The organism is Prochlorococcus marinus XMU1412 (genome assembly GCF_017696315.1).
Lineage (GTDB): Bacteria > Cyanobacteriota > Cyanobacteriia > PCC-6307 > Cyanobiaceae > Prochlorococcus_A > Prochlorococcus_A marinus_AF.
In genome coordinates, this window is record NZ_JAAORJ010000001.1 from 435,326 (window position 1) to 476,144 (window position 40,819).

A 40,819-nucleotide genomic window follows, 5' to 3' on the forward strand; every position below is an offset into this window, starting at 1 on the left:
TTGCTTTTTCTCAGGAAATACTTTTAGTATATCTCTCTGCATTAAGATTGACGTTGTAAGCCAAATTGGCCAAAAAATAAAATCCATTTGATTAATAAATCCGCATAATGCGAGAAAACTAGAAGTTAAAAAATAACAAATTTGAATAGTTACTCTAGTATTGCTGCGGAGGTTAACAGCGGAGCTATTTATTCCAATTTTGATATCATATTTTTTATCTGCTAGAGCATAAATCGTGTCAAAGCCAAAAGTCCAAAAAATGGTAGCTAGCCAGCAAAACAACAAAACAATACTATTTAAATTGCCTTCATTTGCGGCCCAGGGAATTAAGACAGCAAAACCCCAGCATATGGATAAGATTAATTGGGGATATTTAAACCATCTTTTGGCAGAAGGATAAATTAAAATGATAGGTAAAGCTAAAAAAGCAAGTGAAATGGAAAGTATTCTTCCAGGTTGAGGTAGTGACAAAGTTAAAAAGAAGCTACATAAAATTAAAAAGATAAGAATTGAATAAGCCGTTTTAAGACCGATTTTATTTGCAGCTAGAGGTCTATCTTTTGTTCTAAAAACTCTTTGATCAATTTTTTTGTCCCAAATATCATTAACCACGCAGCCTAATCCACTTACTAGTAGTCCTCCCAGAATTATTCTTAGCAACATTAAAAATGTTGGATTAGCATCTGGGGTTAAATATAAACTCCATCCAGCAGGAATAAGTAAGATAATTCGTCCAGTCGGTTTATTCCACCTTAATAATTCAAAAAAAGTACTTAATTTAATTTGTCGGTTTTTATTTGGCATATGACCTATTGTATATTTCATAACTTTAAATAATTTTACTAGGATTAAATGATTTCTATTATTTAATAATCAATCTTGGGTATATTTATAAATGGATTAAAGATATTTGCATCTTATAAAAAGAAATGATAGATAAACAAGAATTAAGATATTTTCAAGAAAAGCAAATTTTCGTAGCTTCTATAGATATTGGAACTAACTCTACACATCTCTTGGTAGCAGAAATTAATCTAGAATTAAAATCATTTTCAATAAAATTCACTGATAAATCAACCACTCGTCTTGGAGAAAGAGATGAGGAGGGTAATCTTACTGAAGAATCAATCCAAAGAGCATTAGTTACTCTTAAGCGATTTAAGGAATATTGCAAAAGTAATGGAGTAAAACAAATAGTAACAGCAGCAACAAGTGCAGTTAGGGAAGCTCCAAACGGTCAAGATTTTATTAGAAGAGTTCTTGATGAAACTGGTATTCAAATAGAAATGATAAGTGGTTCTGAGGAAGCCAGATTAATTTACCTTGGCGTTCTTTCTGGTATGTCTTTTGAAGATCAGTCTTTTGTAATCATAGATATTGGAGGAGGATCTACAGAATTAATACTTGCAGATAAAAAAGATTCTATAGCTCTTACCAGTTCGAGAATTGGTGCTGTAAGACTTAAAAACGATTTTTTAAATAAAGAGTCTATAACTTCAGAAAGATCGAGTTTTTTAACAACTTTTATTAAAGGATCTTTAGAACCATCTGTTCGAAAAATAAAGAGTAGATCTAAGGGAGATAAGCCTTTATCTATGATTGCAACCAGTGGCACTGCAACCTCATTAGGAAATTTGATCGCAGATGATTTAGGAGAATCTAAACAAAAGTTGCATGGTTATAAATTTAAAAGGGAAAATTTACAAAATGTATTGGAAAAACTAATTAAATTGCCAGTTTCGGAAATCAAGAAAATACCTTCATTAAGTGAGAGAAGAGCAGAAATAATTATTCCAGGAGCATTGATATTAAACACCGCAATGGAGATGTTGAACTTTAATGAATTAATAGTAAGTGAGAGGGCGCTAAGAGAGGGTTTGGTTGTAGATTGGATGCTTCGTAAAGGGATAATTAAAAATGAGTTAAATATTCAAAGCAATATTAGAAAAACAACCATAGTCCATCAGGCCAGAAAGTTTGGAGTAGATAATACGAGAGCTGAGAAAGTTAATGATATTGCCTTTCAAATCTATAATCAGACTAAAAATATCTTTCATAGCGATAATGACCCTAAAGCAAAAGAGCTTCTTTGGGCAGCTTCTAATCTTTATAATTGTGGGAAATACGTGAATGTTGGTTCATATCATAAACACTCTTGGTACTTAATAAAAAATTGTGAGTTGTTGGGATATTCTGAAGCAGAAACAAATATTATTGCTTCAATTGCTAGGTACCATAGAAAGACTTTACCCAAGAAAAGACATGAGTCTTGGCAAAATTTAGTATCCAAAGAAGATAAAAAATTAGTTCTTGAAATGTCATTAATCCTGAGACTAGCAGCATCTCTTGATCAAAGACCTGACAAGGTGATCTCCTCAGTTCAAATAAAATTGCAGGAAAATATTCTTACATTTGAACTTTTACCTTTAAATAAAAACCATGATCTTCTTCTTGAAAAATGGAACTTAGGATTATGCCGAAATGTAATTAAAGAACTAAAGAATTTGGATTTAAAAGTTATTTAGTTTTTTTAAAAAGTTCTTGTTTTGGAGTTTGATTCTGAGAAGAGTCTGAAAATAAATTGAAAATCAAGGACGAGGCGATTAGTCCGAGAAAACCTGAAATTAAAATGAATATTAGGAATCCTAGTGGATTAAAATTCTTAGATTGCCTATATTTGTAATTTTTTTTGGAAACTTCTTCAACTATTTCTTCAATTTTCACTTCTTTCCTCTCTGTCTTGAACTCATCCATTAAAAATTCTGTATCAAGTTTGAGCTTCTGTGAAATGCGTCTAATCATTGCTTTGACAAATACTTTTTCAGGTAGTTTTTCTTCATTACCTTCTTCTATGGCTTCAAGTTGATGAGCTCCTATTTTTAAATCAGAAGCCAAATCTTCAATGGATTGATTTTTACTTAACCTAGCCTCTTTAATGAAATTTCCGATTCTCTTTAAAGAGGAATCTCCTCCTTTATTGTTGATTCCCGAAACAGATTTTATTTCTTTCAAAACAAGTAAATTTTTACTAATTATAGTAATTAATATTTTTCTAACAACTTAAAGATTATTTATTCCTAAAGAGATGTCTATAAGATGGATTATAAAGATTAGATCTTTTTTGAGAATTACTAATTGCTGGGCTAATTATGTAAATGGTTGTTCTAATTAGTCTTTTCTCAATAGAAAATTTTTCCATATCTTTTAATTCTATTATTGATGTCCAACCATCATCCCAAGACACTCTGAATCCAACAATCACTTTAGTCTCTGGAGGGTAGAACTCTAGTAGAGTTTCTTGAGATCTTTTCACATGCCTAGCACTAAGATAAAGACATATAGAGGAATTGTGTTTCGCAAGATCTTTCAGAGATTCTTTTTCGGGCATCCCTGTTCGTCCTCCTGCTCTAGTTAAAATTATTGTTTGCGTTACGTCAGGGATGGTTAACTCGGCTTCATGATATGCTGCAGCAACTTGAAAAGCACTTACTCCAGGAACAACCTCAGTTTCAATTTTTTCGTTTTTTAAAATTTCGATTTGCTCTCTAATTGCTCCAAAAAGGCAAGGGTCTCCATCATGCAACCTGATAACAGTTTTCCCTGCCTGAAATTTTTCTATCATAATTGAGGTGATTTGCTCTAAGTTGAGCGAACTCGTTTTTATTTTTTCAGAACCTTCTTTAGCTAAATCTAAAATCTTTTCAGGAATTAGAGAATCAGTCCAAATAATGACATCTGCAATTTTTATCTTCTTTAATGCTTTTAAAGTTAATAATTCTGGATCGCCTGGACCAACACCAATAAAAGTTATTTTTTTATCCATTCTTTCTATTTTTCCCACTATATGTTCTCAATCTTAAAAAAAATATTCCAATTAATCCAGAAGAAAATAGAAAAATACTTATAAATTGAGCCATTCTTATACCGCCATCACAGAAAGGTGGAAGTCCACCAATGCATAGTGGGTCAGTTCTTAAACCTTCAATCCAGAATCTTCCAAAGCTATAACTTATTAAATAAAGACAGCTGATAAAGCCAGGCCTGAAAAAATCTGTTTTATTTTGTTTATTAAAGGTAATAATAAGGACGATGAAAATTAAAAGATTCCATAATGACTCGTAGAGAAATGTAGGATGAAAAAATTCATAATTAAGAAATTCTAAAGGCCTATTTTGGATAGGTATAAATAATTTCCAAGGCAAATTTGTGGGAACTCCAAAGGCTTCATTATTGAAAAAATTTCCCCACCTTCCTATTGATTGTCCCAGAATAATCGAGGGTATTAATATATCTATAAAAGTTTTTAAATTAATTTTTTTCGACTTACAGAAATAGATAATAGATATTAATCCTCCAATTAGACCACCATGGATTGCGATGCCTCCTTGCCAAACTGCAAGAAAAGAAGGTATTTGAATGATGTTATTGAATAGTTCAACAGAAGTAAAAAAGTTCTCTCCGCTATATTGCCTCCATTCAAAAATTACGTAATAAGCCCTAGCTCCAATTATTGAAGATATTATTAATGATGGAAGTATTTCACTAATGTAATCTGGGTTGATATTTCTTGCCTTTGCTAGTTTTTTAGAGACAAATAGGCCTATCAAAACTGAAACCGAAATAAGTAGTCCATACCATCTAATATTTATAAATCCTAAATTGAAAAAAGTTTCTCCTGGAGATTGTATAAAAGCTTGAGGTATAAGCATTTAAAGAAAGTTAGATACCCTCTGCTGCCTGCACTTTTTCTACTTGTTTTTTCTTTAATACTAAAAGTATTTGTGTTAAGCCTACACCAATGAAAAATGCAATCAATCCAATTACTCTATAAGGGCTTTGAAGTACAACCTCGGCATCTAATTGCCCAAAGCCACCAACGTTGGGATCATTAGTAAGAGGGTCACCTGCATTAATTTTGTCTTGTGCTTTTACGATAAGTTGAGGACCAACAGGTACTGCTTCAGAAGTTATCTCACCATTATCATTTTCTATATTGACCTTATAGCTACCATCTTCAATTGTTTCTATTGAATTTATTGTTCCTGAGGTGGAAGAAGTGAAAACTACATTATTGCTTTTGTCTCCAGTTGGGTATACCTGACCTCTACCTCTATTGCCTCCAATATGTAACGAGTATTTCCCATAGTGATATTCTTTATTAGTGGATGGATTAGGGGAAAGTACAGGGAAAACGATTTCTTTATTCGTATCGCCAGGTAGAGGTCCAACAATGATGATATTATCTTTCTCTTCACTGTAATTAGTGAAATAGACCCCCTCGGTCTCCTCTTTGATTTCTTCCGTCCATCTTTCTTGTGGAGCAAGTTTAAAGCCATCAGGCAGCATTACAACAGCACCAACTTGTAATGGGACTTCAGAACCATCAGCCCCGATCTCTTTTAAGTCATTTTTGTAGGGTATTTTGACTACTGCTTTGAAAACACTGTCTGCTCCAACAGATTGTGGAACCTCTGCAATTGTAGGCATCTGAGCTAGATGACAATTTGCGCAGACTATCTTACCTGTGGCTTCTCTTGGGGATTCGTAGTTTTGCTGAGCCCAAAATGGATAAGCAAAAGTGATCGATGGATGAAATACAATGCTCGAAATGAAAAGCAGAGTACAGATAAATAAAGTTGTTTTTTTCATGATTTGATTTTTAAGACTTTTCATTTTTTTATGCCCACCATGGATTTTCATTAGTTCTAAAGTCAGTTTCTGACCATTGTTTGACGAGTACAGCATCATCTTCAATATCGACATGAGCTAGAGCTAAAGATAAAGGAGCAGGCCCTCTAACTACCTTCCCATTAGTATCGTACTGACTGCCATGACAAGGACATATGAATTTATTAGCACCACTATCCCATGGGACAACGCAACCTAAATGAGTACAAATTGCATTTAAACCAAAATCTCCTATTTCCCCACCCTCATTAACTATTAAATAAGTTGGATCTCCCTTTAGACCTTGTACTAGACTTCTGTCTCCTGCTTGATGGGCAGCTAACCAACCTGTCTGAGTTATTGGATTTCCTAATTCATCTTTAGCAGAAGTTCCACCTCCCCCACCGCCTGCTCTTAAAGGCATGAAATAATTCGCTACAGGGTAAAGGGCTCCTAAAGCTACACCAGTTGCAGTACCAAATGTAAGAAGATTCATAAATTGCCTGCGACCCATTGAAGGGACATCATTGGAACTTAATTGAGTCATTCGCTACTTGGTTCTGTTATTTATTAGTTATTATGGATCAGATTGTTCAATTTCTGTTGCAAATAGATAGGACTTTTAATAATTTAAAGTAAAAGTTTAGGAAGTCTTAATTAATTGATTTAAATGAACCCATTACTAGTAGATGAAGTTATACATTATTTGATTCATCGCTGGGGGAAAAAATATGATTTTAGACTCTTTAGAAGAGGAAAATTTGTATATTTTCAGATGATGTGGGGATTCCTTGGACAGGAATCATTCCCTTTAAGTGAAGATGAATATAAAAAATCGATAGCTGATAAAATCGAGATTTTAAATAGATGTGGATATTCAGAAGAAGTAAGGGAATGGCTAAAGAAAGTCAATGCTAAGCCAAGATTAGGTAGAGCTGTTAGCTTGCAATTGAATCTTAATGAGAAGATGAAAGAGTTTTTGATTTAAGATTTTCTGATAAGTAAGTTAATCCAGTACCCACAAAAAATAAAAAAACCATCGATATAGATAGCAATGACATAGTCAATGGGTCTGTTGAAGGGGTAATCACTGCAGATAATATTGCTGAGGAAATTACAACTATCTTCCAATTCGAAATCATTTTTTCTGTCGTGATTATTCCAAGAGAACCAAGAATAAATTGTAATACTGGCAATTGAAAAGCTATTGCAGTGCTCGACATTAATAAGAGAACAAAATCAAAATATCTTTCTATGGACCAAGTTGGTTCAACAATATCAGCACCAAAACTAATGAAGAAATTTATTGCTGCAGGGACTAATATCCACCATGAAAAAATTAATCCTAAAAAAAACAGAAGACCTGAACCAAAAACTGCGGGCAAGATAAGGCTTTTTTCTTGTTTTGTTAAACCAGGAGAAATGAATAATATTATTTGATAAAAAATATAAGGCATAGAAACTATCAATCCGCTGTAACCTGCAACTTTAATAGCGACAAATAAAAACTCTCCTGGAGCAAGTTGTAGTAAATGAATATCACCAGCTGGGATTTCTAAAAAAGATATTAATGGCTTTATGATGAGAAAACTAAAGAATATTGAAATAAGTATTGAGTAAATTGAGTTTAGTATCCTTTGACGAAGCTCCTCCAAATGATCACTAAAAGTCATCGAATCTGATAATTTATTTTCACTTTGACCTGTACCTCTCATTATTATTTGATAAAGATTTTGTAAGAAAAAGGTTTAAAATTACTATTGTCAAAGTCCAATTTATTTTTGATAAACTTAATTATTTGCTTAATTTAGGATTAGTGGGATCAGGTAATAAGAAAGGAGGGGCATCATTCAAAGATGATTCACCATAAGTTTCATATTCTCTATATCCACCCATTTTCCCATTTGTTTTCATTAGAGCGCTAACGAAGGCAAGTAGCAAGAAAACAGTAGGAGCTCCAATTATTAATGCAGCACCAAATAGATATCCAACAATAAATTCTGGAAAACTATGATTTCCTAAAAATTCATGAGTGCCCAAAAGAAAATCAAACATTTAGATTTAAAAATTTTTTTTATTATAAACTAAATTACTGTTTTAAGATTTTTTTTAATGTAATCTTCTCCTCTTGTAGGATTTCCCCAAATAATTTCTCCATTTTTAAAGGAAACGCAACCAGGTCCTCCTTTTTTGATTTTTTGTAAATCTTTAATTTTTACTAAATTAATTGGTACTTTAATGTTTCTTTTTGCCTTACTAAATAAAGCAGCTAAATCTGCAGCTATTTGAAGATCCTGTTCAGATGCTGCTTGAGATGAAGACTTCAAAACTACATGGCTGCCTGGTGATTCCTGTGCGTGAAACCATAAATCGCCTTTTTTTGAAAACTTAAAGCTTATTAGCTCATTTTGCCTCATATTTCTCCCTACCTGAAGCTTCAATCCTGTGGGAGTGTCAACTTGAATTGGTGAAGATTGTATCTCATATGTACTTTTCTGATCTTCTCTTTGCTTCTTGATATTGATATTAAACTCGTTACAAATTTCTTCCATAATTTCTTCTAGTAGTTTGATTCTCATAAAAAGTTTTTCATGATTTAAAGAAATTAAATTTTCTAGGAGAGTAGTGAATTCTTCTAATCTTTCAATATTTGTTTTGTAAATAATTAATCTTTCTTTTATCAATTCTCTAGATCTCTTAAGTTTTTTTGACTTTTTATATAATTTTTGACCTTTAATAATATCTCGTTTTGTAATTTCACTTGAAGTGAATATATTGTCAGCTTTTTCTTTAAATACCTCGTAGTTCTCTGATTTTGTAAGAAGATCATATTGAATATTTAAATTCTTTTTCTCAGTATTGGTCTGTTTAAAAATTATCCCTTCAATTTTCTTTTCCAATAATTCAAGTTTTTTTTGTTTCAGATAATAATCATAATAATTCTCTAAACTGGTGCATAAATCTATTTTATTCTCGCAATTAATTTCTTTATCAAAAAACCAAACACAATAAAAATCATTGTTAAATGGAGTAAACTTAAATTTATTGTTTTTAAACCTATTTATCCAAATCTTCCAATTTTTAAATATCTCCTTTAAGTCCGAATCGCTAATGAAATCGATATTTTTTTGCATTATTTGCGGATTGCCAGTTTTGCTAATAACCTCTAATTGTTTTGTGAGGATAGGGCTTACTCCTTGATAGGTATTTATTAAACAGTATTTCAAAGACTCAGGTACTATTGAAATTGAGTTTTTCCATGATTGAAAAGACTCATCTTCTCTAGGTTGTTTTTTGAGATTAACTGGAGGGCCAGAATAAGTTGATCCTGTTGAAATTGTTCTAAAGCTAGATTGACTTGATTTAATTTGTTTACCAACAGCAATTATTTTTTGTTTATTATCCAAATAAAAAATATTGCTATGTTTTCCCATTAATTCAAAAATTAAATACTTATTAATTTTATCTCCAGGTTTTTTCGCAAAACTAAATTTTATAACTCTCTCGAAATCATCTTGATCAATCGAAATTAAAGCCATATACTTTAATCCATATCTTATTTGTTTAGAAAGTGTGCTTTCTCTCCCAATCTTTTCTGGCTTATTTATCTTTAGTATTCTAGGAGAGTCCCCATTCCATGAAACTTCTAACCATGTTTGAGAATCAACTCCTCTGAAACATAATTGAATTGTATTAGGCTCTGGCTGTTGGGCAGTTTCAAACTTTGTAGGTAAGATATTCTTTGTCAAATAATGCAAGACAGATCTAATAGATGTAATGTCCATTATCTGTGGAACACCTTTTTGCATTATTCCTTCTTAATTCACAAGATGTTTATTTTACTGTAAAAAATTTAATATGAAAAATCAAAAAAAACTTATTATCCTTACTGGACCCAGCGGGGTAGGTAAAGGAACAGTTGTGAAAGAAATATTAGGTAAAGAAAAAAATTTTTGGCTTTCAATTTCTGCAACTACTAGAGAACCTAGAGAGGGAGAGAAGGACGGAGAAAATTACTACTTTTTAAATCAAGAAAAGTTTAAAGAAATGATTGAACAAAACTTGTTTCTTGAATGGGCTCAATTCGCTGGAAACTACTATGGAACTCCTTTGTCTTCTGTTAATGAGAAAATAAAAAAGGGATTTACTGTACTACTTGAAATTGAAGTAGAGGGTGCAAGGCAAATAAAAGATAAGTTTCCTAATTCACTGTCAATATTTTTACTTCCTCCGGATAAAAAAGAGTTAGAGAGAAGAATAAGAAACAGAGGTACAGAAAAAGAAGAGGCAATTAAAAAAAGACTCTCAAGGGCTAATTATGAGATTTCTGTAGCAAATCAATTTGATTTTGCATTAACTAATCACAATGTTGATGAAACAGCAAAAAAAATAATCAAGTTAATAAAAACTTGATTATTTTTTTCTTTATCAGCTCATTGGATGGAATAATAAATCTGGGAAAAATCTATTAAATTCAATAATTATTCCGGCTGTAAGGCTTAGCCAAATTGCTGCTACTACTGGGGCAGATCTGACAAATTTTGTGTTTAGAATTTTGAACATTTGTTTTATGAAAGTTTTTTAAAGATTTTTAGCGAGGACCATTAAGTGTAATATTTTTGTCTTTCTCTCTTAGATCTCCATTTCTACCTTGCTTATTAGCAAGCAGAGGCCATTGTGCCCCTTTCACAAGACATTTTCTGGCTAAGTCTAGGTCAATAATGATCTCAAGATCTGCTGGGTTCTTAGTCTTTTTTGATTCAATAAGATACTCTCTCCCTGACCAGCCTATAATTCCAGCAATATAAATGAACAGCACTCCCGGAATAAGTAGATCTCCTTCATGACCTCTATTTAAAAGGGCTCCCCATGGCTCAAGAGGAGGTCCAATTATTAAATGTGGGAGGCCATCATCTCCGCATGATGCTTTTCCGTATCTTTCAAATCTTGCAATGTCTTTTTGAGTAGTTGCAGAATTTGCTCTCTCAATGAATTTAGAATTTTCAGAGCATTTTGTGAGAGCTGAAGCAGTATATTCAGTGCTGGCTCTATCTGCGTTTAAGGCAGGCCCATTGGCAGCTAGAGCAACTGGAGTAATTCCGAGGAACAGAAAAACTGAGGTTATTATTGAAAAAAAGAATTTCATAAGTTGCAATCTTTAATTCCTTATAGGGTGTTATGTAAGAAATTAATATTAAAATAGAACAAGTTGAATCAAAAATGCATAAAGTTTTAGCTATTGAAACAAGTTGTGATGAGACATCTGTCTCAGTAGTTTCTAATATTGGCGATACTTTTAGAATACATTCAAATATAATTGCCTCTCAAATTCAAGATCATTCAAAATGGGGAGGAGTTGTTCCTGAACTGGCAGCTAGAAAGCATTTAGAGTCATTACCTTTTGTTTTAGATAAGGCTTTAGAAGAATCAAATATCAAAATTGAGGAAGTTGATTATATTGCATCAACTGTAGCTCCTGGATTAGTTGGTTGTTTAAGAGTTGGCTCCATAACTGCAAGATCACTTTGCATGTTACATTCAAAACCATTTTTGGGAATTCATCATTTGGAGGGGCATTTATCTTCAATTCTCTTTTCAGAAAACTATCCAAAGAAATCCTTTCTTACATTACTTGTTAGCGGTGGGCATACTGAATTGATAAAGGTTGATGAAAGAAGGAGAATGCAAAGACTTGGGAAAAGTTTTGATGATGCTGCTGGAGAGGCATTTGATAAAGTTGGCAGATTATTAGGTCTTAGTTATCCAGGAGGACCAGCAATTGAAAAGATTGCTAAAAATGGGGACCCAATGAAATTTAATTTACCAAAATGCAGGATTTCTGATAAAAAAGGTGGATTCCTTAAATATGATTTCTCTTTTAGTGGTCTAAAAACTGCCGTATTAAGATTAGTTGAGAGAATAAATTTGGATGGGAAGACCGTTCCAATTCCTGATATTGCTGCAAGTTTTGAGAGAGTAGTGGCAGAGGTCTTGGTAGAGAGAACAATAAAATGTGCAGATGATCATAGTTTGGATAATGTTGTTGTGGTTGGGGGAGTGGCTGCTAACAATACATTAAGAAAAATGATGATTAGTGAAGCTCGTAAAAAATCCATTAAAGTTCATTTAGCTCCCCTTAATCTTTGTACAGATAATGCTGCAATGATTGGAGCGGCGGCGTTGTTCAGGATCAAATTTAAGGATCATTTAAGTTCCCTTAAATTAGGTGTCGCAGGAAGACTATCAATTGAACAAGCAAATACCCTGTATGAAGAAAATCCTCCTTTCTAACTTCAATGAACAAACAACCTAAAATCGAGATTAAAGAAACAAAAAACTTCGTTGATAAAAAGGAACTAAATTTGTGGAAAAGAGGTTTCACCCCTCAAGCTGAAATATGGAATGGAAGGATGGCAACTGTTGGTATAGGAATTATTTTTATAATTATTGCTTTAATAAGCCAGTTATCTTAATAGAAATAAAAGTCATTTTCTTGAAAGTAGTTTTGAAAGATTTAATAAAAATTTCTCTTATTCAGCCGATGAATTAAATTAAAAAGTATTGTATTTATTGGACTTGAGATAAGATTATTGATTTAATCAAAATAATAAATTTTTTTATTATTTATATTTTTATATGACGCCTGAAAGGCTTGGATTACTTTGGGGGATAACTGTATTTGCAGGTGCTTGCGCTCGATTATTTTCTTCTTTTACAGGATTCCCAAGTGTTGTTATTTTATTGCTTTCTGGATTATTCATCGGAAGATCAGGATTAGGCCTTGTTGAGCCTTTAGATCTTGGGCAAGGGCTTGAAACTATCGTAGGGCTTTTAGTTTGTTTGGTTCTTTTTGAAGGGGGATTAAATTTAAAACTACCTGAGGGGAATATAAGAAATACTGTTTTGAAAATTTCATTAGTAAGACTTTTTATTTCATTATCTGTTGGAATTTTTATTGCTCATTGGCTGGCTGGCCTCTCATGGCAAGTCGCAGGAATATACAGTGCCATAGTTCTAGCTACTGGACCAACAGTTGTCTCTCCATTAGTGGAACAAATAAAATTAGCTTCTCCACTCTCGGAAGTTTTAAAGGCTGAGGGGTTGTTGCTTGAACCAATTGGTGCGGTACTAGCATTACTGCTTTTAGAACTGACCTTAGGTGACCTCCGTGGGATTAACGATGTATTTATAGCATTAATGCAAAGATTAGGGGGAGGAGTCTTTATCGGATTAAGCGCAGGATGGTTACTATCAGAAATTTTAAAAAAAATAAAAACTGAAGCCTCATTTGGTATAGAGCTTCAAGTTACCCTTGGATTTATTTTCCTTGTGTATGGTATTTGCGAATATTTTTTACCAGAATCAGGCTTACCGGCTTCTGTCGCTGCAGGTTTTGTTGTAGGCAAAAGAGAAGTTGTAGACAAGGAGAGATTAGATAATTTAATAGGTGAATTAGCTCAATTAGCAATAACAGTTCTTTTCCCTCTTTTGGCCGCTGACGTTTCTTGGGGTGAATTAAGTCCGCTTGGCTGGGGAGGAGTTGTTTGCGTTTTAATGTTGATGGTAATTGTTCGCCCAATCTCTATCTGGATAGCAACAACGGGGAGAGAATTGAACTTTAAAGAAAAAATATTTTTAGCCTGGTTAGCCCCAAGAGGTATTGTTACTGCAGCTGTAGCTTCTCTTTTTTCTATCAGATTAGAGCAGGCTGGTATCCTTGGGGCTGGCCGTCTCCAAGGTTTAGTTTTTCTTACTATATTGATGACAGTAGGAATACAAGGACTTTCAGCAAAACCTTTGGCAAATAGACTTGAATTAGGCCAAAAAAATAATTCAGATTGATTAAAGACATCTTGCAATTCGAGTTCTATCAGTTTTACTCTCTGCGAAAAGCTCCCAACTTTGAATTAAATCTGGCCCACTGAGAGATCCAAAAAAAGCTACTCTTAATGATTTCATTAATATCCCTTTTTTAATATTATGATTTTTTGAGATTTCGTTTATTATTTCTTTGGCTTTCTCTTTATTTAGTTTTATAGTATTTTGTTCAATTAAATAATTTAATATTAGTTTTAGAGATAATTTGCTATCTTTGTTTTTCAGAAAATCTTGACCTTCTTTTTGAATTGTAGGTATTAAGAAAAATGGTTTTGATTGATCAATTGAATCTTTTATAAGAGTCATAGAGTCTCTAATCAAAATTGCTAGTTTATAAGCCCATTCTTGAGATGGCGGCTCCCAACCATTATCATCCCAGTATTTCTTCATGATCTCACTTAACTTTATTGATTCCATATTTTTTATATATTGAGCATTAATCCAGTTGAGTTTTTCCCAACTGAATTTGGCTCCAGCTTTATTTATTTCTGATAAGTCAAAAATTTCAGATATCTCATCAAGTGAAAGTATTTCTCTGTCAGTAGATTTTGGAGACCAACCTAAAAAGGCCATATAGTTCGATAAGGCCTCAGGTAAATATCCCATTTCTCTGAATTCGTCGATTGACGTAACGCAATCTCTCTTAGATAATTTTTTCCCTTCGCTACTTAGTATTAAGGGTGTATGCGAAAAAGTTGGCAAATTAAAATTTAATGCTTTATAGATCAATATTTGTTTTGCAGTGTTCGAGATATGGTCTTCACCCCTTACAACATGAGTGATATTCATGAAATTATCATCAACTACAACTGCAAGATTATATAAAGGATCTCCAATCTCATATCCTTTGGCCCTTCTTGACAAAACTAAATCACCGCCCAAATCCTTCCCTTGCCATTTGATTTCACCTCTTATCTGATCTGCCCATTTAATTTCAATTTTTTCATCAATCTTAAACCTTATTACTGAAGTCCTTCCTCGGGATATGAATGTTTCTATTTCTTCTTTTGAAAGACTTCTGTGTCTATTATCATGCTTTGGAGGTAATCCTTTCTTTTTTTGTTCTTGTCTTAATTCAGATATTTCATCTTCTGTTGTAAAGCACCTATATGCAGCTCCACATTCCAATAGCTTTTTTATATAACTTTTATGAATCGAAATTCGGTCACTTTGCTTTATAGGTTCTTCATCCCATTTAAGTCCAAGCCATTTCAAGCCCTCTAATATATTTTTTGTATATTCAGATTTAGATCGAAGAATATCTGTATCTTCTATTCTGATGAGAAATTTTCCACCTATTTTTTGTGCATACAACCAGTTGAATAGTGCTGTTCGCGCTGTCCCAATATGAAATAAACCCGTTGGACTCGGTGCTAGTCTTAAACGTTTTTCCAAATTTTTTTTAGAAAAAACGGGACCGACGGGATTCGAACCCGCAACTTCCGCCGTGACAGGGCGGTGCTCTAACCAGTTGAACTACGGTCCCAGAGTTTTGTTCTAATTTTATTTAGAACTTCATTCTTAAAATTATCAGATCATAATACTTAATTTATGTGGTTGTAATAAAAAAAATTTATTAATTTGAGGATTTACAGAAATAATTAGTTTTTCCAACTGCATTAGTGTGAACAACTATTTATTTTTGAGGTCTAAAACCAGCAGGCTCTATCAACCTGACTTGATTGCCTCTAGCAGTAAATTCTCTGCCTTGGTCACTTTGTACTACAACTCTCCCACCAGACTTAACTCTGATAACTCTTGCACGAACCCATCCTAAAGCTGCTGATTCGAGGACTTTGACTACGTCCCCAGGTTGAAGATCTAACTCCATCTTATGAAAAATGATTTACATAATGTTGATCAAACGCGTCGTGGAGGACTTGAACCCCCGACATCAGGTTTTGGAGACCTGCGTTCTACCAACTGAACTAACGACGCATTTAAATGATTATAAGCGTCTTTGTGACCAATAAGTTGATTAATTTACAACTTTATCGATCAAAGCGTTGTTTTACGCGAGTAGCTTTTCCTACTCTATCTCTCAGATAGAATAACTTAGCTCTTCTTACTTTACCTCTACGTTCAACTTTTAGAGAGGCAACCTGTGGACTATGTAGCATAAATACTCTTTCAACACCTATACCCTGAAAAATTCTTCTAACTGTAATAGTCTGGTTGATACCTCCATGCCTTTTTGCTATGACCACACCTTCATAAGGTTGGACTCTTTCTTTATTACCTTCTGTAATTTTTACTCCAACTTTAACAGTGTCCCCAACATATATTTCAGGTAATTCTTTTTTTAATTGTTCATTCTCAAATTCCTTAATAAGATTTGATGCACTTAAGGTTTGCGTATTCTCAGAAACCGTATTTTTTTCTTTTTGTTCAACTGCTACATCTACTGATGCGTCAGCTTTAATACCGGTTTCTAATTCCTTCTCTTGTTTCTCTTTGGCCATTTTGGTCTTTATTGTCCTACAAGTTCTATATCTTAACCTTTTGACTCGCCTTTAGTAACCTTTTTGGTAAATGAAATTGTTTTTGAAAACATTTGGAATCCTGTTAAGAGCATCCATAGAACTCCAAGGGAATTCAATATTACGTATATAAGTTCTCCATTATCTCCAAGCCATTCGCCCTCGTGGAGAGACATTAACCAATGAACTTGTTCTCTAGAGTAACCTAGTAAATCTTTTGAAACCCTATAAAGAAGACCAGTAATTGAAGATATAAATAATGGAAGAAAAACCCAGGGCGCCAAAGCCTTATGAAATTGCCTAGAATTAAATAAAGTTTTCATTTTTGTTTCTTTCCCATTGTTATTGATAGATTTAAGGTAGCCAAGACCATAAAGGCTATCTTGAAGATATTTACCTATTACTATTATTTATTCCAATGAGACATTTTGCAGATCTTTTGTTAAATAAAAATAATTCCAAAGCTAATGATCAAGTTCCTTTTATTCAGAGGAGAAGAGGAATTGAAATAAAGTCTTCACGGGAAATAAATTTGATGAAAAGATCTAGCAGGATTGTAGCAACTGTTTTGAGGGAAATTAATGACTTAATTAAACCTGGAATGAGTACAAAAGATTTAGATGATTTCGCAGAAAAGAGGATAAAAAGTTTTGGAGCTGTGCCAAGTTTCAAGGGTTACCATGGATTCCCTTGTAGTATTTGTTCTAGTATTAATAATGAGGTTGTCCACGGGATTCCAAATAAAAATAAAATAATTAAAAATGGTGACTTGGTTAAAATTGATACAGGGGCATATATAGATGGTTTCCATGGAGACAGTTGTATATCAATTTGTGTAGGAGAAGTTAGTCCAAAGGCTCAAAAACTTAGTGATATAGCTTATAGAGCATTGTATGCGGGGCTTTCGAAAATCAAGGCAGGCAATACACTTCTAGATGTGGCTGGTGAAATCGAAGACATTGTTGTAAATAATGGCTTTAGTGTTGTAGAAGACTATACAGGTCATGGAGTTGGAAGAAATCTTCATGAAGAACCATCGGTATTTAATTTTCGGACCAAAGAATTGCCCAACGTCGTCCTTCGTGAAGGAATGACATTAGCAGTGGAACCTATTGTTAATGAAGGGACTAAATTTTGCAAAACACTAAATGATAGATGGACCGTAATAACAAAAGATGGAAAACTATCGGCCCAATGGGAGCATACAATAGTTGTTTTAAAAGATGGTATTGAAATATTGACAGATCGAGATTTCTAGACACTAAGATTTGTACTTATAAATAATTTGGCAATACAAAAAATTAAAAAATTCTTTCAACGGAAAGAGTATATATGTTAAAGGGTTTGGACTAATTATTACTAGATAATTTTTTGAATTGGCTAAATCATAAATTTTTTTTGAAACAAATTTAGGACTCATTATTCCGAGAGGATTTAGTTCTGATTTAAATGGCCCTAAGATGATTTTTTTTATTATTAATTTTTTCTTTGTATTTTTGTTCAGAAGATTTTTTTTGAATGAAACTAATTGACCAATAAGGGATTTACTAATTTCATATGATGGATTTAGGGCGGGTAATATTTCTGCTTCTGATGTATTTATCCAAATCTCTTTTTTTATTAGAGAATCATTGCTTATAGCAATATCTTCAAATAAATTTAAAAATTTGAATTTGCTTAATGCATTTATCTCGATTGAGTTTTCATAATTTGAATTTTTTCTACTCAAATCATAGATACCATGGTTCAAAATTAAAATGTCTATATTTTCTAATTGTTTTTTTAATGACGACTCCTTCCCACATTCCCATTTAATCCATTCATTTGGAGATTCAAGATTTATTTCATAATTAGTTTTACTATGAGTAAATCCAATCACTTTATATCCTTTTTGACGAAACAGCTTTGTTAATTCTTTCCCTAGCGCACCTGAGGCTCCAGTTATCCCTATAGTTTTTTCGTTTTTGGTAGGATTTATCATTTTGCTTTATTTTTATGAGATACCAAAGAATTAAAATAAATTTAACAAAAAAATATTATTTAATTTTTTAATTTGATTAAAACTCATAAATAAATGTTTGTTTAGTTCTGAAAAAAATATTATCTTAAACCTAATAATAAATAATTTACTAAGTTATGAGCGATATATTATTAATTGGCTCATGTGAGCCATTTAGTGGTAAGTCTGCAATGGTTCTTGGGATAGCAAAAAAACTTTTACAGAAGAAAAAAAAAGTACGCATAGGAAAACCTCTGGCAACATGTATTGAACTTACCAATCTCCCCTCAATGTCTTATGAAGGATTAATAGATGATGATGTTAAGTTTATTGGATCAACATTAAATATCGAAGAAGAGAATTTAATTTCTTCAGTAGGATTATTGGATAATATCTCAGCTGAAAAAAGAATCTTCAATAAAGACTTACTTCCAGGAAAAGGTTTTGATCAGATTGAAGGATTGGTTAATGATGATTTTGAAGGTCTGAATATTTTAGAGGCAGCCGGAAGTCTTCATGAGGGTATGATTTATGGCTTAAGTCTCCCACAACTAGCTAAGGATTTAGATGCAAAAGTTTTAATTGTGAATTTATGGGAAGATTGTAAAAGTGTGGATGCATTACTTGATGCGAAAAAACAATTAGGTGAGAAATTGGCTGGAGTTGTATTAAACGGAGTTTTGCCGCAAGAAGTCGAAAAAGTTAAAAATGAAATAATACCCTCTCTTCAAGATCTGGATATTGAAGTATTTGGAGTGATGCCTAAATCACCACTTCTTAGAAGTGTTACCGTAGGTGAGCTTGTAAGAAGACTAGATGCCCAAGTAATTTGTTGCCCTGAAAAAGATCAATTGCTTGTTGAAACATTAAGTATTGGTGCAATGGGGGTGAATTCTGCAATGGAATTTTTCAGGAGAAGAAGAAATATGGCTGTAGTTACTGGAGCTGATAGAACTGATATCCAACTTGCTGCTTTGGAGGCTTCGACTCAATGCCTTATTTTAACTGGTTTAGGAGATCCTTTGTCACAATTGATTCATAGAGCGGAGGAATTGGAGGTGCCAATTTTAAAGGTGGAATTAGATACTCTTTCCTCCGTGGAAATTATTGAACAAGCTTTTGGTCATGTCAGAATACATGAATCAATTAAAGCTTCTTATGCTATTCAATTAGTTCAAGAGCATGTAAATCTAAAAAGAATTCTCGAAAAGATAGATTTTCCCTGCAATTTTTCAGATAAATGCTAATTTCAAATATAGGAACTTTATTATTTTGAGTCGCTCTTTAGATCTACCAGCAACTGAAGGTGTTGATGCCTTAGCTCAAGAACTTGCAAAACTCCAAGATAATGGGAAAAGGAGAATTGCTTTTTTAGGTAGTAGACACGTACCGGTTGTAGATATCCACTTGATTGAGTTGATTGCAAGGTCGTTAGCAGAGGAAGGACATAATATCCTTACTTCAGGATCTCAAGGAGTTAATGCAGCTGTTATTCGAGCTGTCTTAGATATTAATCCATCATTATTAACGGTTTTATTACCACAGAGTCTTGATAGACAAATACCCGAAATAAAGGATCAACTTGAGATGGTTATGCATTTGGTTGAAAAAAGTGAAAATGATGAATTACCTTTGCCACTTGCAAGTAGTCTTTGTAATCAAGAAATTATTACTAGATGCGATCAATTAATATGCTTTGCCTTTCACGATAGTGAAACTTTACTAAATAGTTGTAGATGTGCCGAAGAAATGGGCAAAGTGGTTAGTTTGTTATTTTTTGATTAAATCAACCCATTCCCCCTTATTAAAAGATGATTTATGCTAATAATATTTAGCGTTTAATAATTTATTATGGCAGAAAGTTTTTCATTTGATGTAGTTTCTGATTTTGATAGACAAGAATTAGTAAATACTTTGGATCAAGTTAAAAGGGAAATTTCTCAACGTTATGATTTGAAGGGCACGAATACTTCAGTTGATTTAGAAAAAGAAAATATTTTTATAATCACCAATAGCGAACTTACTTTGAATGCTGTTAATGACATAATTAGACAAAAGGCAATAAAAAGAAACTTATCTCTTAAAGTATTTGACTACGGTGAAATTGAAGTGGTAAGTGGCAATAGAATTAAACAGACAATTTTACTAAAACAAGGTATTAAACAAGAAATTGCAAAAAAAATAAGTAAAAATATTAGAGATCAAATTAAAAAAATTAATGTCAGCATCAATGGAGAAACAATGAGAGTTGCTAGTAAGAGCAAAAATGATCTTCAATTGGCAATTAAGCTTGTTAGTGAGTTGGAGGAGTCTTTGAACATTCCTCTAAAAGCAAATAACTTTAGATAAAATATTTAGTAAGATTATTTTAAAAATATGGCAGATTATTCAAAATCTCTCATTAACTCATTGATTAAGAATGTAAAAGAATACCCTCGTTTTTCAAAAGAAGAAATAGAGAAATTTTGTTGGATGGCGGTACATGAGCATAAGCATGGTGTGTTACCTTCTGAATATGATATCAGGGAGATAGATGAGGATCTTTATTTAGAACTTTTGCAAGAATTTAAATCAAATATCCATTAACTAAAATCTATATTTTAATTTACAATTATTAAAAAAATATTTTAATTAAATGCCTTACTAATGCACTAATTAGTCTATTTAAATATGATTAATTATAAAGATAAAATTTAATGTCAACATCCTTTAAAAATGTCACGCCAACAGGTCCGGGTGGGACAGCAACATTACTGATTGTATTGTCTTTTACTGGCTTTCTTTTGCTTACCCAATCATTATTTGTTGTACCTTCTGGACAAGTTGCAGTTGTTACAACATTAGGGAAAGTAAGTGGCCCCTCTAGGAGAGCTGGTTTAAACTTTAAACTTCCATTTGTTCAGTCTGTATATCCATTTGACATAAAAACTCAAGTTCAACCCGAAAAATTTGAAACTTTAACTAAAGATCTTCAAGTTATTAGGGCTACAGCTACTGTTAAATATTCAGTAAAGCCTAACGAAGCAGGAAGGATTTTTGCAACAATTGCAAGCAGAAATAGCGATGTTTATCAGAAAATTGTTCAGCCATCTTTGCTAAAAGCTCTAAAATCAGTCTTTTCTCAATATGAGCTAGAAACAATTGCTACTGAATTCGCAGTAATTTCTGAGAAAGTAGGAGATACAGTTGCACAAGAACTAAATTCATTCGATTATGTCGATGTTAAAAGTTTAGATCTTACTGGATTAGAGATCGCTGAGGAATATAGAGCTGCGATTGAACAAAAGCAAATAGCTGGTCAGCAATTACTAAGAGCAAAGACAGAAGTTGAAATTGCAGAACAAGAAGCACTTAGATATGAGACATTAAATAGAAGTCTTGACGATCAGGTGCTTTTTAAATTATTTCTCGACAAATGGGATGGTAGTACACAAGTTGTTCCTGGCTTGCCAGGCTCAGAAGGAGGTAGTCCCCCAGTAATAGTTGGCGGTAGAAGATAATTATTTAGAAATAATCTTTCTAAAGTCTTAATCATTTACTTATTTTTCTTTAAGGAAAGATCAGTAAATGATTATTTTTTTATTGCATTGAAAGATTCGTCAAAAGCCTCGATAGTTTTATCAATTTCTTCTTCGCTGTGAGCTAGTGATGTGAAACCAGCTTCGAAGGGACTTGGTGCTAGGTAAATTCCTCGTCTAAGCATTTCTCTATGCAACTTACCAAAAAGTTCGGCATTATTTGTTTTGGCTTCATCAAAGTTCCGAACTGGCCCATCGCATAAGAAAAAACCAAACATAGCACTTACACTACCACCATTGATAGCGATACCGTTATTTTCTGCAGACTGAATTATCCCTTCAATTAATCTAGAAGTTGTTAAATCAAGTTTATCGTAGGTACCATCTTGTTTGAGCAGTTCAAGAGTTTTTATTCCAGCAGTCATTGCAAGAGGATTGCCGCTCAAAGTACCTGCTTGGTATACGGGTCCTGAAGGCGCTACCATTGACATTATTTCTTTCTTTCCTCCATAAGCCCCAACAGGTAGGCCTCCACCAATTACTTTCCCAAGGGTGGTTAAATCAGGAGTAACCCCAAACTTTTCTTGAGCGCCTCCATAACTTATTCTAAATCCGGTCATTACTTCGTCAAAAACTAATAAGGATCCATTCTCAGAGGTTAATTCCCTTAATCCTTCCAAGAATCCAGGTTCTGGAGTAATAAATCCAGCATTACCAACGATAGGCTCGAGTATAACCCCAGAAATGGCATCTGGATTCTCAGAAAATAATTTTTTTACTGCTTCAAGGTCATTGTAGGGTGCAGTAAGTGTGTTGGCAGTAGTTGTCCGTGGAACACCTGGAGAATCCGGTAAACCCAGAGTGGCAACTCCAGATCCTGCTTTCACTAAAAACATATCCGCATGACCGTGATAGCAACCGTCAAATTTAATAACTTTATCTCTTCCAGTAAAAGCTCGCATGAGTCTCAAAACGGCCATACATGCTTCAGTTCCACTATTAACAAATCTAACCATTTCTACAGATGGGACTGCTTCTATTACCATTTCAGCAAGCTTGTTCTCTAGAACGCAAGGAGCACCAAAGCTCGTGCCTTTCTCAATTGCTTCCTGTAATGCTGTTGTAACTTCTGGGTGGGCATGTCCACATATAGCCGGTCCCCAGCTTCCTATGTAGTCAATATATCTATTTCCATCAATATCCCAAGCAAAAGGACCTTTGACTCTATCAAAAACAATTGGTTGACCACCAACAGATTTAAAAGCTCTTACTGGAGAGCTAACACCTCCTGGCATTAGTTGTTGGGCTGCAGAGAAAATTTCTTCAGATTTTGTGTAATTTAATATGTCAGTCACAATTTAGCTAAATGATGTTTTAAGAAAAATCTTGTCATGTTCTAAATTAGAAATAAGTAAAAATTTTGTCAATCAGATTGAAATTCTACATTATGATATTTTTATTGCGATAGTTTGGATTGTAAATTATTAATTTTAAAGAAATCATGATAAAAAACAATCCTATTTTTGATAAGTCTTTATTAATAAGCGTTTTCAGGCATTAAAGAAATTCAATCTATTTTATTTATGTTTCGAAGAAATCATCATCATCCTCAAAAAAATCTACATTTATGTCGTTAAAGTTAAGATCTATCATTACTGGAGCATGATCACTTGGACGCAAATTACCCCTAGGTGAGCTGTCTATGACACAACTTTTAAGTTTTGATGACAGTTCTTTGCTGATATATATATGGTCTATTCTCCAACCTTTATTTAATTCAAATGCGTTATTACGGTAATCCCACCAACTCCAATGGCCAGTATTCTGTTCAAAAATCCTGAACGAATCTATTAATCTTTTTTTCAGAACATTATTTAGCGCATTTCTCTCTATCTCAGATGCCATTATTCCTCCTTCATATTTCTTTGGATCATGTATATCCAAGTTATAAGGCGCAACATTAAAATCACCCATAAGACAAATTAATTCTCCTTTTTTTTCTAGGTCATCCAAAAATGAAGCCAAACAATTTAACCAATTAATTTTGTATTCGAACTTACTAGATTCTAGAGAAGAACCATTTGGCACGTAAACATTGATGATTTTAATACCATTAATATCAGCAGAAATCAATCTTTTTTGATCTAGGAAAATTTCGATATTTTGATTAAAGTCGGTACAACCGTAGAATCCTTTTTTAACATTTTCTGGCTTTATTTTAGAAATAATAGCTACGCCATTATATGATTTTTGCCCATAGACCTCTACTGAGTATCCTAATTTTTCAAAAGGTTCAATAGGGAAACTATCATCCATCACTTTTGTTTCCTGAAAACATAATATATCTGGATTGTTTTCATTAATCCAATCTATTATTTGTGAAAGTCTGGTTCTTATAGAGTTAACATTCCAAGTTGCTATTAACAAATTTCTACCAAATTATGTAAGATTAAGCTAGCAAATAATTTTCTTTGTTAAATAATTTTGAAATTAAATAAAATGAATAATTATTTTTGCAAAAGTCTGCCTAGACCAATATCTTTTGTGATTTTTTTTACTTTATTAATTTCCTTAAGAGGTGATTACCTAAATGCTGAATATTTATTTGAAGAATTAGAAATTGATACCTCAACTAAAACACAAGATGATAGTTCAGTTCTCCCAACTAATCCTTTTGAACTTATGGAAATGATTCGGAGACAAAATAGTATGAATAATGCTACTGATCCTTCTGATGCAATTGACAATGCGTTAAAGTCTTTTAATACTTTGGAGGAAAATTAAGAAATTTAATACGATAAATTGTTATTTTCAAATTTTTAATATGTTAAAAAACCCTATCCCAAAAGTTACTAACCAATTACAGCATAGAGCAATCGGTATTATTAATGGTAAATTCACTCCACTTAGTAGTGAGCAATTAAATAGAGGCTTTTTAATTGACAATAAAGACGAAAAAATTGAAACAGTAGTACTAGGTAAAGCATTATCACTTTTAAAAAAGCATATTGACTTAAAGAAAAGTTACTATTGGATTGTTTATCCAAAGAATAAAAATACTCAAAATTTGCATTTACAGGTCGCAGGGATTTGGGATCCCTATCAACTGAATGATTTCCCTAATGATTCTTCAAAAACTAACTTCTCGAAATTATTAGAAGAATTAGATCTAAAAGACAATTATTTTTCTGTTAGAGGAGAATTAGTATTTGTCAACACTCAAAAGAAAGAAATTGTTATTAAAATCTGCCCTGCTATAAAGTCAAAAAATTTAAAAAATAAAAATTTTAAATTAGTCATAAAAGGAGAGCTTTCTCTTGAACTTCTGCATAGCTTTGTAAGTTTAGATATAAATAGAGATGGAAATTCTTTGAAATTAATAAAGTACGAAGTGATTGAAAAAAATCTTTCTATAAGTAACTAGAATGAAAGATTGATTTCCACCTCAATTTTACCAGTTAAGAAATCTTTGATTTATGGATGATGTTTTAATTGAATGTTCTCCTGGTATCTCTGGAGATATGTTGTTAGGAGCTTTTTATGATTTAGGGGTGCCTAAAAAAGTTATTGAACAGCCACTTATTGATCTTGGATTAAAGAATCTATATCAACTAGACTTTGAAGATTCAAAAAGTTGTTCAATCCGAGGCATCAAGGCAAAGGTTGAGAATATTGATTGTAGTCCTATCAAAAGAACTTGGAGAAGTATTAAGGAACTTATATTAAATGGCCATTTAGAAGATAAATTAAAAAAAATAATTTATGAAGTATTTGAATCTTTAGCAACTGCGGAAGGAAAAGTTCATGGAATTAAATCTGATGATGTTCATTTTCATGAAATTGGAGCTATAGATTCATTGGTTGATATCATTGGGGTATGTGCTTCACTGAATTACTTAAATCCAAAGAGAGTTTATTGTAATGAACCAATGTTGGGAAAAGGTTTTGTTCAAACTGAACATGGAAAATTATCTGTACCACCTCCTGCTGTAATAGAGCTAATAAGACAAAAAAATATTAAGGTTTTATCAAACCGTGACTCAATAGAGGGTGAACTCTCAACACCAACTGGCATTGCTTTGCTTGCTAATTTAGTCGACTATCCAGAACCTCCTTCGAAATTCTCTATTAACTCTTATGGAGTAGGCATTGGCAACCTAAAATTCCCATTTCCTAATTTGGTAAGAGTTTATAAAATAACTTCATTTGAGGATTTTTCTATTAACCATAATGAACAAATTAGTCCAAAGTGTGAAGAGATATCTATTCAAGAAGCATGGATTGATGATCAAACGCCGGAAGATATATCTAATTTTGTGGAGAAACTGAGAATTGAGGGGGCTTACGACGTTTCCTATCAAGCTATTAATATGAAAAAAAATAGAATTGGATTTTCTATTCAAGCAATCCTACCCATTAAGAAAAAAGAATTTTTTAGACGATTATGGTTTGATTATTCCAGTACTATTGGGGTTCGTGAAAGGACCCAATCTAGATGGATATTACTTAGACGTAGAGGAGAATGTTCAACGACTTTTGGAAATATAAAAGTTAAACAAACTTTGAAACCCGATGGATCAATAAATATGAAACCAGAAAATGATGAGGTTCTAAGATTAAAATTAAAGCATAAAATATCAACTTACGAAATAAGAAAAATAATAAAAGATTCAAGTAAGAAATTTAAAGCATTTGAAAACTGGAAGTGAGATTTAATACAAATAATCAACCATATTTCAAATTCCTTAAAAAAATTAATTTTGGTGGTTTGAAGAGTATCTTCTTTATTTCAAGCTTGTCATATTTTTGCATCCATTTTTTTGATAATATTGATCAAATTTCATTTGATATTAATTTAGAAAGAGATGGAATTAATCTTTCTTTATCATTTTTATTTTGTGTTTTAAGTATTTACCTGAACGCTTATGCATGGAAATATATTGTTAAATGGTTCGGGAAAGAATTTGAGAGTAATAATTTAATCTCTTTTTATGTTTTAACCAATATTCTTAAATACATTCCTGGCGGGGTTTGGCATTTTATTGAAAGATTTAATTTTATAAAAAAAATAAGTAATTCTCAGATTGCTTTGTACTCGACACTTATAGAACCTTATTTTATGTTGAGTGGATCTTTTTTCTTGGCATCGATGGGAATGATTTTTTCACCATTTTATTTTTTTTTAATTTTTCCTTTATTAATCTTAAATAGGAAATTTATTTTTTTGATTTTAAAAAGAATAGGGTCTATTAATAGAAGAGTATTTGAGGTTTTGAGACTTCCAAATTTAAAGGATCAATTTGAAGAGAGAATAAATATAATTTCCTTTTTCCCTTATAGAACTTTACTTCTTGAAATTGGTTTTGTCTTATCTAAATTTATTGGGTTTTATATTTGCTTAAATACTTTTTATGCAAGTAATACTCTGAACATCATATTTTTATTAGTAATCTTTTCTTTGTCATGGTCTTTAGGCTTGGTAGTACCATCAGCTCCAGGAGGAGTTGGCGTTTTTGAGGCTTGCATACTTTTATTTATTGGCAAAAGTATTCCACAAAATATAATTCTTACTAGCTTAGTTTATTTTAGGGTTATATCTACCTCGGCAGATTTGTTGTTGAGCTTACCTTTCTTAATAAGAAAATTGTCTAGAAGACTTTAGTTTTTTTTCTCTAAACTTGGTATCAATGTAAATGATGCAATAAGGCCTAAAGTCATAATAAGAATCGCCGGCAATATTGCCTCTACCATTCTCTCATCTCCAGCATATTGATATATTCTCACAGATAATGTATCGAAATCGAATGGTCTTAAAATAAAGGTTATGGGTAATTCTTTTATCGTATCTACAAAAACTAATAGTGATCCTACGAATATTGGTCCTTGGAGAAGAGGTAGATGAATTCTTTTGATGATTCCCAGCCAATTCTCTCCTAACCCAAGTGCTGCTTCATCAAGACTAGGAGAAATTCTCTCAAGGCTTGAATCAATAGAACCCTTAGAGATAGTTAAAAATCGGACAAGATAACCCCAAATTAGTAGGCAAATAGCAATGAAATTGAATTTTGAGGAAGAAATACTTATTAAGGATAAAGCTAATACAGTGCCCGGTATTGCGTAACCTATTCCCGCAAGGTTTGTTATTATTTCTAGCAATAAGCTTTTATTTGGGCGTTTGGCTAAGGAAATTATTAAGGAAAATATTATCGCTATTAATGCAGTTAAAAGTCCTAGACTTATGGTCCTTAATGATAAAGAGAGTAATTCTATAGATAACCCTTTTTGAATTTGATCGATATTAAGCAGAACCCAAAAAAATGGAATCCCAAAAGAGAAAATTGGAGGAAATAAAGATATCATTATCGCTAACAGAGATCTAGTTTTGTTTAATTCCCATCCTTGAGAATCTTTTGATGCAGGATTTTCACTCCACCTCTTTGATTTTCTTCTCGATAATTTTTCAAAAATAATTAAATTAAAAATTATTAATAAGGCTACCAATGATAATCCAATAGCACTTTTTGGATTACCCTCAATAATCCAATTTTCAGCTATTCCCGTAGAAATACTTGGAATATTTAATAATGCAAATGTACCTAACTCATTCATTACTTCCATACACATTAAACTTATTCCTGTTATCACTGCAGGTAAAGCCATTGGGAAAGCTATTTTAAAGAAGCTCTTCCAAGGCCCAACTCCTAATCCTCTACTGGCATTGATCTGATTAACTCCAAATTTATTAAAACTTTCATTAGCAAGAATGAATACATATGGATAAGTAGAAATAGAAAGTATTAATACCCCCCACCATAAACCAGTTATTTGATACCCAAAAATACTCCCCAAATCCTGTAAAACAGCTGTTATTAGATATGCAGGAGCAGCTAGTGGAACTAGCTGACAAATACGGAGAACTTTTCTGAACTTAAAATTACAATTTGAAAGTAACCATCCATTCAAAGTTCCTAACCCTCCACCAAAAAAACTTGTCAGTATTAGAACTTTTAAAGTTCCTAATACCTCTTCCCCTCCTGCGATACCTAATGAAAAATTCCCACTAAAAATATATTGAACTCCTTCAAGAAGAAAATTGGAAATTGGAATGATTACTAAGAGTGCAACAATAAAAGAAGTAAAATAAAAAAGTTTTAATTCGGTTACTGCTTTTTTAAATCCTTTAATAAGTATTTTCAAAAATTAATTAAATCCTAATATGTATACTCTAATCTGTTCTAAATCTACATGATGAAAGTTGATTCTTAATAGTTTGATGATCTAAGTTTTTCCCAATAAATACAATCTTGTTAGATTTTTCTTTTGTCCACTCTTCATCATCTAAAGAAAATCGTTTTCCAGATAGGTGAAAAATGTGTTTCCTTTCACTTTCCATAAACCATAATATTCCTTTCGCCCTAAATACGTTTTGTGAGATTTGATTATCTAAGAAATATTGAAACTTCCTTAAGGAAAATGGTTCAAATGTCTCATAAGAAACTGATGTAAAACCCTCTATATTATTAATCAAATCGTGCGAATGAGAAGAATGATCGTGTGAATGAGAAGAATGATCGTGTGAATGAGAAGAATGATCGTGTGAATGAGAAGAATGATCGTGTGAATTTTTTTCTACATCTTCTTTGTTTTTATCGTATTTAAAAATATCTGTTTCAAAAAGCCCAACACTCATTATTGTTTGTAAGCCAACCTCACTATTAGTTGATCTCAATATCCTTGGTTCTTTTTTTATTTTATTTATAAATTGTTCGACTTTCTTTAATTGTTCTTCGTTGACTAAATCACATTTATTTAGGAGAAGAATATCTCCATATAAAATTTGAGAATAGGCGACACTTGAATTATTAATTTCAAAATCAAAATTTTCTCCATCAATAACAGTTATGATTGAATCCAATCTTACTTTTTCTCGAAGATTTCCAGCTGCAAAAGTCATGGCTACTGGTAATGGATCTGCTAGCCCAGTAGTCTCGACAATCAAATAGTCTATTTTTTCAGATCTTTCTAAAACTTTGGATACTGTATTTAATAATTCACCATTAATAGAGCAACATATACAGCCATTATTTAATTCGATCATATCTTCTGACCCTTCTATAATTAAGTCATTATCTATTCCTATCTCTCCAAATTCATTAACCAAAACAGCTGTTTTAAGACCAACTTGATTTTTTAAAATGTGATTTAAAAGCGTAGTTTTGCCAGAACCTAAAAATCCACTAATAATCGTAACAGGTAATAACTTTTTAGACATTTTGACTGATTTTTTAAGTGATTAAATTTGTAATGTTATTGATCGAAAACTTTATTTATTTCTGAAGCTAATGTTTGATCGAGATTTGTTATGCCCCCCAAATCATGAGTACTTAACCTTATTATTACTTTTGAATAGACGTTTTCCCAGTTAGGATGATGATTATATTTTTCGCAGATTAAAGCAATTTTAGTCATAAATGCGAAGGCTTCAATAAAATCAAAAAATTTAAATTCTCTCTGGATTTGTTCATTGTTAATTTCCCAGCCGGGTATTTTGACAACTAATTCCTTCAATTCTTCATCTTGCAAAAGGTAAGGTTCCATTAATTAATTAATTTAGGTTTTGTTGATTACATTATAAATATTTTAAATTTTCTCACCAATAATATGTACATTTAAAATCCTTTCTTTTTGATCAAATCTATGTTCCCATAAATACACTGCTTGCCATGTACCAAGCATAATATTGCCGTCCCGAAAACTTAGAGATAAACAAGTATTGGTTAAGGATGTTTTAATATGTGCGGGCATATCATCAGCTCCTTCTTGATAATGTTTATAAGAAATTTCTTCTCTATTTTTCGATAAAGTAAAGTAGGAATTATATGGGACTATGGATTGCATATATTTTTTTAAGTCTTTTAGTACGTTTGGATCAGCATTCTCATTAATAGTTAAGCTGCAACTGGTGTGAAGTGAAGTTAAATTTAAAATTCCTGAATTAAAATTATTTTTTTCAATAAATAAATTTAAATCATTTGTTATGTCAATAAAACCCTCACCATGAGTTATGAAGCCTAATTTTGAAAATATTTGTTCCATATAAGTTAAAACTCAATTAATTAATATTCTATTATGGATAAACCATGTACGTTTTATTCAAACATCAAAATTTTTATCTTAAGATGAATCTAATTTATATATAAATTTTTGGCTGAAATTCAATGGAATAAGCTAGGGGCTTATCTTAAAGAAACTCAAATATTAGGTTCAATCCAAAATACACTTTATTGGGATCAGAATACTGGGATGCCCAAAAAAGGAGCTTCTTGGAGGTCTGAACAACTTACCTATATTGCAAAAATCTTGCATAGAAGAAATTCTTCTGAAGAATTTTCTAATTTAATACAATCCGCTAAAAATGAATTATCAGATACTGAAAATTCCAATGATCAACTCTTTATTAGAGGTAAAGAAAGAAACATTAATCTTTTAATAGAGGAATTTAATAAAGCGAAAAATTTAGATCCTAAATTAGTTGAGTCTTTAGTAAAGGCAAAATCTAAAGGATATGAAAGTTGGCAAGAGGCTAAGAAAAAATCAGATTTTAAAGTTTTCCTCCCATTCTTTGAAGAACTAGTCAAATTAAGGATTGAAGAGGCAAAACAGATATCAGATAAATATTCACCATGGGAAACTCTAGCCCAACCCTTTGAACCTGAATTAACACTAAAGTGGTTGAATAAAATGTTTCAGCCTTTGAAAGACACTCTCCCAGAGTTGATTAGAGGAATTAATAAATCTAAGAAATATCATTGGGATTTGAGTCCAGAATCTCAACATAATTTATGTTCTAAATTACTTGATGAGTTTGGTAGAGATAAAGATCTAGTAGTTGTTGGTAAATCTCCTCATCCTTTTTCGATTACATTAGGGCCTAATGATTATAGGATTACGACAAGAATTGTTGAAGGTGAACCATTATCAAGTTTTTTAGCAACTGCACATGAATGGGGACATTCAATTTATGAGCAAGGTCTGCCATCACAAAGTCATCAATGGTTTGCTTGGCCTTTAGGTCAAGCAACTTCTATGGGTATACATGAAAGTCAATCATTATTTTGGGAAAATAGAATTGTTAAATCCAAATCTTTCTCGAAAAGATTTTTTAAAAAATTTGTTTCAGCTGGATGTACATTAAATAATTACCTTGAACTATGGAAATCTATTAATCATTTGGAAGCAGGACTAAATAGGGTTGAGGCAGATGAATTGACCTATGGTTTACATATTCTGGTTAGAACCGAACTCGAAATAGATTTAATTGAGGGAGGGTTACCTGCTGAAGATATTCCAAAGGAATGGAATAAAAGATATGGTGAACTTCTAGGAATAAAACCATCTAATGATTCAGAAGGTTGTCTTCAAGATGTTCATTGGAGCGAAGGCGCTTTTGGATATTTCCCTTCATATTTATTAGGCCATCTTATAAGTGCACAAATATCTTCTCATATGGAAAGAGACATTGGTTTGTTAGATGATTTAATCCAAAATGGTGAATATCAAAAAATCATATTTTGGTTAAGAAATAATGTTCATAAACATGGCAGATCAGTTAATTCTATGGAATTGATAAGAATGGTCACTAACGAAGAACTATCACCAAACTATTTTATTAATCATTTAAAGTCTAAAATAAATGATTTTTGCTGAAACATTACTTTTAAAGAATTTGTTTGACTGTGAGGATGTAAGATAAATAAAAATTATTTCTTGATGGCAAATCTTAATCAACCCCCAAGCAGGGTTACACCAAATTTATTACACATACTAAACGCTTTCACTGATAACTCAAATACAATAATAAATACTATCGTTGAATTAAACTCCAATACCATAAATAAATATGAATTAATTACAGAAACGGGCCACCTTAAACTTGATAGGGTAGGTTACTCTTCACTTGCTTATCCTTTTGCTTATGGATGTATACCAAGGACATGGGATGAAGATGGAGATCCACTTGATGTCGAAATTGTTAGTGTAACTGAGCCATTGGTACCCGGATCTATTGTGGAGGCAAGGATTATTGGCGTGATGAAATTTGATGATGGTGGAGAGGTCGATGATAAGGTAATAGCGGTTTTAGCAGATGATAAAAGAATGGATCATATCTCAAGTTATGAAGACCTTGGAGAGCATTGGTTAAAAGAAACAAAGTATTATTGGGAGCACTACAAAGATCTAAAAAAACCCGGAACATGTACTGTTAATGGTTTTTTTGGGATAGAAGAAGCTGTTAAAGTGATTAAAGATTGTGAAGAGAGATACAAAAAAGAAATTGATCCCAAATTAATAAATTAACTAATTTGTGTTTTCTCTAAATTTTTCAAATATTTCGCTGAGTATTTTGTCGGCACCTTGGAGCTTTAGTTTCTTTGCTAGTTCTATGCCTACCAGTTCAGGGTCATTAATATTGCCAATAAATTGATCTTTTATAAGCCTTTCTCCATCAAGAGAGGCTACCATTCCGGTAAGGTGAAGTTGTTCATTATCAATATTACTATTAACACCTATTGGGACTTGGCATCCACCCTCAAGCTCCCTTAAGAAAGCCCTTTCTGCCAGACATCTTTGACAAGTGGGTTTATCTTCTAAGACATTTATAATTTCTAAAACTTTTTTATCATCTGATTTACATTCAATGCCTAGAGCTCCTTGGCCAACGGCATGAAGAGAAATTTCACTTGGTATAATTTGGTGAATTCTTGATTCAAAGCCTAATCTCTTTAAACCAGCGGCAGCAAGAATTATACAATCAAATTCTCCCGCATCTAATTTTTCAATTCTTGTAATAACATTTCCCCTGATATCTTTGAAAACAAGATGTGGGTACTTATTTCTTAATTGTGCAAGTCTTCTAAGAGAGCTTGTTCCCACAATCGAACCTTCAGGTAAGGTTTCTAATTTATAACAGTCATTTTTTTTGCTTACTACTAAAGCATCTGCAGGATCCTCCCTTTTTGTGATACATCCTAATTTAAGACCATTAGGCAAATTGGTTGGTAAATCTTTGAGAGAATGTACTGCTATGTCTGCATGACCTACGAGCATTTGTGCTTCAAGTTCTTTTGTAAATAATCCTTTGTCGCCTATTTTTGCTAAGGCTACATCAAGGATTTTGTCACCTTGAGTTGCCATAGCTTCTATAGATACTTCTAAATTGGGAATATTCCTTTCTAGTTGATCTTTAACCCATAAAGTTTGAACCATTGCTAGTTTACTTCTTCTACTAGCTATTTTCAGCTTAAAATTAGTCATTAAATATTATTTTGAGTTTGAATTAGAAATAAAGTCGAATCTATTTTAAGCTATTCTTTTGCAAGTTTTTAAAGCTAAATACTATACTTAACTTTTTTTATTTTATATATTCTTTTAAAACCCCATTTCTATTTGGATGTCTAAGTTTTCTTAGGGCTTTTGCCTCTATTTGTCTAATTCTTTCTCTTGTAACATCAAAAATCTGGCCAATTTCTTCAAGAGTTTTCATTCTTCCATCATCAATTCCATATCTCAATCTGAGAACATCTCTTTCTCTTGGACTAAGTGTGGCTAATACTCCTTCCAAATCTTCTCTTAATAAAGTTTTAGAAACATCTTGCTCTGGATTTTCTATATCAGCCTCTATAAAGTCACCGAGCCTTGAGTCTTCTTCTTTACCTATTGGAGTTTCTAAAGAAATAGGAAGTTGCGCACTTTTGGCTATAAATCTTAATTTTTCAATTGTCATTTCCATACTTTCAGCGATTTCTTCTTCACTAGGTTTCCTGCCAAATTCTTGACTAAGAACTTTTGTGGTTTTTTTAATTCTAGATATTGTCTCGTATAAGTGAACTGGCAATCTAATAGTTCTACTTTGATCCGCAATTGCTCTTGTAATGGCTTGGCGTATCCACCAAGTTGCATATGTAGAAAACTTATAACCTTTTTCATGGTCGAATTTTTCCGCTGCCCTAATAAGACCCAAACTCCCTTCTTGGATTAAATCTTGAAATGATAAACCTCTATTCATATATTTTTTAGCAATGGAAACAACTAATCTTAAATTTGATTGAACCATTTTTTCTTTAGCTCTCCTACCCAAGAGAAGTCTTCTTCTAAATTTGGAAAGAGGCATATCTATTAACTCGGCCCATTCTCTAACGGATGGGAAATGTCCTTTTTCTGACTCATATTGAGTTGCCAGCTCTTCTAATTGGAGTAAGTCAGCAATTTTTCTTGCAAGCTCAATTTCTTCATCTGGTCTTAAAAGTCTAATTCTTCCAATTTCCTGTAGATAAACTCTTATTGAATCTTCAGTGTAGATACCTTTTGGCCCAAGCTTTATATTTCCTAGCCCTTTATCTTCTTCATCTGAATCACTAAATTCATTATTACTCTCAATCCTGCTTTCCTCTAACTCTGAAGATGTCTGTAAATTTTGACTATTTTTATTACTATCTCCTTTTTCAACTACTGTTTCTAAATTTGTATTAATTTTTTTATTAATCTTTTTTTTTGAACTAGGCTTGGAATTCTTCGATTCTGCTGCGACTGGACACATAATTGACTCCTTTCTACGGTGAATTTAACTAGATAAAATTTTATTTAGGGCTAATTTGAACATTTAGTAGTAAAGTCCCCCTTATTGTTTAAAAAACTTCTTTACAAAATGAGAATAAGAAAAGTTTTTTAAATTGTTGAAAAATTTAAATAGTGCTATAGATTACCTAAAGTAAAAAGTCTTGGGATTTCTCAGACTGGCAGATCATTTTTTGAATTTTCAGTCAATGATCAAAGCTTCATGTCTCCCTTAAGAGCAGGATACTTACAATGTGCAAAAAACACTTTGTGGAATGTTCAACAATCCAATACTAAGAAAAAGTTTTGAAGCCGGCAAGTAATCAGTTATTAAATATCTCCTACAAATTGGAAATTTTGCTTGATATAGGTAGTAGTAATGAAAGCTTTTACTATTTAGATGGAAATAATCTTGAGGCAGAAGTTGGAGATATTGTATGTGTGAGACTAAGAGGGAGATTATTGAATGGGTTGGTGATCTCAAAAAAAAACTTTTCGCCAATAAATACTGATGAAGCAAATATTACTGGAGGAAAAAGCATAAGATATTTATTTGTTGAAAGTATTTTGCAGAAAAAAGTAATTGATGACTCTTGGAGAGAATGGATAGAGTCCCTAGCCTCTTTTTATATGGTTAGTAATTTAAAAATGTTTAAAACTGCATTTCCTCCTGGCTGGATTGGTAAATATAAGAATTTTTCTAAAGGTTTAAAAGATCAAATATGGATTGAAACTAAAAAAGAATTTGATATTAAGAAAAATGGATTAACCAAAAAAGAATTTTTTTTAATGAATACTTTGCCTGAAAAAGGTAATTGGCTAAGTGAATTAATAAAGTCTGGTTTTAATTACACTCTAATTAATTCAATGGTAAGTAAAAATTACCTTGTTAAATCTAAAAGAAAAAAAGATATAAATACTAAATTAAATTCCTTTTTAAATGATCATATTGTAACTAAAAAACCAAATCTTACAAATGAGCAAAAAATTGCTTTACAAGAATTTCAAACACTGAAACCAGGAGATGTTTTACTTCTATGGGGCGAAACGGGTTCAGGTAAAACAGAAGTTTATATGAGAATTGCTGAAGATCAATTTCTTAAGAAAAAAAGTTGTTTGATACTAGCCCCAGAAATCGGACTAATCCCTCAACTTATTGATAGGTTTAGTCGGCGATTTAACAATGTTGTTTATGAATATCATAGTAACTGTTCTCCTAATCATAGAACTGTGGTTTGGAAGAAAATTATTAATGCTAATGAACCTTTAATAGTAATAGGAACAAGGTCCGCAGTTTTTCTTCCAATGAAAAATCTAGGATTAATAATCATGGATGAAGAACATGATGTTTCTTATAAACAAGATAGTCCTATGCCTTGTTATGACGCAAGAGAGATTGCTATTGAAATAGTAAAAAGGAATTCTGCAAAGTTAATTTTTGGGAGTGCAACCCCATCAATGAAGACTTGGAAAAAGTGTATTTTTGAAAAGAATTTTAAATTGGTAAGAATGACTCAAAGGATATCTAGTAATGAGATTCCTGAAATAAGAATTATTGATATGCGGGATGAGTTCAAGAAAGGAAATATGAAAATTTTTTCCAATGAATTATTACAATTGCTTCCTCAACTACACTTAAAAAAAGAGCAGGCAATAATTTTGATCCCTAGGAGGGGGCATAGTGGGTTTTTAAGTTGTAGAAATTGCGGATATCTAATAAATTGCCCTAACTGTGACGTTCCTTTATCAGTGCATCTCGGCTTACAAGGAAAAAAATGGTTAAGCTGTCATTGGTGTGATCATAAATCTAGATTGATCAATCGTTGCCCAGATTGTCATTCAACTGCCTTTAAACCTTTTGGAATAGGTACACAACGGGTAATAGAGTTTTTAAATGAAGAATTTCCTGACTTAAGAGTACTTCGCTTTGATAGAGATACAACCTCAGGGAAAGATGGTCATAGAGATATTCTTTCAAAGTTCTCTAAAGGTGATGCTGATATTCTTGTAGGAACTCAAATGTTGGCAAAAGGGATTGACATCCCCAATATTACTCTTTCAGTAGTTATTGCAGCAGATGGGTTGCTTCATCGCCCAGATATTTCGGCAGAAGAAAAATCATTACAATTGTTTTTGCAATTAGCTGGCAGGGCAGGTAGGGCTGAAAAAAAAGGAAAAGTAATTTTTCAAACATATAAACCTAACCACCCGGTAATTTCGTATCTTCAGAAAAGAGATTATGAAAGATTCTTAAGTGAAAACTCGAAATTGAGAAAAGATGCTAATTTATTTCCATTTTGTAAGATTTGCCTTCTTAAATTATCAGGTGAAAACTATGAATTAACTGAGTCAATTGCAATAAAATTAGCGAAATATCTACTCAATTTTTGTGATAAAAAGAACTGGAAATTAATTGGTCCTGCTCCTAGTTTAATTGCTAAAGTTGGTAAAAAATTTAGATGGCAGATATTAATACATGGTCCTGAAGGAACAAAGATACCTTTACCTGATAGATCAATATTATGGAAACTTATTCCAAAAAATGTTTTTTTAACAATAGATGTTAATCCAGCAGAGTTGTAATTACTTTGATGGTAGTTGAGGTAAATCTGAACCTAATTTAAATCTATAGAATCTCAATAAATAAGCTAATATTATAATTATTAAAATAATAGATATCCCAATCAAAAGTTTGTTGAGGCTCCAGAAAGAAAATTCAAGACTATTTATCTGCCCTTGATTTAAATTCCAAATTATTAGATTTTTTGTGATTTCTAAATTTGAATTATTTTTATCGGTAAGGATAGCTTTATTAGGGGAAATAATTTTGAAAATGAGTTCTAAGTTATCAATACCTTGAATAGAATTTAGATCCAAATCTAACCTGTAAAAGTATTTTTTAAAAAAAATGTAGTTTTTTTGAATAGTATTAATTTCTATATTTGTTGATTCTCCCGCTAACTCTCCAGCTGTATTTTGTGTGATTTTAAGAACTTGCTTTGTATCTTCTAAATTGAGATTTTTATGTTTCAAAGAAAAGATTGATTCGTCTTGTTCAATTTCTGCGTCAGGAAAAATATCTTTCATCTTCTCTTCAAATTTTAATTGCCAAGGAAATTCCTTTATGTATTTACTTTCTATCACTAAATTATTGGTAATTGAATCAAGTTCACTAAGATCAAGGGTATCCTCAATTTTTACGCAGCCACTTAAAAGTGGAATTAATAATAATAGTATTAAAAAAATGATCAGTGAAAAGCCTTTCTGAAAAGGTTTTGTTTCACCAGTTGGTGTCTCAGTTACATTAATAAATTTTTTTTTCTTCAATACTTCTCTTTTTTTTCGCAGTGAGTTAAAGGATTTTTTATTGATTGATGGGTCGCTTTCAAACTGTACGTTCCAATTTTCTGGCTTTTTAATGTCAGGAGAATCTATAACTTCCATCAAATATTTTGCATTTTCTCTCGTCTTATTATCGTAAGATTTTAGAAGTTCTTTACAAAACCTTTTAGCCTCCTCCCTTTTATTGATCCCACATAGAGCAGTAATTAAGATTGTTCTTAAATTTACTCCCTCTTTGCTTGATAAAGGAAATGATTCGATTATGGGCAAAAGAAATTCAATGCAATAATGATACTCACCTTTAGCTAAAGCAAGTTCTACTTTTTCTAAAACTTGCTCATAAGTTTTCATGGATTAGGCGACTATCATTGTACCTATTCCGGAATTTGTAAAAATCTCAAGAAGTAATGAATGTTCTATTCTTCCATCAATTATGTGAGCTGCTTTGACTCCTTGGGCTAAAGCTCTTATACAGCATTCTGTCTTTGGAATCATACCTTCAGTTACAATTTTTTTATCAATAAAATCCCTTGCCTCTTTGAGATTAGTTTTTTCAACAAGACTATTTTTGTTATCTTTTTCTTTTAAAATCCCTTGTGTATCAGTAAGAAGAATAAGTTTTTCTGCATTTATTGCAGCAGCAATTTCTCCAGCAACAAAATCTGCATTAATGTTGTGGGAAATACCCTCCAAGGTTGATCCAATGCTAGAAATAATTGGGATGTATCGTTTAGAAATAAGAGGATCTAATATTTCAGGATTGATTTTTGTAACCTCTCCCACTAACCCATGGCTACCATCTCCTAGTTCTCTAGATTGAATTAAGTTGCCATCAAGACCTGATATCCCCACAGCTAAGGATCCAGTTTTATTAATCCCTTTTACAATTTGTTTGTTAACTCTACCCATTAGAACCATCTCGACAATTTCCATTGTTTTTTGGTCAGTAATTCTTAATCCATTTTCAAATTTAGGAGATATTTCTAATTTCTTTAACCAATTATTAATCTCTGGTCCACCTCCATGAATTACTATCGGACAAACCCCAACGGTTGATAAAAGTGCAATGTCTCTAAAAAAAGCATTTTTTAAATTATCATTCTCCATAACAGAACCTCCATACTTGATAACAATTTTTCTACCTGAGAAACTTTGTATATATGGAAGTGCTTCGCTTAATATTGATACTCTTTGAGAATCATTCATTATTAAAATTCATTAAAACTTGATTGAATTGAGAAATTAGGTTTTTACAAATATATCCCTATATTCAATAAAAGAGAATAAAATCAAATTCTTTTTTATTATCGTCGATAATAAATTCTGATTCAAGACCTTTGACGAAAAATCTATTTAACCTTTCTTGTTTTTCAATCCATTTTTCTAGAGGGACAGCGTTTAATTCGAAACGCATTCTGAGACCATTTTTTTCTTCCTTTGTAATTTCTTCTATTTCTTTTAATTGAGGGGGGTTATCCTCGTCCCACAAATTTAAAGATTCTAATGATGATTCAAGATGAGCTTTTATCCCATACCTCCATCTCGTAACATCTTTGACTAATGCTGTAAGTTCTTTTGGTCTATTAAATTTATTTCTCGCAAAATTTGTCTTGTCAAATAACTCTACAGGAGGTATTTCTGAAGTCTTTAAGCCTAAGCCAATTAGGAAAATAGGTACCCCATAAAAAAAAGTAGGTACACTTAAATTCACTGAGTCTGTAAAATAAGCAGTCATTCCAACAAAAGCTAATATACCCCCAGCGGTTACGATTAAGTTTCCAGGCGATAAGTATTTCTTCATTTTGATTTAGTAGAATGAGTTTTGAATGAGCTAACAAGTATTATGCAAGATCCTAATACTGCAAATCAAGGAGATTTAATTTTTAAACTTGATCAAGATAGAGCATGGCTACTAGAAAATCTTGATAAGGGTAAATGGCCAGAAATCAGAAGTGAACTTGCCGCGCTTGAAAGAAAAATAAGCAAATTAATTATAAGTGTTCAAGAAAATAATGTTGATATTTGATTTAAAAAGGTATTTCGTCAACTTCAGGTACTAAAGGTGAACTATCCCAACTAGATTTTTTAGCGGTTTCTTTATTTTCAAATGACTCATTATTTTCTTTTTGATCAGACTTAATAACATCAACTGGTGAAATTTGATGAATTTTTGAAGCTGTTAGTTCTGGTTGCTTTTCTTTCGTTCCGTCTTTTCTAGTGACTGAATTCATCTTTAGACGTCCTTCAATAACAATATTTTGCCCCTCCTTTAGTTCATCTACCATTTCTTGGGCAATATTTCCCCATCCTATAATCTTGAG

At 32.1% G+C, this 40,819-nt stretch carries 48 protein-coding genes and 2 tRNA genes (1 of these 50 only partly in view); 20 read left to right on the plus strand and 30 right to left on the minus strand.

Translation table 11 applies throughout. The features are described from left to right. Positions 1–825, minus strand: partial view of a 4-hydroxybenzoate polyprenyltransferase gene (locus HA152_RS02500; RefSeq protein ID WP_374939234.1) — the 5' portion only. Its footprint begins 84 nt before the window's first position; only the first 825 of its 909 coding nucleotides appear in the window; it begins with the start codon at positions 823–825; its stop codon lies beyond the left edge, outside the window. A 104-nt stretch (positions 826–929) separates the two neighbouring features. On the opposite strand from HA152_RS02500, the gene HA152_RS02505 reads away from it, so the two are divergent. Further along, positions 930–2,525, plus strand: a complete 1,596-nt coding sequence (locus HA152_RS02505; protein WP_209133191.1) for a Ppx/GppA phosphatase family protein — start codon at positions 930–932, stop codon at positions 2,523–2,525. Here HA152_RS02505 and HA152_RS02510 read toward each other — a convergent pair. The 5 genes from HA152_RS02510 to petC are packed head-to-tail and all read right to left on the minus strand — an operon-like array spanning position 2,518 to position 6,214. Then, positions 2,518–3,012, minus strand: a complete 495-nt coding sequence (locus HA152_RS02510; protein WP_209133193.1) for a helix-turn-helix domain-containing protein — start codon at positions 3,010–3,012, stop codon at positions 2,518–2,520. The two genes, HA152_RS02505 and HA152_RS02510, sit on opposite strands and share 8 nt — an antisense overlap. A 55-nt stretch (positions 3,013–3,067) precedes the next feature. Beyond that, complete coding sequence (gene cobM / locus HA152_RS02515; protein ID WP_209133195.1) at positions 3,068–3,823, minus strand: precorrin-4 C(11)-methyltransferase; 756 nt, start codon at positions 3,821–3,823, stop codon at positions 3,068–3,070. Beyond that, positions 3,816–4,709, minus strand: a complete 894-nt coding sequence (gene lgt / locus HA152_RS02520) for a prolipoprotein diacylglyceryl transferase (protein ID WP_209133197.1) — start codon at positions 4,707–4,709, stop codon at positions 3,816–3,818. Before lgt ends, cobM begins: the two co-directional genes overlap by 8 nt. A gap of 10 nt (positions 4,710–4,719) precedes the next feature. Continuing rightward, positions 4,720–5,649: a cytochrome f gene (gene petA, locus HA152_RS02525; RefSeq protein WP_245211178.1), complete on the minus strand. Its 930-nt coding sequence runs from the start codon at positions 5,647–5,649 to the stop codon at positions 4,720–4,722. A gap of 28 nt (positions 5,650–5,677) precedes the next feature. Beyond that, the gene (petC, locus tag HA152_RS02530) at positions 5,678–6,214 is read right to left on the minus strand and encodes a cytochrome b6-f complex iron-sulfur subunit (RefSeq protein ID WP_209133202.1); all 537 of its coding nucleotides are present in this window, start codon (positions 6,212–6,214) and stop codon (positions 5,678–5,680) included. Between the two features lie 123 nt (positions 6,215–6,337). Here petC and HA152_RS02535 point away from each other — a divergent pair, with 123 nt between their 5' ends. After that, positions 6,338–6,655 carry a DUF3067 family protein gene (locus tag HA152_RS02535; RefSeq protein WP_209133204.1) on the plus strand — a complete coding sequence of 106 codons (318 nt, stop codon included), beginning with the start codon at positions 6,338–6,340 and terminating at the stop codon, positions 6,653–6,655. Here HA152_RS02535 and tatC read toward each other — a convergent pair. The 3 genes from tatC to HA152_RS02550 form a co-directional block, all read right to left on the minus strand. After that, positions 6,624–7,382 carry a twin-arginine translocase subunit TatC gene (gene tatC, locus HA152_RS02540; protein WP_209133206.1) on the minus strand — a complete coding sequence of 253 codons (759 nt, stop codon included), beginning with the start codon at positions 7,380–7,382 and terminating at the stop codon, positions 6,624–6,626. The genes HA152_RS02535 and tatC overlap by 32 nt on opposite strands. A gap of 79 nt (positions 7,383–7,461) precedes the next feature. Then, positions 7,462–7,722: a hypothetical protein gene (locus HA152_RS02545; protein WP_011376025.1), complete on the minus strand. Its 261-nt coding sequence runs from the start codon at positions 7,720–7,722 to the stop codon at positions 7,462–7,464. Positions 7,723–7,751: 29 nt separating this feature from the next. Continuing rightward, positions 7,752–9,452, minus strand: coding sequence for an Rqc2 family fibronectin-binding protein (locus tag HA152_RS02550; protein WP_209133314.1), 1,701 nt, complete (start codon positions 9,450–9,452; stop codon positions 7,752–7,754). A gap of 73 nt (positions 9,453–9,525) precedes the next feature. Between HA152_RS02550 and gmk the strand changes: the two genes are divergently transcribed. Continuing rightward, positions 9,526–10,080 carry a guanylate kinase gene (gene gmk, locus HA152_RS02555; RefSeq protein ID WP_209133208.1) on the plus strand — a complete coding sequence of 185 codons (555 nt, stop codon included), beginning with the start codon at positions 9,526–9,528 and terminating at the stop codon, positions 10,078–10,080. Between the two features lie 15 nt (positions 10,081–10,095). Here the strand turns inward: gmk and psaJ are convergent, their stop codons facing one another. Together psaJ and HA152_RS02565 are read right to left on the minus strand one after the other, a co-directional pair. Next, positions 10,096–10,230 (minus strand): photosystem I reaction center subunit IX, encoded by a 135-nt coding sequence (psaJ, locus tag HA152_RS02560; protein WP_011862490.1) that lies wholly within the window; start codon positions 10,228–10,230, stop codon positions 10,096–10,098. Between the two features lie 28 nt (positions 10,231–10,258). After that, positions 10,259–10,813 (minus strand): Photosystem I reaction center subunit III, encoded by a 555-nt coding sequence (locus HA152_RS02565; protein ID WP_209133210.1) that lies wholly within the window; start codon positions 10,811–10,813, stop codon positions 10,259–10,261. Positions 10,814–10,887: 74 nt separating this feature from the next. On the opposite strand from HA152_RS02565, the gene tsaD reads away from it, so the two are divergent. The 3 genes from tsaD (at position 10,888) to HA152_RS02580 (ending at position 13,509) form a co-directional block, all read left to right on the plus strand. Further along, on the plus strand, positions 10,888–11,958 hold the full coding sequence (gene tsaD, locus HA152_RS02570) for a tRNA (adenosine(37)-N6)-threonylcarbamoyltransferase complex transferase subunit TsaD (protein WP_209133212.1): 1,071 nt from the start codon (positions 10,888–10,890) through the stop codon (positions 11,956–11,958). A 5-nt stretch (positions 11,959–11,963) separates the two neighbouring features. Continuing rightward, positions 11,964–12,140 carry a high light inducible protein gene (locus HA152_RS02575; RefSeq protein WP_209129887.1) on the plus strand — a complete coding sequence of 59 codons (177 nt, stop codon included), beginning with the start codon at positions 11,964–11,966 and terminating at the stop codon, positions 12,138–12,140. A gap of 163 nt (positions 12,141–12,303) precedes the next feature. Further along, positions 12,304–13,509: a cation:proton antiporter gene (locus HA152_RS02580; protein WP_209133222.1), complete on the plus strand. Its 1,206-nt coding sequence runs from the start codon at positions 12,304–12,306 to the stop codon at positions 13,507–13,509. Here HA152_RS02580 and gltX read toward each other — a convergent pair whose 3' ends face one another. From gltX to HA152_RS02610, 6 genes are all read right to left on the minus strand, one after another. Next, positions 13,510–14,940 carry a glutamate--tRNA ligase gene (gene gltX / locus HA152_RS02585; protein ID WP_209133224.1) on the minus strand — a complete coding sequence of 477 codons (1,431 nt, stop codon included), beginning with the start codon at positions 14,938–14,940 and terminating at the stop codon, positions 13,510–13,512. Between the two features lie 17 nt (positions 14,941–14,957). Further along, positions 14,958–15,031, minus strand: a tRNA-Asp gene (locus tag HA152_RS02590). Between the two features lie 150 nt (positions 15,032–15,181). Further along, positions 15,182–15,376, minus strand: a complete 195-nt coding sequence (locus HA152_RS02595) for a hypothetical protein (RefSeq protein WP_002807701.1) — start codon at positions 15,374–15,376, stop codon at positions 15,182–15,184. Between the two features lie 34 nt (positions 15,377–15,410). Continuing rightward, positions 15,411–15,483: transfer RNA gene (locus HA152_RS02600), tRNA-Trp, on the minus strand. A 53-nt stretch (positions 15,484–15,536) separates the two neighbouring features. Beyond that, complete coding sequence (rplS, locus tag HA152_RS02605; RefSeq protein WP_245211179.1) at positions 15,537–16,007, minus strand: 50S ribosomal protein L19; 471 nt, start codon at positions 16,005–16,007, stop codon at positions 15,537–15,539. 32 nt (positions 16,008–16,039) lie between these two features. Then, positions 16,040–16,348 (minus strand): PepSY domain-containing protein, encoded by a 309-nt coding sequence (locus HA152_RS02610; protein WP_209133226.1) that lies wholly within the window; start codon positions 16,346–16,348, stop codon positions 16,040–16,042. A 95-nt stretch (positions 16,349–16,443) separates the two neighbouring features. Here HA152_RS02610 and map point away from each other — a divergent pair, with 95 nt between their 5' ends. After that, a complete protein-coding gene (map, locus tag HA152_RS02615) occupies positions 16,444–17,283 on the plus strand; it encodes a type I methionyl aminopeptidase (RefSeq protein ID WP_209133230.1) in 840 nt (279 codons plus the stop codon). A 3-nt stretch (positions 17,284–17,286) separates the two neighbouring features. Here map and HA152_RS02620 read toward each other — a convergent pair whose 3' ends face one another. Next, a complete protein-coding gene (locus HA152_RS02620; RefSeq protein WP_209133233.1) occupies positions 17,287–18,006 on the minus strand; it encodes an SDR family oxidoreductase in 720 nt (239 codons plus the stop codon). A gap of 155 nt (positions 18,007–18,161) precedes the next feature. Here HA152_RS02620 and HA152_RS02625 point away from each other — a divergent pair, with 155 nt between their 5' ends. From HA152_RS02625 to HA152_RS02645, 5 genes are all read left to right on the plus strand, one after another. Next, positions 18,162–19,271: a phosphotransacetylase family protein gene (locus tag HA152_RS02625; protein ID WP_209133236.1), complete on the plus strand. Its 1,110-nt coding sequence runs from the start codon at positions 18,162–18,164 to the stop codon at positions 19,269–19,271. Positions 19,272–19,296: 25 nt separating this feature from the next. Further along, a complete protein-coding gene (locus HA152_RS02630; RefSeq protein WP_209133238.1) occupies positions 19,297–19,809 on the plus strand; it encodes a DNA recombination-mediator protein A in 513 nt (170 codons plus the stop codon). Between the two features lie 66 nt (positions 19,810–19,875). Beyond that, on the plus strand, positions 19,876–20,373 hold the full coding sequence (locus HA152_RS02635) for a YajQ family cyclic di-GMP-binding protein (protein WP_209133240.1): 498 nt from the start codon (positions 19,876–19,878) through the stop codon (positions 20,371–20,373). Positions 20,374–20,400: 27 nt separating this feature from the next. After that, positions 20,401–20,610 carry a hypothetical protein gene (locus HA152_RS02640; RefSeq protein WP_209133243.1) on the plus strand — a complete coding sequence of 70 codons (210 nt, stop codon included), beginning with the start codon at positions 20,401–20,403 and terminating at the stop codon, positions 20,608–20,610. A gap of 110 nt (positions 20,611–20,720) precedes the next feature. Beyond that, the gene (locus HA152_RS02645) at positions 20,721–21,524 is read left to right on the plus strand and encodes a prohibitin family protein (protein ID WP_025894130.1); all 804 of its coding nucleotides are present in this window, start codon (positions 20,721–20,723) and stop codon (positions 21,522–21,524) included. Positions 21,525–21,595: 71 nt separating this feature from the next. Here the strand turns inward: HA152_RS02645 and hemL are convergent, their stop codons facing one another. Beyond that, positions 21,596–22,897, minus strand: a complete 1,302-nt coding sequence (hemL, locus tag HA152_RS02650) for a glutamate-1-semialdehyde 2,1-aminomutase (protein ID WP_209133245.1) — start codon at positions 22,895–22,897, stop codon at positions 21,596–21,598. 226 nt (positions 22,898–23,123) lie between these two features. Next, on the minus strand, positions 23,124–23,969 hold the full coding sequence (gene xth / locus HA152_RS02655; protein ID WP_209133247.1) for an exodeoxyribonuclease III: 846 nt from the start codon (positions 23,967–23,969) through the stop codon (positions 23,124–23,126). 72 nt (positions 23,970–24,041) lie between these two features. On the opposite strand from xth, the gene HA152_RS02660 reads away from it, so the two are divergent. The 4 genes from HA152_RS02660 to HA152_RS02675 are packed head-to-tail and all read left to right on the plus strand — an operon-like array spanning position 24,042 to position 27,204. After that, positions 24,042–24,326, plus strand: a complete 285-nt coding sequence (locus tag HA152_RS02660; protein ID WP_209133250.1) for a hypothetical protein — start codon at positions 24,042–24,044, stop codon at positions 24,324–24,326. 40 nt (positions 24,327–24,366) lie between these two features. Next, positions 24,367–24,966 (plus strand): hypothetical protein, encoded by a 600-nt coding sequence (locus HA152_RS02665; RefSeq protein WP_209133252.1) that lies wholly within the window; start codon positions 24,367–24,369, stop codon positions 24,964–24,966. A 52-nt stretch (positions 24,967–25,018) separates the two neighbouring features. Further along, complete coding sequence (gene larC, locus HA152_RS02670) at positions 25,019–26,251, plus strand: nickel pincer cofactor biosynthesis protein LarC (RefSeq protein WP_209133254.1); 1,233 nt, start codon at positions 25,019–25,021, stop codon at positions 26,249–26,251. Beyond that, positions 26,248–27,204 carry a hypothetical protein gene (locus HA152_RS02675; protein ID WP_209133257.1) on the plus strand — a complete coding sequence of 319 codons (957 nt, stop codon included), beginning with the start codon at positions 26,248–26,250 and terminating at the stop codon, positions 27,202–27,204. Before larC ends, HA152_RS02675 begins: the two co-directional genes overlap by 4 nt. On the opposite strand, the gene HA152_RS02680 is transcribed toward HA152_RS02675, so the two are convergent. Genes HA152_RS02680 through HA152_RS02695 form a run of 4 tightly spaced genes read right to left on the minus strand, consistent with a single transcriptional unit; the run spans position 27,201 to position 30,638 of the window. Then, positions 27,201–28,739, minus strand: coding sequence for an ABC transporter permease (locus tag HA152_RS02680; protein ID WP_209133259.1), 1,539 nt, complete (start codon positions 28,737–28,739; stop codon positions 27,201–27,203). The two genes, HA152_RS02675 and HA152_RS02680, sit on opposite strands and share 4 nt — an antisense overlap. A gap of 28 nt (positions 28,740–28,767) precedes the next feature. After that, on the minus strand, positions 28,768–29,814 hold the full coding sequence (locus tag HA152_RS02685; RefSeq protein ID WP_209133261.1) for a CobW family GTP-binding protein: 1,047 nt from the start codon (positions 29,812–29,814) through the stop codon (positions 28,768–28,770). A gap of 35 nt (positions 29,815–29,849) precedes the next feature. Then, positions 29,850–30,140, minus strand: coding sequence for a 4a-hydroxytetrahydrobiopterin dehydratase (locus HA152_RS02690; RefSeq protein WP_209133263.1), 291 nt, complete (start codon positions 30,138–30,140; stop codon positions 29,850–29,852). 42 nt (positions 30,141–30,182) lie between these two features. Beyond that, positions 30,183–30,638, minus strand: a complete 456-nt coding sequence (locus tag HA152_RS02695; RefSeq protein ID WP_209133265.1) for a secondary thiamine-phosphate synthase enzyme YjbQ — start codon at positions 30,636–30,638, stop codon at positions 30,183–30,185. Positions 30,639–30,746: 108 nt separating this feature from the next. On the opposite strand from HA152_RS02695, the gene HA152_RS02700 reads away from it, so the two are divergent. Together HA152_RS02700 and HA152_RS02705 are read left to right on the plus strand one after the other, a co-directional pair. Next, positions 30,747–32,249, plus strand: coding sequence for a carboxypeptidase M32 (locus HA152_RS02700; RefSeq protein WP_209133267.1), 1,503 nt, complete (start codon positions 30,747–30,749; stop codon positions 32,247–32,249). Between the two features lie 63 nt (positions 32,250–32,312). After that, positions 32,313–32,900, plus strand: a complete 588-nt coding sequence (locus HA152_RS02705; protein ID WP_209133269.1) for an inorganic diphosphatase — start codon at positions 32,313–32,315, stop codon at positions 32,898–32,900. On the opposite strand, the gene hemC is transcribed toward HA152_RS02705, so the two are convergent. After that, the gene (gene hemC, locus HA152_RS02710) at positions 32,901–33,857 is read right to left on the minus strand and encodes a hydroxymethylbilane synthase (protein ID WP_209133271.1); all 957 of its coding nucleotides are present in this window, start codon (positions 33,855–33,857) and stop codon (positions 32,901–32,903) included. It abuts the gene before it with no gap. 97 nt (positions 33,858–33,954) lie between these two features. Continuing rightward, positions 33,955–35,139, minus strand: coding sequence for an RNA polymerase sigma factor RpoD (gene rpoD, locus HA152_RS02715; RefSeq protein ID WP_209133273.1), 1,185 nt, complete (start codon positions 35,137–35,139; stop codon positions 33,955–33,957). A 323-nt stretch (positions 35,140–35,462) separates the two neighbouring features. Here rpoD and priA point away from each other — a divergent pair, with 323 nt between their 5' ends. Continuing rightward, complete coding sequence (priA, locus tag HA152_RS02720) at positions 35,463–37,739, plus strand: replication restart helicase PriA (RefSeq protein ID WP_209133275.1); 2,277 nt, start codon at positions 35,463–35,465, stop codon at positions 37,737–37,739. Here priA and HA152_RS02725 read toward each other — a convergent pair whose 3' ends face one another. From HA152_RS02725 to HA152_RS02735, 3 genes are all read right to left on the minus strand, one after another. Continuing rightward, positions 37,740–38,849: a DUF3153 domain-containing protein gene (locus HA152_RS02725; protein WP_209133277.1), complete on the minus strand. Its 1,110-nt coding sequence runs from the start codon at positions 38,847–38,849 to the stop codon at positions 37,740–37,742. It abuts the gene before it with no gap. Between the two features lie 3 nt (positions 38,850–38,852). Beyond that, complete coding sequence (argB, locus tag HA152_RS02730) at positions 38,853–39,704, minus strand: acetylglutamate kinase (RefSeq protein WP_209133279.1); 852 nt, start codon at positions 39,702–39,704, stop codon at positions 38,853–38,855. Positions 39,705–39,768: 64 nt separating this feature from the next. Beyond that, a complete protein-coding gene (locus HA152_RS02735; RefSeq protein WP_209133281.1) occupies positions 39,769–40,299 on the minus strand; it encodes a DUF2854 domain-containing protein in 531 nt (176 codons plus the stop codon). Between the two features lie 42 nt (positions 40,300–40,341). Here HA152_RS02735 and HA152_RS02740 point away from each other — a divergent pair, with 42 nt between their 5' ends. Next, entirely contained in the window at positions 40,342–40,524 is a 183-nt protein-coding gene (locus tag HA152_RS02740; protein WP_075440528.1) for a hypothetical protein, read from the plus strand. Between the two features lies 1 nt (position 40,525). Here HA152_RS02740 and HA152_RS02745 read toward each other — a convergent pair. Next, the coding region (locus HA152_RS02745; RefSeq protein ID WP_209133283.1) for a single-stranded DNA-binding protein at positions 40,526–40,819 on the minus strand (294 nt) is incomplete at its 5' end.

Coding starts and splice junctions, on each gene's coding strand:
- HA152_RS02505 (WP_209133191.1), top strand. CDS start 930: ATGATAGATAAACAAGAATTAAGATATTTTCAAGAAAAGCAAATTTTC.
- cobM (WP_209133195.1), bottom strand. CDS start 3,823: ATGGATAAAAAAATAACTTTTATTGGTGTTGGTCCAGGCGATCCAGAA.
- lgt (WP_209133197.1), bottom strand. CDS start 4,709: ATGCTTATACCTCAAGCTTTTATACAATCTCCAGGAGAAACTTTTTTC.
- petA (WP_245211178.1), bottom strand. CDS start 5,649: ATGAAAAAAACAACTTTATTTATCTGTACTCTGCTTTTCATTTCGAGC.
- petC (WP_209133202.1), bottom strand. CDS start 6,214: ATGACTCAATTAAGTTCCAATGATGTCCCTTCAATGGGTCGCAGGCAA.
- HA152_RS02535 (WP_209133204.1), top strand. CDS start 6,338: ATGAACCCATTACTAGTAGATGAAGTTATACATTATTTGATTCATCGC.
- tatC (WP_209133206.1), bottom strand. CDS start 7,382: ATGAGAGGTACAGGTCAAAGTGAAAATAAATTATCAGATTCGATGACT.
- HA152_RS02545 (WP_011376025.1), bottom strand. CDS start 7,722: ATGTTTGATTTTCTTTTGGGCACTCATGAATTTTTAGGAAATCATAGT.
- HA152_RS02550 (WP_209133314.1), bottom strand. CDS start 9,452: ATGGACATTACATCTATTAGATCTGTCTTGCATTATTTGACAAAGAAT.
- gmk (WP_209133208.1), top strand. CDS start 9,526: ATGAAAAATCAAAAAAAACTTATTATCCTTACTGGACCCAGCGGGGTA.
- psaJ (WP_011862490.1), bottom strand. CDS start 10,230: ATGTTCAAAATTCTAAACACAAAATTTGTCAGATCTGCCCCAGTAGTA.
- HA152_RS02565 (WP_209133210.1), bottom strand. CDS start 10,813: ATGAAATTCTTTTTTTCAATAATAACCTCAGTTTTTCTGTTCCTCGGA.
- tsaD (WP_209133212.1), top strand. CDS start 10,888: ATGCATAAAGTTTTAGCTATTGAAACAAGTTGTGATGAGACATCTGTC.
- HA152_RS02575 (WP_209129887.1), top strand. CDS start 11,964: ATGAACAAACAACCTAAAATCGAGATTAAAGAAACAAAAAACTTCGTT.
- HA152_RS02580 (WP_209133222.1), top strand. CDS start 12,304: ATGACGCCTGAAAGGCTTGGATTACTTTGGGGGATAACTGTATTTGCA.
- HA152_RS02595 (WP_002807701.1), bottom strand. CDS start 15,376: ATGGAGTTAGATCTTCAACCTGGGGACGTAGTCAAAGTCCTCGAATCA.
- rplS (WP_245211179.1), bottom strand. CDS start 16,007: ATGGCCAAAGAGAAACAAGAGAAGGAATTAGAAACCGGTATTAAAGCT.
- HA152_RS02610 (WP_209133226.1), bottom strand. CDS start 16,348: ATGAAAACTTTATTTAATTCTAGGCAATTTCATAAGGCTTTGGCGCCC.
- map (WP_209133230.1), top strand. CDS start 16,444: ATGAGACATTTTGCAGATCTTTTGTTAAATAAAAATAATTCCAAAGCT.
- HA152_RS02620 (WP_209133233.1), bottom strand. CDS start 18,006: ATGATAAATCCTACCAAAAACGAAAAAACTATAGGGATAACTGGAGCC.
- HA152_RS02625 (WP_209133236.1), top strand. CDS start 18,162: ATGAGCGATATATTATTAATTGGCTCATGTGAGCCATTTAGTGGTAAG.
- HA152_RS02635 (WP_209133240.1), top strand. CDS start 19,876: ATGGCAGAAAGTTTTTCATTTGATGTAGTTTCTGATTTTGATAGACAA.
- HA152_RS02640 (WP_209133243.1), top strand. CDS start 20,401: ATGGCAGATTATTCAAAATCTCTCATTAACTCATTGATTAAGAATGTA.
- HA152_RS02645 (WP_025894130.1), top strand. CDS start 20,721: ATGTCAACATCCTTTAAAAATGTCACGCCAACAGGTCCGGGTGGGACA.
- HA152_RS02660 (WP_209133250.1), top strand. CDS start 24,042: ATGAATAATTATTTTTGCAAAAGTCTGCCTAGACCAATATCTTTTGTG.
- HA152_RS02665 (WP_209133252.1), top strand. CDS start 24,367: ATGTTAAAAAACCCTATCCCAAAAGTTACTAACCAATTACAGCATAGA.
- larC (WP_209133254.1), top strand. CDS start 25,019: ATGGATGATGTTTTAATTGAATGTTCTCCTGGTATCTCTGGAGATATG.
- HA152_RS02685 (WP_209133261.1), bottom strand. CDS start 29,814: ATGTCTAAAAAGTTATTACCTGTTACGATTATTAGTGGATTTTTAGGT.
- HA152_RS02690 (WP_209133263.1), bottom strand. CDS start 30,140: ATGGAACCTTACCTTTTGCAAGATGAAGAATTGAAGGAATTAGTTGTC.
- HA152_RS02695 (WP_209133265.1), bottom strand. CDS start 30,638: ATGGAACAAATATTTTCAAAATTAGGCTTCATAACTCATGGTGAGGGT.
- HA152_RS02705 (WP_209133269.1), top strand. CDS start 32,313: ATGGCAAATCTTAATCAACCCCCAAGCAGGGTTACACCAAATTTATTA.
- hemC (WP_209133271.1), bottom strand. CDS start 33,857: ATGACTAATTTTAAGCTGAAAATAGCTAGTAGAAGAAGTAAACTAGCA.
- rpoD (WP_209133273.1), bottom strand. CDS start 35,139: ATGTGTCCAGTCGCAGCAGAATCGAAGAATTCCAAGCCTAGTTCAAAA.
- HA152_RS02725 (WP_209133277.1), bottom strand. CDS start 38,849: ATGAAAACTTATGAGCAAGTTTTAGAAAAAGTAGAACTTGCTTTAGCT.
- argB (WP_209133279.1), bottom strand. CDS start 39,704: ATGAATGATTCTCAAAGAGTATCAATATTAAGCGAAGCACTTCCATAT.
- HA152_RS02735 (WP_209133281.1), bottom strand. CDS start 40,299: ATGAAGAAATACTTATCGCCTGGAAACTTAATCGTAACCGCTGGGGGT.
- HA152_RS02740 (WP_075440528.1), top strand. CDS start 40,342: ATGCAAGATCCTAATACTGCAAATCAAGGAGATTTAATTTTTAAACTT.